This window comes from Alicyclobacillus shizuokensis NBRC 103103 (genome assembly GCF_001552255.1).
Classification (GTDB): domain Bacteria; phylum Bacillota; class Bacilli; order Alicyclobacillales; family Alicyclobacillaceae; genus Alicyclobacillus_G; species Alicyclobacillus_G shizuokensis.
The window spans coordinates 1-50200 of sequence record NZ_BCQV01000008.1; the positions used below are offsets into that span (position 1 = coordinate 1).

The window sequence follows — 50200 nt, forward strand, 5'->3', positions numbered from 1 at the left end:
GTAGATACTGAACATATAGTTTGACCTACGATATTTGTGTTTGAGCGACACGAATTCATGAAAAAACCGCGCTGTAGCGCGGTGGTTACCTTCAGCCAACGGTCCGTAACTGTCAAACTTGAGTTTGAAGAAGCCACAAGCGGGGTTGGCATCAGCTACCATGTTCTCCCACTATCAGCAATTGACCATTCCTTATATGCCATTCCGTGAGATGTAAGGGGCCAGGTGGCTGCGGATGCCCGCCAGGACAAATTCGCACAGCCGCTGTTCAAAGGCCGGCCTGTCCGCAGGCGCGACCTCGGTCGTGGCATAAAACGCCATGTCGCCGACGAGGGCAATCAGCATCTTCACCGTCCAATCCAGGTGCGGCACGACAATCCCGTGGTGGCGGTGCTCCAGCGCCTCTACCAAGCGGGACCCGAAACGGTCGTACATGGCGCGCTGCTTCGTCTCCACAAACGCTCTCCCGCCTCCGCAGTAGAAGACGGCGCCAAGGGACGGATCGTCCCCAAACAATCGGAACACCGCATCCACCACGGCCAGGGTACGCGCCTCGACCGACAATCTGGTATCGGCCAGGATGGGCGCGATGCGTTCCCAGGCGGCGTTCACCGTCTCCTCAAACAAATCGGAAAGCAGTTGTTCGAGTGAGGAAAAGTGGAGGTAGAATGTGCCGCGGGCCACGTTGCTGGCCTCAATCACATCGGCAATGGTCACGTTTTCGTAGCCCTTCTCTTGGAACAAGCGTTTCGCGGTGTTCAGGATGTGCCGATGGCGTTCCTCTTTGGTCATGGGCTGGCGCATCGTGTTCGAGTCCTTTCTAGGCGTTAGCGTGTCCTTCGCTGTAGTAGGCGGAAACCACGTCGACAAAACGACGAATGAGCGGCTGTTCCGCCAAGTTGCGCGGATACGCCAAGTAGGTGGGGCGGACAAAGGCGGCGTCGCCGATGGAGATGACGGCGCAGCGCTTGGTCGCGGCGTCGTAGAGGGTGCGCCGCGGCAGCAGCGACACGCCCAGACCGTGTCCCACCATCGCCTTGACGCCGTCAAAGCTGTCCAATTCCATGCGTACGTTCGGATAGACCTGCTGCTTGGCGAGCAGGCTCATCACCCGCTGTCGGAACGGGGACGAAGAGCGTCCGAATGCGATGAACGGTTCTCCGGCCAGCATCCGCACACTGCGAAACCCGTGCACCAGGTAGTGATCCATCGGGGTCACCAAGTCAATCGGGTCTGGGGTAAACTCTTTTAGCACCACGTTCGGATGGTAGATAGGTTCACCGAGAAAGCAAAAGTCGACCTGATTCGCCAACAGGGCGTCTTTCATTTCGTCGTACAACCCCATGCGCACCTTGAGATGCACACGCGCCTGCCGCAGCATGCGCGTCAGGCATTCCGGCACGTCGGTGGACACAAAGGCGCGGCCAGACATGATGCGCAACACCGGAGTCCGCGAGCTGTCCGGGTTCATCATCTGTTCCTCCAGCGCCTGCATGCGTTCGGCCAGTGGCAGGAACCGCTCGCCAGCCGGGGTGAGTTTGACACCTCCCGCTTGACGCTCGAACAGTTCATAGCCAAGCGCTCGTTCGAGCCGCTGCAGCCGGGTGGTCACCGTGGATTGGGACATGAACAACTGTTCGGCGGTACGCGAAATGGATCCGATGCGCGCAATCGCCAGAAACAGGGAGACGTCTTTCGTGTCCACGGGCATCCCTCCAGGTGGCTCGTCCGGTCTCGGACAGCCCGAGCTTCAAGGCTGCATATGTATTGTATACCACAATCGACGCCCGGCCACAGCTATGGAAGAGGCTCGCTGCGCATGGCGTCGTTCCAGCAGGCTCGTGGGTCCCTGGGCCGGGCGGCGGATACGGCTCTGACAAGACGTTTGTTTCTTGATACATTCTTGATACATTGAAGAGAGCCGTTTGTATGGCGACGGTCAACCTAAACAAGGGAGCGTGGCAGATGGAGAATTTATGGAATCCGACGTGGGACTTGGATGTCATTTTTCCGGGCGGTAGCAACTCGGCTCCGTTCATCCAGTTTCTCGACGCCCTGGTCGCCGATTTGCAGGACTTGTTGTCCCGGGCCAGGCAGTTGACGCCACAGACGGACGCAGAGGGCTGGCTGGCTTTTCTGGATCCGTTCACAGACGCGTCGAAGCGGCTCAGCGAGGCCGAGGCGTATGTCTCCTGTCTGACTGCCCAGGACGTCCATGATGAGCGGGCCAAGTTGCTGGAGGCGCGGGTGACCCAAGCGGCCGCTCAGCACGAATCCGTCTCGACGGTGTATGAACAGGTGCTGGGCCGCATCCCGGAGGACGCGTGGCAGCGCTTGCTGCGCCACGGGCGCTTGGCCGGCGTGGCGTTCCCGTTGTCCGAGGCGCGTGCACGGGCCGTTCGCAAACTGCCGGTGGAGCAAGAGGTGCTGATCTCGGACCTGGCTGTGGACGGGTACCATGCCTGGGGGAACTTCTACTATTCCTTGATTGGACAAACGCTGATTCCCTATGAGGAAGATGGGAGGACGGTCCATCTGTCGGTCGGCCAAGCGAACAACAAGCTCCGCGACGGACAGCGCCGGGTGCGGGAGCAGGTGTTCACAAACTTCGAGCGGGCGTTTCAGGAGAAAGAGGATCTGTACGCGCAAACGCTCAACCACCTGGCCGGATACCGTCTGGCGGTGTACAGAGCGCGCGGTTGGGACTCGGTGCTGGCGGAGCCGCTGGACTACAACCGGATGCGGCCGGAGACCCTGGATGCGATGTGGGCGGCCATTGTCGACAACAAGGACGTGTTCGTCCAGGCGCTGTCCGCCAAGGCGAAGCTGCTCGGCCTGAGCCAGTTGTCCTGGCACGATGTCGAGGCGCCGGTCGGATCGCAGGACAAGGTGTTCAGCCCGGACGAGGCGCGCGACTTTGTCGTGGACCACTTTGCCCGCTTTAGCCCGGACATGGCGGCATTCGCCAGGTCTTGCTTCGACAAGCGCTGGATAGAAGCGGAAGACCGGCCGGGCAAGCGCCCTGGTGGCTTTTGCACCAGCTTTCCCGTGAGCGAACAGACGCGCATCTTCATGACCTTTTCCGGCACCGCGGACAACGTGTCCACGTTGGCGCATGAGTTGGGTCATGCGTATCACCAGCACGTGATGCGCGGGGTGCCGTATCTGGCCAGCCGTTATGCGATGAACGTGGCGGAAACGGCCTCCACCTTCGCGGAAGCAATTGTGGCGGACGCGGCCTTGGCGGCGGCCACCGATGCGCAGGCCAAACTGGCCATGCTGGATGCGAAAGTCACCCAGAGTGTCGCGATGTTCATGAACATCCACGCCCGGTTTCTGTTTGAGACCGGGTTTTACGAACGACGCCGGCAGGGGATGGTCGGCGCTGAAGAACTGAACAAGTTGATGGAAGAAGCCCAGCGAGAGGCTTACTGCGGGGCGCTCGGGCAATATCACCCCCGCTTCTGGGCGGCGAAATTGCATTTCTACATCACGGATGTGCCGTTCTATAACTTCCCCTATACGTTCGGTTACCTGTTCAGCACGGGTATCTATGCCCGGGCGCAGCAGGAAGGCCCCGGATTTGCGGCCAAGTACGTGGACCTTCTGCGCGACACCGGCCGCATGAGCACGGAAGACCTGGCCGCCAAGCACCTCGGGGTGGACCTGACGAAGCCCGATTTTTGGCAAGAGGCGCTGCAGCAGCTGAAGGCGGATGCGCTGGCCTTCATCGCGGCGGTCGACGCAGCGTCTTGAGCGCCGCTCGTGGGGCGAATCATGCGTGGGTAAGGCGCGGACCTGATTCCGGGAGCGGGCGAGGGCGCCGTCATGGCGTCCCTGCCCTGCGGCCAGCCGTCCCTCGCGGCCTCCTCGCGGAGACTTGGGTTCAGGGCGTCGCGGCTTGGCCGATGAGCCCACCCGTCGGGCTGCTCGGCGAGGCCGTATCCGATTTTGGGATTCTGCCGGCCAACCGGCCCATGCGCCCAGCTTCCACCGCCAGGGCCATCGCCCGCGCCATCGCCACCGGATTCTCCGCTTTGGCAATGGCCGTGTTGACGAGCACCGCGTCCGCGCCCAACTCCATCGCCAGAGCCGCGTCCGAGGGAGCGCCGATGCCCGCGTCGACGACCACCGGCACGCGTCCCGCGACGGCTTCGATGACACGCTCAATGCGCTCCGGGCTCGGCAGCCCTTGGCCCGTCCCGATGGCCGATCCGAACGGCATCACGGCGGCGCATCCAATCTCCACGAGGCGTCTGGCAACCGTGTGGTCATCGGTCGTGTAGGGCAATACGACAAATCCCTCATTCACCAGTTGTTGGGCCGCCTCCACGGTGGCGACGGGATCTGGCAGGAGCGTGCCGTCGTCAGGAATGACCTCGAGTTTCACCCAGTTTGACAATCCGGCCGCCCGCGCCAGCCGTGCGGTCCGCACCGCTTCGTCGGCCGTATGGCAGCCGGCCGTGTTGGGCAGGAGAAAGTGGTGCTCCAGGTCGATGTAGTTCAACAGCGACTCCTCACGCCGGTCGAGGTTGACGCGGCGCACCGCGACGGTGACAATCTCGGCGCCGGAGGCCGAAAGCGCCTCGCGCATCTCCTCCAGCGCACGGTATTTTCCGGTCCCAACCATCAGGCGCGAGCGGAAGCTGCGCCCGGCAATCGTCAACGGCTGGTCCATGTTGTCGCCTCCTTGTCAGGTGTTGTCTGGGTCTCCCGCGGGCTTGGCCGCGGGAGACCGCGGCCCTGCTGCTTGGATGTTCAACCGCCGCCGACAAAGCGCACGACTTCCAGCGTGTCGCCGTCAGTCAAGACGTGGCTGGCGAATTGATCCCGGTCGACAATGCGGCCGTTGCACTCAACGGCAATTCGTTCGCCGACGAGGTCGAGGTGTGCCATCAGGTCAGCGACGGTCAGCGGCTCCGGGAGCTCCCGCGTCTGTCCGTTGATGGTCAGTTGCATCCGCTCACCTCCTGGTCTGGGGTTCCTGCGGCAACACCGATTCCGGTGCAAACGCCCGCCACAGCTCCGGCAGCGGCTGTTGTGCAGCCAACGCCGCGACGATGCGGGCGGTGATGGGCGAGAGCAGCACCCCGTTGCGAAAGTGGCCGACGGCGACAATCACCTGCGGTTGATGGGGCAGGCGCCCAATCATCGGTGCTCCTGTGGATGATCCCGGCCGCAAACCGGTCCAGGCGCGCTCGAACACGGCGTCGCTCAGCCCGGGAGCCACTTCCGCCAATCCGGTCAGCAGAGTGGCTAGGCCTCTCGCTGTCAGCTCGCGGTCGAAGCCCGCCCCATGCTCCTCGGTCGCCCCGACGACGACGGTGCCGTCGCGCTTGGGCACCAGGTAGACCGATTCCGTGTGCACCGTGTGCGTCAGTCGGCCCCGGCGCGGACGGACTGCCAGCAGTTGCCCTTTGACCGGCCGGATTGGAAAGCGGACGTGCAGGGTGCTCAACAGCGCATGCGCCCAAGCCCCGGATGCGATTACCGCCTGTTGCGCCCGAAAGGTCTCCTCCTGCGTGGTCACGCGGACTCCGGAACCGTCAGGGTCTATTCTTAGAACCTCTGCGCCTTCGCGCACCTGTGCCCGGCGCCGGGCCGCCTCCCCGACTGCGCGGGCCAATCGCGGCGCCGAGATGTTGCCGTCTTCAGGCAGGTACAAGGCGCCGACTGCCGGGGCCAGCAGAGGCTCCTGAGCGGCGAGTTGCTCCTGCGGCCACCATTCGCCGCTGCCCCCATGTTCCTGCTGCCAGGTCAACTGCGTCCGCAGATGGCGGGCCGCCCGCTCGTCCGCGGCCACCTGGAGGATGCCGTTTTGCACCAGCTCAATGTCGATCCCGGTCTCCGCCAGCAGCGCCTCCGCCCATTGCGGATAGAGCCCGCGGCTTTCCAGGCACAGCTGAAAGAACGGCCCCGGGGACTTGACCTCCAGTTGTGCGCCCAGCATGCCTGCCGCCGCTCCGGACGCTTCGCCGCCGAGCCGGCCCCGCTCCAACAGCAGCACCGATTGGCCACTCTGTCCCATCAGCCATGCGCAGCTGCAGCCGACGGCGCCGCCGCCAATCACAATCGTGTCGTACGTGTTCATCCCCTTGCGCCTCCCCAGCTGCCGCCGCCGACCGGGACGTCCGGTCGCGGCAGCGGAAATGGGTGCTTGGGCTCCGTCTGTGAGCGGGCCATCGCCTGTTTGAGTTCAGCCGCCGCCTCCGCCGGACGGGGATGGTCGAGGACGGCGCCAATGACGGCCACGCCGCTGCAGCCGGTGGCCAGGACCAGGTCCACGTTGCTTTTGTCGATGCCGCCGATGGCAATCACCGGGATGGGCACGCTCTCCACGATGCGCCGCAGCTCCGCCAGGCCGCGCGGTGGGACGCCGGGATGGGACTCGCTGGCGAACACGTGGCCAAAGGTGATGTAGTCCGCCCCCTGTTCGGCGGCCGCCATAGCCGCCGCATAGCTGTGCACCGAGCAGCCAATCAGGCCTGGCCAACCGCTCTCCTTGACGACGCGGCGGACGGCCGCGACGGGCAGCGACTTGGCGGCCAGGTGGACCCCGTTGGCGCCGAGAGCCATGGCCACGTCGAGACGGTCATTGACCAGTAGGGCCGCCGACAGCCGGGCCGCGTCGAGAGTCGTCAACAGGGATTGGCAATCTGCGTACGAGGCCCCGGCCGGCGCCTTTTTTTCTCGCCATTGAATGACGTCGGCGCCGCCGCGCACGCTCTCCAGCAGGCCCTCGGCCAGGGGCAGGCGGGAGCGCTGCCGGTCGCTGACCACGTGCAGTACAGCCTTCATTTCATCCCGCCTTTCTGCCTGTTCGCCTTCGGTTCCACACTGTCAGTGGGACACACGAAAAAAGCCGCACCCAAGAAACGGGGCGGCGGGTTTCCATTCTGTACCCAACAAACGCAACCGGACACTTATGCATTGACGATGCCGAGCCTATTGACCTTATCAGACTATCACGGGCATGCGACGGACGTCAAGACACCGGGGCGGCCAGCAAGCGGGGACGGATTTGTGTACAATAGCGTCAATCGATATTGTGAGGGTGGCGACAGATGGATTCGCGCTATTCGAGGCAGATCTTGTTTCGTCCCATTGGCCCACAAGGCCAGGAGAGGTTGCGGGCCGCCAGGGTGGCGGTGGTCGGGCTCGGCGCGCTCGGGACTCAGTTGGCTTCGCAGCTGACGCGCGCCGGCGTCGGGTATCTGCGGCTGATTGACCGCGACGTGGTCGAAGCTTCCAATCTGCAGCGCCAATCCCTGTATGACGAGGAGGACGCCGAGCTCGGGGCCGCGAAGGCGCTGGCGGCAAGAGAGAAGCTGGCGCGGGCCAACAGCGAGGTGGAGATTGAGGCAGTGGTCACGGACCTAACGTGGCGCAACGCGGAGCGGCTGCTGTGCGACGTAGACCTCATCCTCGATGGCACTGACAACTTCGAGGTGCGGTACCTGATGAACGACGTGGCGGTCAAGCACGGCATTCCCTGGGTGTATGGGGGTGCCGTGGCTTCCTACGGGACAACGGCCATGTTCCGTCCCGGCCACACTCCGTGCCTGGTCTGTCTGTTCGGGCCCGAGGGCGGAGGCGGACACGACACCTGCGACACGGTGGGGGTGATTGCCCCTGTGGTGAACATCATCGCTTCCCTGCAGGTGGCCGAAGCGCTCAAATACCTGACCGGGAACACCCGGGCGCTGACCGGCAGCTTGACGCACGTGGATGTCTGGGCGGGGGAGTTTCGCGCTATCGCCTTTCCCGCCGCCAAAGCTGATTGTCCCTGCTGCGGACGGCGCGAGTTTCGCTCCTTGGCCGCCCGCGAGGAGTCGTTGGCGGTGTCTCTGTGCGGCAGGCGGACGGTGCAGGTGAAACCGAGCCCGAGAGGCGCCGGCCAGAACCTGAATCTGGCACGTCTCGCCGAGCGGCTGTCCCCCCACGGCCATGTCCACCACAACGCCCAGCTGCTGCGCTGCGACCTGGGGAGTGTGCAGCTGAGCGTGTTCGCCGACGGCCGGGCGCTCATCCACGGGGTCGAGGATGTATCCGTCGCCCGCCGTCTGTACGCACAGTACATCGGCATGTAGGGGGCGGCATTACGGCTGGGCGTGCCCAGGCGCGGAAGCGCCCGCCGGTTTTCCCGTGAGCCCAGTGCTCGGGCGGGCCACCACCCGCACCCACGGGCGGTCGTTTTCCCACGTAACCGCTACCGGGAGACCGAACGCGTCGCTGAGCAAGTCTGCAGACAGCACGTCGCGGCTCGGCCCCTGGGCGAGAACACGGCCCTGCTGAAGCAGGAGGGTATGGGAGAAGCAGGGCAAGATCTCTTCCGTGTGGTGGGTCACGTACACCAGCGTCGGGCCGTCGGGCTGCTCGCCGAGCCAGGCGATGGCGGCCAGCAGCTCCTCCCGCGTCGGCAAATCCAGTCCGGTGCACGGCTCATCCAGAATCAACAGCCTGGGCTTGGCCATCCAGGCTCGCGCCAAGAGAACGCGTTGCTTCTCGCCCTGGCTGAGCACCTGGAACGGCTTGTCAGCCAGCGACTCGCAGCGAAACTGGCGCAGCAGCCCCATCGCCGTCTCCGCATCCGCCGCGTCGAACCCCTGCCACAACCCGACCGACGCGTACTTGCCGCTGATGACAATCTGCACAGCCGCGTCGCCGGCCGAGGCCGATTGGGCGATTTGCTCGGCCATGGACTGGCTGACCCAACCGATTTGCCGGCGGAGTTCCTGCACGGGGACGCGTCCCAAGCGCTGTCCCAACACCTCCACTTCGCCGCGCGACGGCCAGATGTATCCGTTTATCATGCTGAGCAGGCTGGTCTTGCCTGATCCGTTGCGCCCCACGACGGCCCAGTGTTCTCCGGCGCGGATGTTCCAGTCGACGTCCTGTATGATGGTATGCCCTTGCCGGCGCCAGCTCACACCGCGCATTTCCAGGATGTTCATGTTCTCCACTCCGATGCTGGTTGGTCTGTCCCGAAAGACGGTGGACATAAGGGAATGGGATTTATTTTAACAATTTTCGAGAGCGTGACAAGTCACGGCGGCTTTCGAGAGGGTGACAAGTCCTTTGGCCGGTCCAACTGCTGTGGTTGGACCGGCCGCGACGGGGAGAAACCTCAGCCGCTGATGGACACGCGCAGGTAGCGGGGGAACCGCCACAGCGCTACAATCAATCCGGCGGCGCCAAAGGCCAGCAGCACGGCCAAGGATTGCACAACGTCGGCGGTGTGCCCGCCGTGCGTCATCACCTGCTGGAATCCTTGCTGCGCCCAGTATTGGGGCGTGATGTGACTGAGCACGCGGGCGAAGTGGGGCAGCATCGACTCGGGCACCCACAGGCCGCCGAGGGCCGCACCGCCCAGGGTGATGAGCATTGTGATGCCGCGCCCGTGGTTCTCACCACGCGCCAGCAGGGACACGGCCAATCCGATGCCCGTCCCGCAGATGGCCAGGCACAGCACGATGACCGCCACGGCCAACAGGTTTCCTAGATGGACGTGGTAGACAAGATGACCAAAGGCGAGCAGAACCGTGCACTGGATCAAAACGGCGATGATGGCCGGCACCCACATCCCGACCAGATAGGCCAGCGGCTGCAGTGGCGTGCTCATCAGCCGCGCCAGAATCCCTGATTCTTTTTCGCTCATGAACCGGCGCATCATGCTGAGGATGATGAAAAAGACAAACATCACTGTATAGCCGGGAACCACTTGGTCCAGCATAGCCGATTGAGCATCCGGATACGCGGACCCGGAGAACACGGATCCGAATAACGCGATGAAGAGCATGGGCAGAATGACCAGGAAGAACAGGTTGCCCCGGCCTTTGAACAGCAGTTTCAGTTCTTTGCGGATGATGCTTCGCATATCCGTTTGCCTCCTTTTGGTTGGGTGGGACGGCTAGTCGCGCAGCCGTGTCCCGGTCAATTTGAGGAACATCGACTCCAGTGAGGGTCGCGCCATTTCCAAGGCGTGAATGGTCAGCCCCCGCTCTTCGGCCTGCTGCAACAGGAAAGACATCACCTGCTGCCTGTGCTCCGTCTCTATCCACCACCCGTGCTCTCTCCGCGACACCTGGCAGGGGTGAGGGAACGGTGGCAGCTGTTCAAACCCGTCCATCTGCACATAGACCGCCTTGGCGCCGTATTGATTCCACAGCTGGACGAGCGGACCGGAGGTGACGACGCGTCCGTGGTCGAGGATGGCCACTTCGTCGCACAACGTCTCCGCCTCCTCCATGTAGTGGGTCGAATATATGACAGTCGCCCCTTGTTGCACGAGCTCGCGCACCAATTCAAAGATGTGGTTGCGAGAGTGCGGGTCCACCCCCACGGTGGGCTCATCCAGGATGAGCAGCTGGGGTTCGTGCAGCAGCGCCGCGGCGATGTTAATGCGGCGCTTCATGCCGCCGGACAGATTCTCCACCAGGTCTTTCCTGCGTTCGCTGAGACCGGTCTTGGCCAGCACCGCGTCGATCCGTTCGTACAGTCGCGCCCCACGCAGCCCGTACACTTCGCCAAAGAACATCAGGTTGTCGTGCACCGACAGCGTCGGGTACAGGGCAATGTCCTGCGGCACGTATCCCACGTGACGACGGACGGATCGCCCGTTTTGGGCCGCGTCCAGGCCCAGCACGTTCACAGAACCAGCATCCGGCTCCAGCAGCCCGGCGACGATTTTCATGGTCGTGGACTTGCCAGCCCCGTTGGGGCCGAGCAGTCCAAAACAGCAGCCGCGCGGCACGGCAAAGCTGACATCGGCCAGCGCCGTGGCCGGGCCGAACGACTTGCCCAGGTGGTCCACCTTCAACGCGCAATCCATGTTGAAACCGGCAGATGCAGTCATCATACAGTTTTCCTCCATTCCTGCGTTTCTACATCGCCAGCTGCTCATCAAGCAAGTAGGCGGCGAGGCGTATCAGGCCGTACGCCAGCACCCAGCTGCAGGCGATGGAGATGCACAGTGTAGGCGACAGCGACACATGCGGTACCCCATCCGAGTGAACCTGCAGGTAACGGTAATCCTGGCTGAAAATCAACCACCACAGGCCCGAGAACAAAATCCACGTCAGCGGCATCGCCGGACGGGCCCGCGACTCGGCGAGCGCGCCGTAGACAACCCCAAACGCGGCCACGAATGGGCACGCGGCAAGGGAAAGTCCGACCAACTGAAGTCCTGTGCGCAGGTAACTGGCGGTATAGCCAAGGTCCAGATGTCCGCTGACGAGCGCGGTGTACAGGCCGAAGAACGCCATCACCGCGTAGGTTAAGGCATAGATGAAGACGCTGCGCACGACGGCTGCCACAAATTTGGCCGCGCTCAGGTGCAGCCGGGAGTAGGGCAGGGTCAGCCACCAACCGACGGTGCCGTTTTTCCATTCAGTCACCATCGTGTTCACGGCGATGCCGAAGCTAGTGAATGGCAGTCCGAACGCGACCCACCACACCGGTCCCAGGCGGTAGTGACCACCGCGTGCCGTATAGGTGGCCACGGCCAAAAGGACCAGCGCGACGGCGGCCACGTAGGCAAGCCGCCACGCTCTCGGGATGGGCGTCCGGCGGCGCCTGCGGTGTTTGAAATCGTGTCGGACGAGTGCCCAGAATGTGGATTGTGCAGGCATGGTTAACCTCCTATCGATACAGTGTCTGCATGGCAGAGTGCATAGAGCCGAATTGGCGGCGCAGTTCGTCCGTGTCTCCGGAACGAATCACGCGCCCGGACTCGAGAAATACGGCGAGATCAAACAGCGCCTCCACCTCGTACAGCTCGTGCGTGCTGATGAGCACCGTGCGTTCGCCGTCGCTGACTCGGTCTATCAATGCGTCGATGATTTTCTCCCGCGATACGGTGTCGATGCCGGTGAACGGCTCATCCAGGATGATCAGCGGCACGCGGCGAGCGATGCAGAGGATGAGCATCACGCGCGCCTCCTGCCCGCGCGACATGTCGCGCACCCGGCCATCCAGCGGCAGCTTCATGAACTCGGCCAGCCCAAGCGCTTCCTCCAGGGAAAATCCGGGCAAGAAGGTTTCCGCCCAGCGGAATGCCTGCTGCACCGTATGGTCCGAGTACCAACGGGCCCGGTCGGGCAGGTACGCGATGTCGCGGTTGGTCCGCCAGCCCGGTGCCTCACCGAACACCCGTATCCGCCCCGCGTCTGGCCGTACCAGCCCGGTGATCATGCGAAACAGCGTCGATTTGCCAGATCCGTTCGGGCCGAGCACTCCGACCACACGCCCGGCCGGGATGGTCAGGTCGAGTCCGTCCAGCGCCCGATTGGCTCCATACCGTTTCTCGACCTGTTCACAGAGCACCGCCGTTTCGCCCATGGACGGCCGCCTCCTTCTTCTTGGTGTGCAAACAGTGTTCAATCTCGTCCCAGGTGTAGCCGAGGCTTTGCATCTGGGCTACGAAGTCAGCCAGGAGCCGCTCTGCCAGTTCCCTGCGAAACTGTTGAACGCGCTCGCGGGAGGTGGTGATGAAAGTGCCCTGGCCGCGCCGCGTTTCGGTCAACCCGTCGCGTTCCAACTCTTGGTAGGCGTGGCTGACGGTGTTCGGGTTGACTTTCAGCGCGTGCGCCATCTCTCGTACAGAAGGAATCTTTTCTCCCAAAGCGATCTCTCCCTTGGCAATCGCGCTTCTCATTTGCTTTAGGATCTGCTCGTACAAAGGCTGGCTGAGGTCCAGGCGAAACGTCAATGAGCCAACCTGCCGTTCATCCACTCTTGTCCCTCCGATCCGTTTCGCTCCAGGTGCACTGCGTGGATTGAGTGTATTATATCACTTAATACACTTAGGTCAATAGGGGGACGACGCGATAGCTACGCAAAGGGTCAAAAAGGCGCCGCATCTGCGGCGCCTGGCGGGGAAAGGGATGGGTGCCGGTTAGGAGCGATGGCCGACTGTGGATTCCGCGCGCGCGGTGAAGCTGTCGCGGCGCAGCGCCTCGTCGATGATGCCACCTCCGAGGCAAACGTCCCCGTCATAAAAGACCACCGATTGACCCGGGGTGATGGCGCGCTGGGGGGAGGCAAACGTCACCCGCCAGGTGGACCCATCCACCTGTTCCACCTCGACGGGCTGGTCCTCCTGCCGATAGCGAAACTTGGCGGTGCAGGAAAAGCGCGCAGCCGGCGGCTGTCCCGCCACCCAGTGCAAGTCACTGGCAAACAGTCCGTCGCTGAACAAGGCGGGGTGGTCGTGGCCTTGCTCGACGTACAGGACATTGTTTTTTACGTCTTTGTCCACGACAAACCATGGCTGCCCGCTGCCGCGGCCGCCAATGCCGAGTCCCTTGCGCTGGCCGATGGTGTAGTACATCAATCCCTGATGCGTGCCAATCCGCTGACCGGAGAGGGTGCGCATCTCACCGGGCTGGGCCGGAAGATAATGGCTGAGAAATGCTCGGAAGTTTCGCTCCCCGATGAAACAGATGCCTGTGCTGTCCTTCTTGCGGGCTGTGACCAACCCCGCCTCCTCGGCAATCTGGCGCACCCGCGGCTTTTCCAGGCCGCCAATTGGGAACAGCGTCTTCTCCAAGGCCGTGTGGTTGACCATGTACAGAAAGTACGTCTGGTCTTTGTTTCTATCCACGGAGCGTACCAGCTGGCTGCCGTCCGGGGTGCGCCGAACCTGGGCGTAATGCCCGGTCGCCAAATAGTCGGCGCCCAGCTGCATCGCCGTGGACAGCAACTCCTTGAATTTGATTTCGCGGTTGCACAGGACGTCCGGGTTAGGGGTGCGCCCTTTCCGGTACTCTTCCAGGAAGTACGTGAACACCCTGTCCCTGTACTCCCGTTCAAAATTGACGCTGTAATACGGAATGCCGATGTGATGGCAGACCTGCCGCACGTCCTCAAAGTCCTCGGCGGCGGTGCAGACACCGACATCGTCTGTATCATCCCAGTTTTTCATAAAGACGCCAATCACATCGTAACCTTGCTGCTTCAGCAGCCAGGCGGCTACAGACGAATCCACGCCGCCCGACATGCCGACGACGACGCGAGTCCGGCGTGTTGGCCTCATGGCGCATCCTTCCTTCTGTTTGCACGCGGTCCTTCACATGCGGACAAGCCCCTGACGGATGTGCCGTGCCAGGAGCGGGATTACGGAAACAGGTCCAGCAGTTCCGGCAATGCGTGAATAATGTGCGTGGCCCCTTTGAGATCGGCCGCGGACAGATGGAACGCGCAGCCTACCGATGGCAGTTTGTGTGCCGCCGCGGCGCGAATGTCCGAGGGTCTGTCGCCAATCATGACCAGGCCGCGGCCAAAACGGGCGATGTGGGCGGCCAAGGTGTCGGCCTTGCTGCGGCCCTGAACCGTCTCCAGACACAGCGGATGGTCAAACAGGAGACGCAGCCCTTCTTGGTCGAGCAGTTCGTCCAGATACGCCTGACTGCAGTTGCTGGCAATGGTCAGCGTGTAGCCGCGCCGCTTGAGCGTCACGAGCACATCGCGAGCTTCTGGAAATAGGCGGCTGTTATCCTTGGCGCCGCCGCGTTCGGGGCCTCTTTGCTGTCTGGACCAACGTGTAGAATCCACCAATGTGCCTTCCAGGTCGAATACCAAAGTCTTCATAGGCCTCACTCTAACGCACCCCGGGACGGATCGTCAAAGTGGACCGGTCCGCGCCCGGCTCTTTGCTGGCGCCAGCGGTGGGCAGCCTGCGCCAATTCCCGGTAGATGGCTGTCTGTTCGGAAAGGCGCATGCGGACCAGGCCGCTGGTCGAGGGAGCGACAAAGTCCCGTACCCCGGGTATCAGCGGATCCGCTTGAAAGCCCCAGGGAACGGCCGCTCCGCGGCGCCTCGGGAACTGGCGGAGAAACTGCTGATAGACTCCTTTGCCGACATAGCAGGCGAAGACGGGGCGGTACCGGTGCAGCTTAGCCGCCAGTATGCGACCGCCTTGCCGAAACTCCTCCGTTGTGATGTCTGCCGCGCTCTTGCTGGGACGGGTAACTATATTGGTGAAGCCATACTGGTAGTCGTCCAGCAGCGATGGGCTCTCCTCCGGCCGATATTGGCGACCGGTCAGGCCGGAGAGGTATAGCACCCGGTAAAACCGGTTGTTGCGTCCGGCATAGTTGAATCCCCGCGCGGCGGAGGTCAGCGACGGATTGAAGCCGATGAAGAGGACGACCATACCTGGCGCCAGCTGCTCGGTGATGGGCACAGACGTCCCTCCTTCTATTTCTTCACCTCTTCATTGTCGACCATCCGGATGCTGCCGTCAATGGAGTGGCTTGGAGGGTTTGGCGCCCGGGCGGGGAGTGGTACAATAGATTCCAGCCGGAGTGGAGAAAGGAGAACATTCACCTATGAAAGTGGGTCTGTTGGGCCTCGGCAAGATGGGGTACAACTTAGGCTTGAATCTGATGGACCATGGTCACCAGGTGGTGGCGTATGACGTTTCGCCGGAAGCCAGACAGCGGATGGGAGAGGCCGGCGCTGACACGGCCGCATCGCTGGCGGAAGTGGTGGCGAAACTGCCGGTCCCGCGCATCATCTGGATTATGGTGCCACACCAGTTTGTCGAGGACGTCCTGGGCGAACTGAAGTCTCGGCTCGCACCCGGCGATATCGTCATCGAAGCGGGTAACTCCCATTACAAGGATTCTCTGCGCCGGGCTGAAGAGTTTTCGCGGGCAGGTATGCACTTCTTCGACGTCGGCACGTCCGGCGGCATGGAAGGGGCGCGTCATGGAGCTTGTTACATGATTGGCGGGGACCCCGATGTATTTCCCACGATAGAACCGCTGTTTCGCGATACCGCGGTAGCAGGGGGCTACCTGTACACCGGTCGGGCGGGCAGCGGCCATTACGCGAAGATGGTGCACAACGGCATTGAGTACGGCATGATGGCCGCGATTGGAGAAGGCTTCGAGGTGCTCGAAAAGGGACCGTTTGAATACAACTACGCGGAACTGGCGCGAGTTTGGTCGCACGGCTCTGTGATTCGCGGTTGGCTGATGGAGCTGACGCAGAGTGCCTTCGAGAAGGACCCGAAGCTGGCGTCCATCCGGGGTGTTATGCACTCCTCCGGGGAGGGCAAATGGACGGTGGAGGAAGCGCTGGACCTGCAGGTGGCGGCGCCAATCATCGCGCTATCGCTGTTGATGCGCTATCGTTCACTCTCCGACGATACCTTTACCGGCAAGGTGGTCGCTGCGCTGCGCAACGAGTTTGGCGGCCACGCCGTGGAAAAGGCGGACTGATGTGACGCGTCAATCGGGCGCTGCGGAAGGGATGAATCCGGGATGATTATCGGTTTTGGTTTCGGACCTCCCTTGGTCAGCCTGCTCATGTTGGTGGTGACTGCCGGCCTGAGCTATGGATTGTATCGGCTGTTCAGCCGTCGCACCTGGTCAAGGGATCCCGAGCGGCGGCGCGAGCAGCTGCGCCGCTATTATCACGAACAGCGGCAGCTGGCGCGGCGCTTGTCCCGTGAATTCGACCTGACGGACGAAGAGATTGAACAAAGAATCGAAGACGAAATCAACCGACGGTCGTGACCGCCGGTTGATTTTTCTGTCTATGTGCCTGATATGCTGCCGGGCGCGAGGGTCGTCGAGCAAGGTTTCGGTCAACGTTGGCCAGGCTCTTCTTCCAGCAACAGGGCCCGGGCCGGCGCCGCGTCGATGCCGGTGAGCTTGAGTGGCGCGGCAATCAACAGATAAGATCCAGGTTTCACATCGGCCAGGCGCAATCCCTCCAGGATGTGGATCCCTTTTTGCAACAAAATTTTGTGCGTTTCGTGGCCCGGTTGGGCCCTCTCGATGCCGAGCGCGTCGATACCGACGCCGGCAATGCCCTTGTCGGCCAACAGCTGGGCCGCCTCCGCCGTCACATAGACGAACTCAAAGTTGAACCCGTTGTCAAACGAGTTTTGCGTCTTGAGCAGGAGAAATTCTCCCGGCCGAATGTCACACTCGGCCAGATCCCCGGCGCGCACCGCCTGGTTGACGTGGGTCAGGTCGAGGACGCGGCACGGGCGGATGAGATCGGCAATGGGCACGGTCTCAATCGTCGCCCCGCCCTCCACCATGTGCAGGGGGGCGTCCAGGTGGGTGCCGGTGTGCGCGTCGATGTGCAAGCGAGTTTCGTGGGTGGAACCGGTTTGAAAGTCAGACGTCGTTTCAAATTCAGGCTGCTTTTCAGGCTTGTTTTTGTACACGGGCATGCCGCGCTGGATGGGCATGCTGATGTCGTGAATTCGGAACCGAGTTTCGAGCAGAGACAAGGTCTCTCATCCTTTCACGGGGCATGGTCTGCATGCGCGTGCAAACGCGAGAATCGGGGCAGGACCAGGGGCGACGCTGGTCGCCCCTTGGAACCCGGCCGCCCGTTACGGCCGGGGCGTGGCCTGGACGGTCTCTCGAATCGTCGCCGGCTGAGGGTATCCTTCGACCTGTTCGGGCGTCGGCGTCGCCCGTTCTTCTCCGGACACAGGCCACCAGGCAAATCCGTCCTCCTGCAGCAGCGCGTCAGCGGCCGCCGGACCCGGGCTGCCGGCCGCATACGGGTGCAGTGGCAGTTCGCTGTCTGTGGCGAACGCGTGGGCAATCGGATCAACCCATTTCCAGGCCAGGGAGACCTCATCCCAGCGCGTGAAGAACGTGGAATCGCCCCACATCGCGTCAAACAAGAGGCGTTCATACGCCTCCGGCGATGCGTTGGTCTCCTGGCTGAACTCCATCTCAATCGGCAGCACCGTTTCGTCGGTGCCCGGACGTTTGGCGTTCAAGTGCAGGGACATGCCTTCGGCCGGATTGACACGGATAACCAGCCGGTTGGGACCGAGATCCCCGGATTTGTTGAAGTACAGGTTTTTGGGCATCGAGCGGAACTGGATGACGATTTCGGTCGCCTTCGCGCTCAGGCGTTTACCGGTGCGAATGTAGAACGGAACCCCTGCCCAGCGGAAGTTGTCAATGTACAACCGGGCTGCGACAAACGTCTCCGTTTGGGAGTCGCGGGCCACGCCGTGTTCCTCACGGTAGGCGGGGACAGCTTGGCTCCTTATCCAGCCGCCTTGGTACTGGCCGCGGACGACGTTCTGCCGTACCTCTGCCGCATCATAGCGTCGCAGGGAGCGCAGGACCTTGACCTTTTCGTCGCGAATAGCCTCCGTCTTCAACCGGCTGGGCGGTTCCATAGCGATCATCATGACCATTTGCAGCATGTGGTTTTGCACCATGTCGCGCAGGGCACCGGAGTTTTCGTAGTAGGAGGCCCGGTCCTCCACCCCCACAGTCTCGCTGGACGTGATCTGCACACTGGCGATGGAGCGGTTGTTCCAAACCGGCTCAAAAATCGAATTCGCAAACCGGATGACCTCGATGTTTTGCACCATCTCTTTGCCTAGATAATGGTCGATGCGGTAGATCTCTTCCTCATCGAAGGCTTGTCGCAGTTCTTCGTTGAGCGTCTGCGCCGAGGCCAGGTCATGACCAAACGGCTTTTCGATAATCAGCCGTTTCCATCCTTGCGAGCGGGTTAGTCCGGAGGCTTGAAGGTTGGCGGCTATCGGGGCGAAGAACTCGGGCGCCATGGCCAGGTAATACATGCGGTTCTTGGCATTCAGCCCGAAACGAGCCTCGACTGCCTCCACGTGCTCTTTCAGGCGTACAAACTCTTCCGGTTTGCTGACGTCGACCGCGCAGTAAGAAAAGCGGTCGGAGAACGATTCGAACTGGTCATCGTCCTCCATCTTATAGCGGGCATACTGGGAAAGCGAGTCCAACAGCAGTTGCCGCAGTTCCGCATCATCCTTGCGGGAACGAGCCACGCCGACGACGGCGTACTTCTCCGGCAGTTGCTGATTGCGGTGCAATGCATAAAGCGCGGGCAACAACTTGCGCTTTGCCAGGTCACCCGTGATGCCAAACAGGATGAATACGTGTTCCGGCGCCCGGGCCGGCGTTTCGAATGAGTACGAAGGATTGTTCATCATAGCTCTCCGTTTCCTTGCAGGATAGGGTGTGGATCTCTGTCTGTAATTATATTGTAACCATATTGTAACCATCTGTCAGGCCCGACACCAGTTTTGCTCGCCACCTGGTCTCTGTCAACTCGTCAGGTTGTGATGTCCTCTACGAAGTGCACCACCCAGATTCCGCGCGGTCCTTGCCGCACCGGCTGGTACAGGGTGACGATGTAACGGCAGGGGCCATGTTGGACGCGGACGATGGCGTGCTGCAAACCGGATCCCGGGTCACGATACCGCTCAACAAACGTGTAGACGTCGTTTGGACGAAAGCCGAGACTCTGGCTGCCGACCACCTGAGCCGTTCGAATCGGGTCGAGCCGCCACAGGTTGCGCCCCGCATCCGCGCTTTGCTGGATGCGAGTGTAGTCTTCCCCAGGGATTTCAACATGACCGGTCTTAACCTCCGGGCAGGGCATGGATAAATCACTCCTTAACAAGGGTCGGCCCAACCGACCGTTTCAGAGCAGTGTATGACCAACGCGACGTGGTGGTTTGCCGGCAGTCTGACGTTGATTTTGAAAATTGGTATGATGGAAGCGGAGGAGGCGATGGCAATGGCGTTGCAAGGGAATCAACGTGTTGCTGTCATCACTGGAGCCAGCTCCGGGATAGGTGCGGCGAGCGCGCGGGCTTTGGCTCAATCTGGATTTCGGGTGGCCATGGGCGCTCGGCGTGTGGACCAGCTGCGTGCGCTGGCTGCGGAGTTGGCGGAGGCGACCGGGGAACAACCGTTTGTCGGCGAGTTGGACGTCACCTCCGTCGCCTCCGCCGAGCGGTTTGCGGAGGCGGTGTTGAGTCAGTACGGTCATGTCCATGTCCTGCTTAACAACGCCGGTCTGGCGCGCGGCAAGACGCCGGTTGCAGAGGCGCAAGATGATGCCGAGTGGGAGGAGATGGTCAACACTAATGTTCTCGGGCTGCTGCGCATGACGCGGCTGTTTCTACCTAGTCTCATCGACAGCGGCGACGGACACGTGATCAACATCGGCTCCATCGCCGGCAGGGTGCCGTACGCGGGCGGATCGGCCTATTGCGGCAGCAAGTTTGCTGTGCGGGCCATCACTGAGGCGCTGCGCGAAGAGCTGTTGGGTAAGCCGGTGCGCGTGACCACGATAGATCCGGGTATGGTAAAAACCGAATTCAGTATCGTTCGGTTTCATGGCGACGAGGAGAAGGCGGACGCGGTGTACGCGGGCATGACTCCGTTGGTGGCCGAGGATGTGGCGGAGTGTGTGTTGTTTGCGGCCACACGGCCGGCGCACGTGAATATCGATGCGATTGTCGTGACCGCGCGGGACCAGTGCGGTCCGGTGAAAGTGGCGCGCCGGGGAGACAGTGAATAAACCGCTCTGGGGCTGGTGGGGAATCGCTGTCCTTATTTGGGATAAACACGAAAAGTAACTCCGGTTTTGCTATAATGGAAACAAAATCCTGGTGCTGTCCGCGACAGAATGGAGTGGGGCGTATGAGTCAGGAAATCGAACAGACCGTACAGGAGTTCCGACAATATGTACGGGAGATGGAACATTATCAGGAGGCGCTGGCCCTGATGTACTGGGACCTGCGCACAGGGGCGCCGAAAAAGGGGGCAGCGTTGCGTTCCGAGGCTATAGGCACGCTCTCGTCCGCTGTGTTTCGTATGAGCACGTCCGACCGGATGGAGGAGTTCTTGCATCTCCTGGAGGCCCAGCGGGATGCTCTTGACCCTGTGACACGGGCGATGCTGCGTGAATTTCGCAAGGCGTTCGACCGGGCGCGCAAGATTCCGCCTGAACGCTATCACGAGTACGTGGTTCTGGTCTCCAGGGCGGAATCGATCTGGGAAGAAGCCAAGAGCAAGGCCGACTTCGCCATGTTCCGGCCGTACTTGGAGCAGATTGTCGCAATGACGAATGAGTTTGTGGAGTACTGGGGCTATCAGGACAACAAATACGACACCCTGCTGGACCAGTATGAGCCCGGTGTCACGGTGGCTCAGTTGGATCCGCTGTTCGACAACCTGCGCCATGAGACGTTGCGGCTGTTAAACCAGATCGTCGCCACCGGCAGGCATTTTGACGATGCGCGCTTTTACCGAGGCTACGATACGGCGCTGCAGCGCAAGCTCTCCCATTACCTGCTGGAGCAGATGGGGTACGATTTTGCCGCCGGGCGCCTGGACGAAACGGTGCATCCCTTCCAGATCAGCATGAATCGTTTTGACGCCCGCGTCACCACCAAGTTCCTGTGGCAGGACATGCGCAGCAATCTGTTCAGCACCATCCACGAAGGCGGCCACGCCCTGTACGAGCAAGGGGTGGCGGAGGAACTGATTGGCACCGGGCTGTGCTCCGGCGCCTCCATGGGGATTCACGAATCGCAGTCGCGCTTCTGGGAGAACATCATCGGCCGATCCCGTCCGTTTTGGGAAGCCAACTACCGCTACATCCTCGAGCTGTTCCCGTCTCAATTCGCCGACATCTCGTTGGATGACTTCTACCGTTCGGTCAACGATGTGCGGCCGTCGCTGATTCGCATTGAGGCGGACGAGTTGACGTACAACCTGCACATCATGATTCGCTACGAAATTGAGAAAGGGCTTATCAACGGGCAGATCCAGGTCGCCGACCTGCCCGCCGTCTGGCGCGACAAGATGCAGGAGTATCTGGGCGTGGTGCCCGAGAACGACGGGGAAGGGGTGCTCCAGGACGTACACTGGTCCGGCGGCAGCTTTGGCTACTTCCCCACGTATTCACTCGGCAACATCTACGCGGCCCAGTTTGCCCACGCCCTGGCGCGGGACATCCCCGATTATTGGGAGCAGGTGCGCAACCGCAACCTGTTGCCCATCAAGCAGTGGCTCAACGAGCATATCCACCGCAGCGGGAAGATGCTTGAGCCCAGCGAGATTGTGCGGAAGGTGACGGGGGAGGCAATTGACGCCAAGTATTTGATTCAGTACCTGAAGGACAAGTTCACGGCCCTGTACAACCTGTGAGCAGCGGTCGGCGGGCGCCACGTCGCGCATCCAGCGAACGGCCGCTGTTTTGACTTTGCCGGCCCCCTGTACTAGAGTCATTGATGTTGACTGATCATCAGGGTGAGGCATCTGAGAACATGGACAAAACGACAGTCGGGGCGGCCTGGGCGTCGCGGTGGCGCTGGTTGGTATTGACGAGCATCGCGGTTTCGTATCTGCTTGTGTTTACGCAGCGCACAGGGCCGGGCGTGATCTCCGACCAGTTGCAGTCTGAGTTTCACGTCTCGGCGGCCGTGCTCGGCACCATCACGAGCATCCAGTACCTGTTGTACATGCTGCTGCAGATCCCGGTGGGGCTGTACGGGGACAAGTCGGGTCCGGAGCGGATGCTGGTCTGCGGAGTGCTGTGCGACGGCGCCGGCACGCTGTTATTTGCTTCGGCCCACAGCTTTGGCTGGCTGCTGGCCGGACGGGCGATTGTTGGCTTGGGAGACGCGCTAATCTGGGTGAACATTGTGCTGATTCTTGGCAAGTGGTTTGCCAAAGGCCGGTTTGCCGCCGTCCTGGGCGTTGTCAATACGGCCGGCAACCTGGGCGCGTTGGTCACCAGCATCCCGTTGGCGGCGTGGATTGCGGCTGCGGGTTGGCACTTTCCGTTCACCGTCATCGGTGCCCTCCTACTGGCCGCCGGTGTGCTTGACGGACTGGTGTTGATGGGCAAAGGCCCGGCGCAGGCTGCGTCTGCCGCGACAACCGGCAGCGTGCGTGTACAGAAGGTGCCCATCCGGCGCCTGTTGGCCGGGGTGGTACGGGATCGACTCGCTTGGTCGACGTTTTGCTGCCACTTTGGCGCGATGGGCACGTACTTGGCCATGGTCAGCCTATGGGTGGTGCCGTTCTTCATGGACGTCTATCGGCTGTCCCGGGCGGAAGCGGCCTGGTTCACGCTGATTGCCTTTGTCGGTGCTCTGGTGGCCAGTCCCGTCATGGGCTGGGTGAGCGACCGGCTTAAAGATCGGCAGCGGCCGTATTTGGCCACGCAGACCCTGGCCGCCGCCTCGTGGCTCTCGGTCGTGCTTTGGCGGGGCGAACCGCCGCTCACGGTCAGTGGCGCGGTGATGTTCATCGTGGGCTTTGGCTGTGGTAGCAGCCTGTTGACGTTCGCGGCCATTCGCGACCATGTGTGCCCCGAGCGTTCCGGGGTCACGTCCGGTTTTGCCAACACGGGCGGCTTTCTCAGTGCGGTGCTGTTGCCGGTGTTATTTGGGGCTGTGATGGACGCGGTCGGCGGCGGAGGGCAGGCCGAGCTATCCGCAACCCGGCACGCGTATGCGGCCGCCTTCGTGCTGCCAACCGTGTTTTCCCTGGTTGGGGTGTTCGGCAGCCTGCTGCTGCCGCGCGCCTCCCGGGTGCCGTCAGAGGTGTCAAAGGCCATATGAGGTGCGGCTGTGAAGTCGGGCCGCCCGCGTCGGGCGCTACCCGGTGCGATCCGGGCGGCAAGTACCAGCGGGAATTTCCATGAAAGTGGGGAGAGGACAGATGCAGGCAATCGAGGGAATGGACCAGTTTTTCACGCTCGTCCGCGAGAAAGATCCGACCGTCATGGTGTTTTCGGCCGATTGGTGCCCGGACTGCCGCTACATGGACACCTACATCGACGAGGTGGTGAACGAATATCAGGGCAAGTTCCGGTTTTACCATGTGGACCGGGACAAATTTCTGGACCTGTGCGAGACGCTGGATGTGCTTGGGATTCCAAGTTTCATCGCCTATCGCGACGGGCAGGTTGTGAGCCGCTTTGTCAACGGCAAGCGCAAGACCAAGCAGGAGGTCACCGACTTTTTGGACGACGCCTGGGCAAAGATGCAGGTGTGAGCGGCAAGGGGGAGCAGAGTTGACAAGCGGCAATTGGTTCATTGAGACGCAGGAGCAGGCGCGGCGCCACGAGGTTATCCGCGCGTTGTCTGCGCAGTTCGCCGCACGGGCCGCCCGCCACGATGAGGAGGCCAGCTTTCCGCACGAGAACATCGACGCGTTGCGAAAGGCAGGTTACGTGGCGTGGACAACTCCCAAGGAGTTTGGCGGCGAGGAAATCTCTCTGTATGAGATGCTGCTACATCAGGAGCAGGTGGCGCGGGGGGACGGATCGACCGCTCTGGCGATTGGCTGGCACGTGGGCATGATGCTCAGCCTGCGTACCACCCGCGCTTTTCCCGAGCCCTTGTTCGCGGAAGTCTGCCGCTCCGTCGTCGAACGGGGGGCGCTCATCAACAGCTGCGCCAGCGAGCCGGCCACTGGCAGCCCGAGCCGGGGCGGACGCCCGCAGACAACGGCGACGCCGGTGGCGGGCGGCTATCGCATCACCGGGCGTAAGACGTTCAGCACCTTGTCCCCGGCGCTGGATTGGGTGTTGGTTACGGCCGGCATCGCGGACAGCGAGGACGTGGGCGAATTTTTGGTGACCGGTAAAGACATCCAGATTATCGAGACCTGGAACACGATGGGCATGCGGGCCACCGGTAGCCACGATATTGTCCTGCAGGACGTGTTTGTGCCCGAGGAGCGGCTGATCAGCCGCCAACGGCCGGGCGAGACATCCCGCCGCAACAGTGACGGCGGTGGCTGGACGCTGCACATCCCGGCCTGTTATCTCGGCATCGCGCTGGCCGCGCGGGATTTCGCGGTGCGCTACGCGGCGACCTATCAGCCCAACAGTCTTCCGCATCCGATTGCCAAAGTGGCGCACATTCAAGAGAAACTGGGTCAGATGGAGCTCAAACTGGTGGCCGCCCGCACCCTGATGTACGACATCGCCCGGCGCTGGGATGCGGGTAACGCCGCGGAACGGCTGGCTTTGCGTCCGCAGTTGGGCGCGGTCAAGACATTGGCGACCAACGCGGCGCTTGAGGTGGTGGATCTGGCCATGCGCGTGGTCGGCGGTCGCAGCATTTGGCGCGACCTGCCGCTCGAACGCATGTACCGGGATGTGCGAGCCGGGCTGCACAACCCGCCGGCGGACGACATTACCTATCAAATGCTGGCCAACCAGGCGTTGGCCGAAGTGCAGCAGTCATAAATTCTCGATTGCGAGGTCAAAGGCGGATGAGTGAAGCTGTAGAAACCCTGGACGGTTGGTATACCCTGCACGATTTTCGCAGCATCGACTGGGCCCTGTGGAAGGCGGCGGACGCCGCGGAGCGCGAGCTGGCCGTCGCTGAGTTGCTTCGTCTTTGCACCGATTACGCAGCGGTGGTCCCGGAAAAGAAGGGAGCTTACGGGCAGTACCAAGTCGTTGGACAGAAGGCCGACCTGTTGTTCATCCACATGCGGCCGACGGTGGAGGAGTTGGCGGACGCGGAGGCCCGGTTCAACAAGACCCACTTCGCCGACTTCACGTCGCCCGCGTACAGCTACCTGTCTGTCGTCGAGTTGAGCGCCTACCTGGCCAAGCCGGGGGTGGACGTGGAGCACGATCCGTATCTGCAAAGCCGACTCAAGCCGGAGCTGCCAACCACGCGCAACGTGTGCTTCTATCCCATGAGCAAGCGCCGGCAGGGTGCGGATAATTGGTACACGTTGTCCATGGAGGAACGGCGCGAGCTGATGAAAAACCACGGCCGCATCGGCCGCGAATACGCCGGCAAGGTGAAGCAGATCATCACCGGATCGACCGGATTGGACGACTGGGAGTGGGGAGTTACGCTCTTTGCGGACGATCCGCTCCAATTCAAGAAACTGGTCTACGAGATGCGGTTTGACGAGGCCAGCGCGCGCTTTGGCGAATTCGGGCCGTTTTTCGTCGGCACGCGCTTGGACAACCCCGGTTTGGCGCGGTTATTGCAAGTATGAGCCGCCGTGCCCCCGTGTAGGCCCGGCGGGCACAAGTTGTCACGTGGGCGGTTGTGATGGGGACCTGCGCGCGTGGATGGAGGCCAGCCTGGCGAACAGGCTGGCCTCCATCACGTCTATGCGTTGCTTCCATGAATTTTCGGCCAGAAACGACTCGCGTGCCGATGCTGAGCACCGTCTCTCTCCAGCCAGAATGCGGCGCAACGCAGCCGCCGCTTCGGTCGGGGTCCTGGCTAACCACAGGAGGCTCTCGAAGGCGCTTGTTTCCCGATTGGGCGTGGCGATGACCTCGCGCCCGGCAGCGATGTACTCGTAGACTTTCACCGGGTTGACGCCCTCGGTTAGGTCCGAGGCCCGAAAGCAAAACAAAGCGGCGGCGAATCCCGCCAGGAATCGGGGTAGATCCGCATACGGCTGAGGTCCGAGCAGGTGGACGTTGGACCGTCGGCGCAGTCGGTTGACGTCGGTCAAAGTGGGCCCGATGAGCACCAACTGGCAGTCCGGGCAGAGGTTGGCCAGGGCTTCGATGTAGGCCTGGTCCACCCATGGTCCGATGCCGCCGATGAACCCCAGGCGAGGCTGCGGGATGTCTCGCAGCAGAGGGTGGGGCTCCGTGGTTTCGGCCTGGCGAAAGTGTTCCACCTCGGCCGCGTTGGGCAGCAGCTGGACGTCCGCACGCAATTGGCTGAGCCTGTCGGCCAGGCTGCGGGCGGTGGCGAACACGCTGTGGCTCTGCCGTGTCAGCTCTGCCTCCAGTTGTCGCACCAGGGTCGGATTGTGAGTGCCGGGAAAGGCGGCGTGGTCATCGGCACAGTCGTAGATCACTACCTGCGGCTGCAGAATCGGCACCAGGTCGGCGGCTGCCGGCAGGTAGCTGATGAGCGCGTCGGGGCGGCGGTGGACCTTCGCGATGGCCGTCGCCAAGCGGCGCTGGTTGTACCGGTTCAATCCGCGCCGGCGCAGGCCCAGCGGCAGGATGGTCGGCGGCGCGAGGACACGCAGGGTGTGCCGCGCATCCACCGCAATCTGACGGAATTGCGGAGTGATGCGCAGGTGTCGGCGGTCGCTCGACCGGCGCAGCGGGGCCAGCCACGTCACCGGCGGCTCCACGTACAGCACGTCCCACCCGCGCAGTGCCAAGCCGCGGGCCATCTGTTGGTTGCGGGCGAACACCTCATCCCAGCGCACCGCCGCGATGATGATGACAAGGGGGGCTGACACCGTGGCCAGGGGCAGGTCAGGGCGGGAGCTGTTCATGATTGACCGTCCCCCTCGTCCACACGCGCGGCGGGCGCCTTGTCGCCGATAGAGGACAGTGTGGAAGAGGTGCTGGTCCTGGTTGCGGTGGCTGCGGCGCGGTGAAATTTGACGGCTGCAACCAGCGGCCGGTAGACGCACATGGCCAGGCCCAGGGTGGCCGAGAAGCAAAGAAACGCGTGCACCGCCCCGAAGGCGCCGAACACCAACAGGGCAAAGTACTGTTCCCCGATGTTGTAGGCATAAAAAGGAATGAAGCGCCGCCAGCGGACGAGTCGTTGCCAGTCAATGCGCCCGGGCTTGGTCGCGCTGGCGTCATGCCTCTGGACAGCAGGCGCCGGGGTGGGCGAGACCGGTGCGGCCAATGGTTCTTTGGAACCGGGCTGGCGGAACATCGTTATCTGACTCAGGTACTCCAGCAGATACAGGCTGAACAGGGCGGCCATCGCGAACACCCAGGCGTCGGATTGGGGATGCTGGCGCATCCAACCGTCGACCAGGCCCAGGTAGATCGCAAACTCCTTCGTCCTGTCTGCCACCTGGTCGAGCCAGCCGCCGATGGGGGAAAATTGACGACGCAGGCGCGCCAGTTGTCCGTCTGCACAATCCATCACGTAAGAAGCTTGAACGAGTGCCAGGCCGGTAAAAAACTGATCCGGCCGTCCCGCGGTCAAACCGAGACACCCGGCCAAGCAGACAGCCAGCGAAGCCAGCGTCAGCGTGTTGGGGGTGATGCGGGGCCAGCGCGCGACCATCCAGACCAGGCGTTTCGAGAGTGGATAGTAGAGGAAGAGGGTCCAAATGTCCACCGGGCGTTTGGCGCACCGGTCAATCTCAGCCAGGGTTGGCACGCAGTCCGCCTCCAGACGAGCAGGGCAAGGTGATTGACACTCCATCTGTCTAGTGGTATATTGAGCCAAACGAAAAAGTTTATACAGATATTCAGCAACTCTTATCCAGAGTGGCGGAGGGACTGGCCCTATGAAGCCCGGCAACCACCGGAACGCAGCTGTAGTTCCGGAGAGGTGCCAATTCCTGCAGGACACGTCTGTGTTCTGAGAGATGAGAGGAGCGCTGTGGATACATACGTGTACCAGGGCGACCGCTCCTCTCGGAGCGGTCGTTTTCTTGTTCTAGTCAGGCGGTCGGACACGGCAAGTTTCGTCGCATCCAGGAGCATCCAGACGAGGTAGGGAGAGATTGGCGTGAGCGAGAAGCAACCAGGGCTCGTGACGGAGGCCGAGGAAGGCGAGAGCCGCCGACACAATGTCGAGCGGGCGAAGAAGAACACCACGGTCATCAACAGCCTTTGCCACCAAGCCGGGGTGATGACCCTGCCCGAATTCACATTCGAGTGCGGCCGCACGCTGGAACAGGTACGCATCGCTTTTGAAACCTGGGGGCAGTTGAGTCCACAGGGCGACAATGTGGTGGTGGTCTGTCATGCCCTGACGGGGGATGCGCACGCTGCCGCAGGATCGGAGGGAGCGGTCGGTTGGTGGGATGGTCTCATTGGGCCGGGCCGGCTACTCGACACCCGGCGCTGCTTCATCGTCTGCAGCAATGTCTTGGGCGGCTGCAGTGGTTCCAGCGGTCCGGCCAGTGTGGGCCCCGATGGGCGTCCATACGCACTCACTTTTCCTCTGGTGACGGTGCGTGACATGGTGCGGGCCCAGATGCGGCTGCTGGATGAGCTGGGCGTACAGAAGATCCAGCTCGTCATCGGCGGGTCCCTCGGCGGGATGCAGGCGTGGGAGTGGCCCCTGCTCGACCCAGAGCGGGTGGAGCGCGCGGTCATCATCGCCGCCGATGCTCATTTCTCCGCTCTGGCCATCGGTTACAACGAGGTGATGCGGCAGGCGATAGTGGGAGATCCTGCCTGGTGCCGCGGCAACTATTATGATACGGGCGCTCGACCCTCGCACGGGTTGGGACTGGCCCGCGCCCTGGCGATGTTGACCTATCGCAGCGATGCCCTGTTTCAATCCCGCTTTCATCGGCGACGGGTGCACGAGCGGGAGTCCGAGTCTGTTCCCGCGCCGTTTCCGGAGTCCAGTTGGACACCCGAGGCGCAGGCGCTGGCCGCCTTCACGGAGCCGCAGTTCCAGGTGGAATCCTACTTGCGCCACCATGCGCAAAAATTGGACGCCCGTTTTGATGCCAACAGTTACCTGTACCTGACGCGGGCGATGGACTCCCACGACATTGGCCGTGGTCGCGGCGGATTGGCCGCCGCCCTGGCCCGGTTGCGGGCGCGGCTGACGGTGGTTGGCATCGACACCGACTACCTTTATCCGGTTTCGGCCCTTGAAAGCACCGCCCAAGCGGCCGCAGCGGCGGGAGCGCGAGTGGACCTGCGGGTGTTACGGTCCGATTTTGGGCACGACGCGTTCTTGGCCGAGCCGCAGCGACTGGCAGAGGTTTTGAAAGGGGTGTGGCCTGGATGAACAGATACGAGTGTGCAGGCATCGGGCTTCTCGGCTGCGGCGTAGTCGGCAGCGGGGTCGTGGAGGCGTTGAGCCGCAATCAAGATAAAATTTACGAGCGCGCCGGCCGTCGACCTGTGATTGAACGCATCGCCGTGCGCGACTTGACAAAACCGCGATCCGTCCGGATGGCGCCGGAACGGCTGTGTGACGACTGGTATTCCGTGGTGGCGCATCCGCAAACCGATGTAATTGTGGAAGCGATGGGCGGCGTGGAACCGGCGCGGGCGGCCCTTTTGACGGCTCTCACGGCCGGCAAGTCGGTGGTCACCGCCAACAAACAGCTGCTGGCGCTGCATGGAGCGGAACTGCTGGCCACCGCACGTGCAAACGGGGCCACTCTACACTACGAGGCCAGCGTGCTGGCCGGCATTCCGGCCATCCATACGCTGGAAACCTATTTCCAGGCCAACCGTGTCCGCCGTCTGCGCGGGATTGTGAACGGGACCTCCAATTTCATCCTCACGCGCATGAATACAGGCACGAGTTTTTCGGCGGCTCTGGCGGAGGCGCAGGCACTGGGCTACGCGGAGGCAGATCCGTCCCAGGACGTGGACGGCGACGACGCCCTGTACAAACTGCAGATTTTGATTTGGACACTTTGCGGATCCACGATGCCCGAAACGGCCATCGTGAAACGGGGCATACGCGGGCTGACAGAGGAGGATGTCCGGCGGGCGGTGGCGCAGGGTAAACGCTGGAAGTTGGTGGCGGAGGCTGTGTTCGATGCGGCGGGAACGCCCGTGTCGGCGGTGGTCCAACCGCTGCCTCTCTCGCCCGAGGATCCGTTGTATCACGTCGGCGGCGTCACCAATGCGCTGACTGTGGAGGGGGATCTGGTGGGAGAGGTTACCCTGATGGGGCCGGGTGCCGGCGCCCTGGCCACGGCCAGCGCCATCGTCGAGGATTTGGTCAAGTGCCTGCGCACGTCGGTATCGTCCGCACAGTCGCGCGCTGAGGCTTCTTATGACCATTCGGTGGCGGCTACGACGATATCTGTTTGAAGACGATGTAGCCTTGCCGGCCATCTGCATCCACGTGCAGCTGTTGGGCTTGATAGGGACGGCCGGACAGGTGAATCTGTCCACTGGCTTTGTAATCGACGCCGTCCCTACCCTTGGTTATTACAGATCCTGCTTGAAACTCTTTCATAACGTTGCCGCTCTTGATTACCACCGCGTACCGATGCCCTGATTGGCGCGCCAGACCGGCGTATTGATTGGCCTTGGGATTGACGTGACTGGTCACGGGAATGGTGACGGTGCTGCCGTGCACCTGAGCGCTCTTGGGCAGAGGAACGTCAGGCGGCGTATGCAAACGGAAGGCGACGATGGCGGCGATGATGAGAAGGGCAAACAGGATTTGTTTTTTCATGTCAGCCATGCCCCCTTGGTGCATGTTCTGCACTCCGCCCATACGGGCCCTACCAGGTGGCACTGCGGCCGCCGGTTTAGGCCCGAGGAGACGGCCTCGACGCATCAATCCCCGATGAGTTGCAGAAACTCGCGGCGGAGTTGCGGGTCTTTCGCGTAGACCCCGCGCGTGGCCAGCGTGCGGGTGCGTGATCCCGGTTTGCGCACGCCGCGGGCGCACATGCACAGGTGCTCCGCTTCCATCACCGCAATGACTCCGCGCGGTTTCAACACCGCGTCCATGGTCGCGACGATTTGGTCGGTGAGTCGTTCCTGCACTTGCAGCCGCCGGCTGAGCACGTCGACCAAGCGGGCGATCTTGCTCAGGCCGACAATCCTGTCCGACGGCAGGTACGCCACGTGAGCGGTGCCGAAAAATGGCAGCATATGGTGCTCGCACAGGCTGTAGAAGGCGATGTCTGAAACGACTACCGGGCCTTCGCTGCGTTCCTCAAAGGTCGTGTTGAGAACGGCGGCCGGATTGATCTCCATGCCGGACAGCAGTTCTTCATACATTTTGGCGACGCGCACCGGCGTGTCGAGCAGCCCGTCCCGTCCAGGGTCCTCCCCAATCAGGCGGAGGATCTCCCGCACGTGATGGGCGACGGCGGCCCGCCGCTGCTCCACCGTGGATTCTGCGCCTACGGCGGGAGCGCCAGGGGATTCGGTATTATATGTGAATGTGTTGAGTCCGGAATCGGTCAAGGTCACTGTCTCTCCTTTTGACGATACACCCGCCGGCGCCGTGCCCAAACGGCGCAGCCATGGCGGTAACATGCAATAGGCTATGGGAACGTGACGCTGATCACAGAGTAGGTTCCATTATACCATCAATTACGTACAACTGCCGGGTCAGGGGGCGGGCCCGACCACGGGTCGCCGCGGGTGAAGACGCAGGGCTTGGCTGGATTGCGGCGGACTGCGAAAATGGCTACCATGAAGGACGTCTTGTCTTATGGTGCACAGCGAGAAGCTCAGGTCACCTCGTTGTGTCGCACAAGGGTCATGCTTCGCAAGGGATGAGCGCTGGCATCGCATGAAATTTTCTGGCTGCAGGCGGAAGAGTGGGAGGGAGCTTGGCATCATGAGTGGTCATTCACCCGCGTCTGCCGCTGTCTGCGGGGACGGGCTGTCACCGGTCGTGTCCGATCACCCACTGCTCGAAGGTTTGAACAAGGAGCAGCGCTTGGCCGTGGTGACAACGGAAGGTCCCGTCCTGGTTGTGGCCGGCGCTGGCAGCGGCAAGACCAGTGTGCTCACCCGCCGTATCGCATACCTGATGGAGGCGCGGCAGGTCCCGGTTCACCATATTCTGGCCATCACGTTCACCAACAAGGCCGCCAAGGAGATGAAGCAGCGTGTCCGCGCGCTCGTGGGCGCGAATGCGGACGACTTGTGGATGGGCACGTTTCACAGCATGTGCGTGCGCATCTTGCGGCGTGAGGCCGAGCGCATCGGCTATCCGACCACCTTCACCATCCTGGACGGCGACGATCAGCAGGCCTTGGTGCAGCAGTCGATGCTGGACGCCAACTACGACCTGAAAAAATTCGACGCTCGCGCCGTGCAGGCGGTCCTCTCCCGGTGGAAGAACGCCCTCCTTGGGCCGGGCCAGGCTGCGGCCAGAAAGAAGGCACGGACACAGGCGGAGGCGGTGGCCGCTGACGTGTTCGAAATCTATCAACAGCGCCTGTTTTCCGCCGGCGCCATGGATTTTGACGACCTGATTGGCAACACGGTGGAACTCCTGCGCCAACACCAGGATGTGCGGGAAAAGTACCAGGACAAGTTCCACTACATTCATGTGGACGAGTATCAGGACACCAATCACGCCCAATACCAGCTGGTGCGGCTGTTGGCCGAGAAGCACCGGAACATCTGTGTCGTCGGCGATTCGGATCAGGCCATTTACGCGTGGCGCGGCGCGGATATTCGCAACATCCTGGAGTTTGAACGCGACTATCCGGAGGCCACGGTCATCACCCTTGAGACCAACTACCGATCCACCTCCATGATCCTGGACACCGCCAACGCGCTCATTCGCAACAACCGCCGGCGCAAGGAGAAAACCCTCAGGTCTGTCCACGGCCAGGGCGATCCGGTCGTCCTCTGTGCGCTCACCGACGGCGAGGACGAGGCCAAGTATGTCGCCGATCAAGTCTTGGCGCACGTCCGCGACGGCGGCAGCTACGGGGAGTGTGCGGTGCTGTACCGGGCCAACGCCCAGTCGCGCGCGATTGAAGAAGCGTTCATGGCGCAGGCCATTCCGTACACCATTGTGGGCGGCCTGACCTTTTACGACCGGCGTGAAATCAAGGACATTCTCGCGTATTTGCGGGTGTTGACCAACCCGCGCGATGAAATCTCGCTGCTGCGCGTGATCAACAAACCCCGGCGCGGGCTGGGCGAGCAGACGACCGGCAAATTGCTCGAATACGCGCATGGAGAAGGCCTGACGCTGCTTGAGGCACTGGCCCACGGGCGCGAGGCAGGCCTGTCGGAGGCAGCCGTGGAGGCGGCGAAGCAGCTTTATGAGACCCTGCAGGAACTGATGCTGTGGATGGAAGGAATGCCGGTCAGCGAGTATTTAGCGGAGGTGCTGCACGCCACAGGCTACCGACAGATGTACGCGGAGAGCGGGAAAGCCGAAGACCAGCAACGCTTGGAAAACATCGACGAGTTGTTCACGGTCACCCGCTCCTTCGACCGCCGCCGGCAGGGCACCCTCCTGGAGTTTTTGGCCGAGGTGTCCCTGCTGAGCGATGTGGACAAGGAGAAGGGCAAGCCGGACAACAGCGTGCGGTTGATGACGCTGCACGCCAGCAAGGGCCTGGAGTTTCCGGTGGTATTCATGATTGGCCTGGAAGAGGGGGTATTTCCCCATGCCCGCTCGCTCGACCACGAGGAGGGAATTGAACAGGAGCGCAACCTGTGCTACGTCGGCATCACCCGCGCCATGCGCAAACTCCACATCACATACTGCACGGAGCGCACCTTGTTCGGTCAGGCGAGCCTCAGGGAACCCTCCCGGTTTGTGGCCGAACTGCCGGACTCGACCGTCGAGCGCGTGAACCTGACGAACGCGGATTTATACAATTGGCAGATTGGCGATCACGTCCGTCACCCGCAGTACGGGGAAGGTGTCGTGCTCGCGGTTAAGGAAGCGGGCGGAGAGCGGGCCGAGGCGGAGCTGGAAGTGATGTTTCACCCGTCGGTCGGATTGAAGACATTCCCTAAGCGCTATGCCCGGCCTGTGCGCCAAGCGGCGTCCTCCCGCTAGCCTGGCCGGCCGACGGTTTGCGCGCGGGCTCTTCCCCTTTGTCTCGTTCCATTCCCATGCTACAATGGGAGATGATTTGTCAATCGGGCAGGGAGGGTCGCTGGCCCTCCAGGCGGGTAGCAGGGGGAAATGAAGTTGGTCTCTTGGTACGTGATTGGTGGCCTGTTGGTCGTCTTGATTGGTTTGTACGCATGGCTATTTTGGTGGACGCGCAAACGTCAGAAGAAATTTGAGTCCCAGTACAATGCCACCAAGGAGCGGCGTGAGATTTTCGTCCTGCATAAACGGGTGGTTCGGGAAAGGCCGAAGACGGGCTGGTTTCGCTATATTCCGGTCAAGACCTATCAGATCGTCGGAAGGGTCAACCTGTCTCAATCGGTGCGCGGCATCCACATGTCGAAGATGCAGACCATCACATTCCACACGACCAAAGATCAATACGATAAAGTTCAGCCTAACCACCGGTACAAGATGGATGTGGCGGGGAATTACATCGGCTACGTGGTGGCGCCACCGGTCCTCCGGACGCGCGAGCCGGGCGCCTGGAAAAAGTGGTTTCGCCGCGGAGGCAGGAGTCGAGAAGGCCAGTCCCAGCGTGCGGGGGTTGGCACCACCGGGCGCCGCACCTCGGCCGCCACGGCGAAGGATAGCTCGGGCGGTTCCAAGGGGAAGGATAGGTCGAAGCGATAAAACCGGCCGTGTTACGGCGATGGCACATGCCCGGTTGCTCGCATAAGCTGGCACGGAACACGCAATCGACAAGGAGGCGTGGACTGTGCAGGTACAGGGAATGCGGACAATACGGGCGCAAGGGCCCAGGCGTCACAGGCGCGGCAAGGGGCACGCGGGGGATCATACCACCTCGAGCATCCGTGCGCGTGCCCGACAGACTGGGGGACGAGGGGCGCGGCGTACGCCCAAGCCGGCGGAGACGGCCGTTCCCGCCCTGACCTTTCGACCGCGCACGGAGGCGGACGACGAATATATTGTCCAACTGACGGAGGAGCAATTGGGGGAGGTGCATCAGCAGGCGTTTGCGGAACCGTTTCCGCGCGAGCAGTTTCGCCAGTACATCCAGTCAGGTGCGCCGACGACCGTGGTCGAGCACCGCGGCAAGCGTATCGGTTACTATTCTTACCTGATTGGTCCAGAGGGGAAAATGCATATCAGCGCCTTGGTCATCGACCGGACCGAGCAATCGGACGGAGTTGGCACGGCAGTGATGGAGAAGCTGGAACAGGAGGCGGCGGCGCGGGGCGTCCACACGCTCGAGGTGTTCGTGCAGGCGAACAACGTGCGCAGTGTCGAATTCACCCGCAAGCTGGGTTTCCATGAAGTGTTTCGGCTGCCACCGAATACCATATGCTTCCAGAAGCGGATTGGTCCCGCGGGTGCTCCGCCGCGGTCGGGGGGGCAGGCGCACGCCGCCCAAGGCCCGACACAAACGTAGGCAGGCGGCAGACGGGCCCTTCGGGCGCCGCCAGCCGAGCGTTCGGAGCGATGTGGAGGCGCAGGGAGGGTTTGGGTTGCATTCGGATTCGCAGTCCACAAATCGCAGCACACGCCCACGCTGCGCGTGGGCCACGACGGAGTTGCTTGCCCAATACCATGACGAGGAGTGGGGGCACCCACCGACCACCGATGCGGGTTGGCTGGAAATGGTCATTTTGGAGACGTTTCAGGCGGGCCTGAGCTGGCGTGTTGTGTTAGAGAAACGGTCTGCCATGCGGGAGGCGTTCGGCCAGTTTCATCCCCATCGGGTGGCGGAATTGACGGATGAGGACGTTGAGCACCTGCTCGCCAATCCGCGTCTCATTCGCAATCGCCGCAAGATCGAGGCGGCGATTGCGAATGCACGTATAGCCCTGCGCCTCGCTCACGAGGCTGGTTCGCTGTCGCGTTTCTTCGCCGGTCTCCAGGAGCTGCCCGAGGAGGCCATATATCAACGGCTGCAGTCGACTTTTGTCGGTGTCGGGTCTATCACGGCCCAGAGCATCGCCTATGCCACCGGATTGGTGACACCTCCGCACGAGAACGGGTGTTGGTTGGCGTCAGTGGTCGTTGACGCGCCGCGCGTCGAACAGCAGGGTGATGGTGTACAAGCCAGCCAGCCCGACGATGACGTAGACAATGCGGCTGACTAGAGAATCGACGCCGCCGAATACGGCTGCCACCACATCGAATTGAAACAGTCCCACCAGCAGCCAATTGAGTGCACCGATTATGACCAGCACCAAAGCCACCTTGCTCAACTGTCCAGCACCTCCTCGAGCCCAGTATGTTCATCTCCGTCCGGCTTCATCCGGGGTGAACGGGAGTGCGTTTGGACTTGTCAAGGGAGCGGGTGTAGAGTATGCTGGGGGTGAAACGGAGGGATAGGGCGTGGGTGATGTCGAACAGCGCGTGCGGGACGCACTAGACTCTATCCGCGAAGCCATCCAACAGGATGGCGGTGACGTGGAGTTTGTCTCGTACGATGATCTGACAAAGACGGTGTTTGTCGCCCTCACGGGTCAATGTGTCGGCTGCCCGGCCAGTGTCCTGACCTTAAAAATGGGCGTGGAGCGGGCGATTAAGCAAGTGGCGCCCGAAGTTGAAAACGTCGAAGCTTATTGAGGTCCCGTCTGGGGGGCTTTTGTTTTGGCCATGCTGGATACGGGAGAGAGAGCGGTGCTTGCGCACCGCTTTTTTCCGGTTATCTCGACCGCTGCGGTGGAGAGGGGGCTTGCGGTTGAACGTCCAGGTGCAAGGCGATATGCTCCTCATTCAACCGGATCGGCGTGCCCTCGGCAGTGAGGTGGCCCGCCTGCTGACCACGGCCCTCGCCCTGCCCGAGGGATTTGTCCGCACCCTGTTTCATCAGCAGCGGGTGCTGCTAGGCGCTGTCCCGGCGACGCCGACCGACCTCGTCGGCAAGAGCAAATTACGCCTCACCGGCGGCGTGGTGGAGCCATACGGGGTCGATGATTGGGGGGCGGTTCCGATGGCCGAGGTGCTGCATGCGGATGACCATCTGTTTGTCGTCAATAAGCCCCCGGGAATCCTCATCCATCCTGGCGGAGCGGAAGATAGGGACACGTTGGCGCACCGGGTGGCGCACTGGCTGTACGCGCAAGGCTTGGAGCGCAAAGTGCGGCACGTGCATCGATTGGACGAAGGTACCAGCGGCTGCGTCCTGTACGCAGCGCACGCCTACGCGGCGCGCGCTCTCGACCGGGCCTTGGCGGAGAGGCGCATTGAACGAACGTACCTGGCGCTGGTGCATGGGCGACTGCCGCAGCGTCAAGGCCGGATTGAACTCCGCATTGGACGGGACCGGCATGTGGCGGGCAAGTATCGCGTCACACGGAGCGGCAAACCGGCGTCGACTGAGTACTGGGTATTGGGGGAACACTCCCAGCGCGGGCACACGTTTTCCTTGCTTGAGTGCCGGCTGCAGACCGGGCGCACGCACCAGATCCGCGTTCACCTGAATCATCTTGGTTGTCCTATTGTCGGCGACACGCTGTACGGCGGCCACCGGGTGCTGGGATGGAGGAACGAGTCAAGCGGAATCGCGCTGCACGCGGCCCGGTTGGCGTTGCCCCACCCGTACACAGGTGAGCAAGTGACCGTCCGTGTAGACCTGCCGGCGTCCTGGCAGGGCGTCCTACAGTGGTTTGCGCGGACTATGGCAGAGATGGCGGGCGCGAAGAGGGGGGATGACGAGTGGCCCTCCATCCCACGCGGCACCGCAAGGGGAATCGAATCGTGATGTTTTGGCGCTTCGGCGAAGAAACCGCCAGTTCTCCGGCGTCGCCCGCGTTTCACAAGATTGTGGGCCGCTTTCTATGGCGCCTGGTACTGTCCGTGGCCCAGCATGATATCGCCTCGCTCGCGGCGGTGATTGCCTTTTACGCCTTCTTCTCGCTGTTTCCGCTGCTGTTGTTGGTCATCTACGGGGCGAGCCTGTTGCTGCCGCACCTGCAGGTGGACAGAGTGATTGAGCTGTTTGTCGCGCCGTACTTCCCGGCCTGGCCGCGCGATTACATCACCAGCAATTTGCCGCACCTGACGCGGGTCGGGGTGAATGTCGGCATCGTCAGCGCCATCATTCTCACCTGGTCGGCCACCAGTGGCTTCATCGCTGTCCAACAGGCGTTGGACGTGGTCTGGAATTCGCAGCAGCGCTCGTTTGTCAAGCGTCGTTTGATTGCCTTTGCCATGTTGCTGATATTGCTGCTGCTCACCCTGGGCTCGGAGGTTGTGATGGCGCTGACACCGCCCGTCAAGTACGCGCTGGTCAAACACGCCGCGTTCTTAGACTGGGTAAAGATGGTGCACGGCGTCTCACGGATTCTGTTTCCGCTCTCCTTGTTCGTGGGTTGTCTGGTTGTCTACCGCTACCTGCCGTCCCGACAAGGGCACTTTGTCTACCTGGTGCCCGGGGCTTTGGTGACGACCGTGGCGGTGGACGCGGGCCGCGCCGTGTTCACCTGGTACGCCTCTCACCTGGTCATGTACCAGCTGATCTACGGTACGCTGACGGTGGTCATGCTCGTCATTCTGTGGATGTATTTGGCCAGTTTGGCGATGTTGTTTGGGGCCGAGGTGTCGGCCACCTTACAGGCTATCAACGACGAACTGCAGGCGGACGAGGATGAACGCCGCTAGCGGCTGGCGGCCCCACAGACCACCCGCGGGCGGACGCCCACCCGCACGTTGCCGCGCAAGGCGGAGGACACCATGCAGGTTAATTCCGCGTGTTCCGCCAGCTGCAGGATGCGCTGCTCGTCCCGCAAATCGGACACGTAGACCGTCGGCAGGTGAACGATGCGGTCGTAACGTAGCCCGCCCTCATTCTCCACATACCCTGTGCTCTCCACCTCAATCCGATGATAGGGGATCTGGCGATTTCGCAGCAGGATGGCGAGGGTCAGCAGGTAGCAGCTGGCCGCCGCGGATAGGAGCAGTTCTTCGGGATTGGTGCCGATTCCGCAGCCGCCCAGGTTTCTCGGCATGCTAAATTGCGCCGTCGTCTCGTCGCCAAGCCGCAGCGCACCGACGCCGTCTCTGTCGCCAGACCACTGTCCTGAGACTGTATAGGTGAGTCGTTCGGTCACCGTGCATTTCTCCCCTTGGCTTTGAGCCTAAATATATTGAATGTTCTATATGAATTCTACCGCGCTTTACGAGCAATTTCCATGCCTGGATACGAGAAGCACGCGAGATCGTGTATGATGGGCACAGTGGTGTCGATTGGACGCGTCTCACGCCCATCCTGTCGGAAAGTTGGGATATCCTTTGATCAGTGTCGTGATTGCCACACGCAATCGGCTGCCCCATCTGCGGGCTTGCCTGCGCGCGATTGCCCGCCAAACCGTGGCGACATCTGTGCAGGTGTGCGTGGTCAACGACGGCGGCGTCAGCGTCGCTCCGGTGGTTGAACAGGTCCAACGTAAGAATCCACACATTCACTTCTGGTTTCACGACCTGGCCCGGCACCGCGGGCAGGTTTACGCACGCCACCTGGCCATCACGGCCGCACGTGGCGAGTTCATCGCCTTTTGCGATGACGACGACCGCTGGCTGCCCAACCACCTGTCCTCTTTGTGGTCGCTGCTGAAGGCCAGTGACGCCGCGTGGGCGCATACCGATGCCGAGCTGGTTGAGGTGCGCCGCCGAGATGGCCGGATCGAAATCGGCGGGCGCTTTCCGTTTGCCTGGAAGCGTGCGGATCTACTCTTACGCCGGTACAATCCGTTGCTTCCTTCGACCATTTTGTACAAGAAGAGCGCCCATCTGCGGCTGGGAGGGCTGGACGAATCGATGGGCCATTATTGGGATTGGGATTTTTGGCTGCGCCTGAGCACGCTATCGAGGCCCTTGCGGGTCCCGATGGCCACGGTGTTGTACGGGTTGGATGCCGACGGCGGCCAGGCATCCTCTCACCCGGACAGCATGCGCCCGTACTTGACGGCGCTGACTGACAAACATGGCTTGGGCGAGCTGCCGACGATGAACTTTCGTCTGATGCTGGACCAGCCCGACCTGGCGCCGTACCGGGCCGAGACGCGCATCCTCTGGGATGGAGATCCGGGGCTTTGGGACACGGGTGAAGCGGTGACGGGAGAGGGATTCAATGGATGAAATCCGCCTGACAGGCATGCATTTCTACGGTTATCACGGCGCGCTGGCGGAGGAGCGCAAATTGGGGCAGCGGTTTACGGTGAATCTGGTGCTCTCGCTCGACCTCAAGGCGGCCGGCCGGTCCGACATGATAGCGGAGACGGTGGACTATGCGGCTGTGTACGGCGACGTCAAACAGGTAGTGGAAGGGCCACCGGCGCGCCTGATTGAAAGCGTGGCCGAGCGTATTGCCCAGCGCATTCTCGAGCGGTACCGACGCGTATGCAAGGTGCGTGTGGAGGTGGAAAAACCGGGAGCGCCCATTCCAGGTGTCTTCGACTCCGTAACGGTGTGCATTGTGCGCACCCGCGCCCAGTCTTAACGGACGCGGCGATACAACTGGCAGGCGCCGTAAAACATCCACGTGCGCGGACCGGACAGAAGGATAAGGCGGCGCAGCGGGCGCACGACGGGATTCTGGCGGGCTTTGGCGTCGGACAAGTACATCGCGAGCAGCCCACAGACGATGTGCTGGTGCAGGCGTCCGCCGATGCGGCGCGTCGATTGATGGCTCTCTCGCACGAAGCGTCGCAGCCTGGCGTAAGCCTCCGGCCAGGACGGGTAGCAGGCGACAAAGTTGAAATCGCCGTGCTCGTCGTCTTCCGCCAGGTCAATCCAGTAGTCGAGCAGAATGTGCAGCCCGCACACCCATGGGAAATAGCTGTCAAACAAGGATTGAGCCGTGGCCTTCGTGATGGGGCGCTGCGCCGCCGCAAACAGCGCAAAGACCCCCAGGGTGGATCCGGCCGCGGCGCCAAACTCCCACCAATGTACTTCGGGATAACGTCTCTGATGCTGGCTGAACCAGTCCATCAGGCGCTGCCGGCGCAGATTGGGATTGATGTGCTTGTATTGCTGCAGTTCGCAGTAGCGATTCACCAGCCACACGATGTGGTGCTGGGCCACATGGTAGCCGGGCAGGCGCTCTATCTCCCGCTGGCAGGTGCGGACGAGTGCCTGGAGGTATCCGCCGTCGTCTTCTCTCTGGCTGTAATATGCGCGCACCGGGGCGCCTAGCACAACGGCGTCGCGCATGGCTTGGTGGAGCGCCGTGAAACGGTCTTCGTCCCACTCTCCCGTGCGGTCGCACAGGTTGTCCAAGTAGTCGCTGATGGTCTGCAGGGCCACGATGAGACGGACCAGGTCGGCAGGTCCGCTGGGGGCCAGCGCCGCGTACACGCAGCCGCCGTCGGCGTGAAACCGTTTATCGCACAGGCTGGCCAGCGCTTGCCTGCGTAACTGCGCGTCCGGGATGGCGAGCGCGCTGTCGGTCCAGTGCAGGATCTCCCGCCGGGCCCGCGGTAGGATGTGCGAGAACAACTGATACAGGAAGCGGGGACTCGTTTCAGCCAGGACTTGCAGGAAGGGCACCCCCCGATTGTCGTACGGCGCCCATCTCGAGGCGCCGGTCTTTCAGACGCACAGCTTAGGATGCCCCAAGATTCCGGTGCTGATCCGATTTCTGTCTGCGCTGCCTGCAAAGCCTTCACTCCTCTGCTTATTGCATCAGCATGCGGCCGATGCGGAGGGCTGCATCGGCGGCCCGGCGCGCGGTCTGGGGATTGAGCCAGCGCGACGTGTTGAGGGCGGGCCACGGTGGTTCCCAATCAGGCCGGGCGTGCACAGGCGCGGTCTGATTGGGCGTGGCATGGCCGAATGTCACAGGATGGTGTTCACTCGGTGTCGACGTTTTGGTTGAGGACTGCTGTCCGCTCGGCAGACCGGTTGCTGGCGCCATCAGGCCGCGCCGCTTGGCGCCGTTGTACATCATGGTCAGCATTTCCCGCACCCGTTCGTCCTGTGCCACCTCGAACGCCAAAGACCCGACCTTGACCAGTGTGTCCAAGCGCATGGGAGCGCACCCCCCTCCCAGCATCACCACATGGTTAGCTGCACCAACGCATCTGCATCAGGGTATGCGCGGGCGGCGGGGGATGGCCGGACGGTTGTCCGTGGCCGCGCATTGCGCAGCAGACGGGTGTTTCCATGGCACGCTAGGGCGACCTGTGATACCTTGAAGGAGTTGAAGTGGAGGAGAAGCCGATGACCAGAGGAATGCAAAGGCTGCGTGCTCGCGTGGAAGCGGCCGGGGACGTCGCCACGGCAGAGAAATTGGGCCAGTTGGCAGCCCGGGCGGAGGCGCCGGAGCAGGTGGTGATTGCCTTCGTGGGATTGTTTTCCGCGGGCAAGTCGAGTCTCATCAATCACCTGTGCGGCAGTGCCGCCTTGGCCACAGGCGCGGTGCCCACGACCGCCCAGGTGACTGGGGTGGAGCTGCCGGGCACGGACGGACGTGTGCGGCTGCTGGACACGCCAGGCATTGATTCGACGGACGACGCACATCAACAGGCCACGCAAGCGGCGCTGTATCAGGCCGACGTGGTGTGCCTGGTGATGGACTACCAACACGTCGAGAGCGACGCCAACCTGGAATGGGCGTATCAGTTTTCCGGCAGCGGCAAGCGTCTGGCGCTGATTGTCAATCAAATCGACAAGCACCTGGAGTGGGAGATCCCGTTCGCAACGTTCGTGGAACGAATACAAACCACCTTGACGGATTGGGAAATCGAGTATGATCGCTTGTTTTTTGTCAGTTCCCGCAGTCATCCGTCCAATCAGATGGAGGATTTGCAGCGCTGGCTGGCGGAATTGGCTGACGGCGCAGGACCGTCGCAACTGACGCAGCGGGCGCTCGAACTGATAGAGGAGCACCTGGACTGGAAGTACGGCGCCATCCAGCAGCAACAGGCAATGGATGTGCGGAAAGTGTTGGAATTGCCGCCCGAGGTGGATGTCCTGCGCGAGGTGGACGTCCCGGTTCGGCTGACACAGCTGCGCTTGCAGCTCTCCCAGGTCCAACAGAAAATCCAAGAGCAACGAGATGCTCTGGACGAGACGTTTGAGCAGTTCCTATCCCGGTTGTTGCGTGAGATTGAACTGGCACAGGTGGCTCCCTACGAGACCACGGAAAAGGGACGGCTGTTTGTCGAGAGCCTGCGGCCCGATTTTCGCGTCGGCTGGCTGCGCAGCGCGGAGCGTACAGCAGCGGAGCGCCAACGGCGGCTAGCCGCTTTTCGCGCCGATTTGACCGAGCGGTCCGAGAAGTACCTGTTGTGGTCGGTGCAGAGTCACCTGCGCGAGTTTGCCGCCGCGGCTCAGTGGGCGGACGACGAGGCCAAGGCCGCGGTGGATAACCTGCACATGTCCATTGAGGACGGCTGGCTGCGCCAGTTGGTTCGCCAAGGTGCGCTCGTCTCAAACCAGTACCCGTACCAGTATGTGAAAGATGTGGTGGGGGCGCTCCGGGCGGACGTGCGCGCCCAAGTCAAGGCGTTGGTGGAGCGGTGGCAACAGGCGGCTGTCGCCAAACTGAACGATGATGTCCAGGATTTGCAGCGTCAAGCTGAGACGCTGGCGGAGAAGACAGCTGTCTTGGAGGCATGGCAGGCGCTGGGCGCAAAGCGCGCCGAGACGGCCCGCGAGCTGCGCCGCCTGTTGGACGATGCGCCCGAAGCTGCGGCTCAGAGCGAGCCCGTTGAAGACGCTCTGGCCTCCGCTTCCGACACGGTCTCACACCCTGATGCGGAGGTGCGAATTCGCGTATGAGTGATAGCCATAACTCAACCTGGTCTGCGCCGGACACAACATCGGCCGTGCTGCAACGCATGATCGCCTCGCTTGCCGAGCGCCTATCCCGCCTCCCCTACACTGAAGGATGGCGTCGGGAGCTGTTTGACCTCGAGGGGCGTCTACGGCGGGAGGAGCAACTGGTGGCCGTGTTCGGCGCTTTTTCCACCGGCAAATCGAGCCTGATCAATGCGGTCTTGGGAGAGCCTGTGCTGGTCGTTTCACCCAACCCAACCACGGCGGCGATTACGGAGTTGCGTCTTGTCCCGGCGTCTGGAGACGCTCGCCCGGAAGGCGATGGCCAAGTTGCCGGGGATCTGGGCGCGCCGGCGTCGGCCGCCCCTGCCCAAGGGGAGGCGGAGGGAGGGGCGATGGCCCGGGTTCAGGCCAAGACGGCGGCACAGATGTGGGAGGACGTATCGCTGGCTTTGGCCGCCCTCCAACGCCGGGCCGATGGGCTGGCGGAGGCGGCCCAGCTGGCGAAGTCGCTCAAGCCGAAGGACGTGCCGAGCGGCCGCCGCAAGACGTTATCATTCCTCAAGGCGTTTGCCGCCGGTTATGAAGAACTGGCTGACCGGTTGGGCCGCACATGGACCATGCCGGCAGCCGATGCGAGCCGCCTGTGCGCGGAGGAACGGTACGCCTGCTTTGTTCAGCGGCTGCAGTTGTGGCAGCCATCGGCATTGCTGGAAGGGCGGCTGCCGCGTGGGTTCGTGTGGGTGGACACCCCGGGAGTGGACTCGGTACACAGGCGCCATACCGATGTCGCCTTTCAATACATGCGGCAGGCGGACGCCATCGTGTTCGTCTTGTATTATACGCACGCGTTATCCCGCGCCGAGAAAGACTTTCTCCTGCAGCTGGCTGAGGTCCAGGACTTGGTGGGCGCGGACAAGCTGTTCGTGGTCATCAACGCCGTGGACTTGGCTCAGTCCGAGGAAGAACGACAGGCGGTGCGCGAGCGGGTGCTGAGCGAGCTGCGTCAGTTGGGCATCCGTCAGCTTCGCATCTACGAGGTATCCAGCCAACTCGCCTTTGCGGCCCGCCAACTGCAGCGGCAGCCGGACAATCCGGCCATCGTCGAGCTCTTGCGCACCCGCCTGGGACTGGCCGAGGCTACGATACCGGACGCATCCACGCTGCTTGAGCAATCCGGGGTGTCCACCTTGGAGCGGGACCTGAGCGGCTTTTTGACCACACAGGCGCAGCAGGTGGCTGCAGACGCCGTCGTCCGTACGCTACAGAGTCTGCAGTCCCGGGTGGTGGCCCGCATTGAGCAAGTGAGAGCGGCGGAGGCGGCGTCGGAACACGACCGTCAGGAGCTCGCGGCGCGGCGGCGGGCCATTTGGGAAGAGGTGGAGCGTATGGGCGAGGCGCTGGATGCAGACCAGGACGAGCCATCCCGCAGTCTGCGCCAAGAAGCGAAGGAACTGGTGTTCCATGCAGGCGAACGGATTCGCTTTCGTTTCACTCAATTGTTCCGCGAGGCGTTCTACCCCGGTCGCTTTCAGGGTCCCACCCGAGCGTCCGATGCCCTGCAGGCCGCCTTGCACGAACTGGTGGAATCGCTGCGGCGGCAGGTGGAGATGGAGTGCCGCACCCTGGCCCTGCGGCTGGGAACCTATGCACAGCAATTGTACTCGCAAGAGCGGGCGGCGCTGGCCAGGGACTTGGAGGCCGTTGGCCGCGCCGATGTGGCGGACGGGCTGCCGGACGCGGCGCCTCTGTCCCTGGCTGACCAAGCGTACCGGTCTCGGTTGGATGCCGCACCGCTGACACCGTATCTGAAGGGTTTTCAATCGGCCAAATCGTTTTTCGAGGGCGGCGGGCAAGACGCGATGCGCCAAGGGATGGCCGAGGCGGCGGCCGATGCGGTGCGGGAGGATCTGGCTGCTTTGACCGGCCCGATGACCGACGCCGCCGTGCTGGTGATCAAGCGCCAGTACCGGGCCCTGGTGGCTGCTGTACTCAACAACTCGCCGTTCACAGCCGACGATTCGCGGACGGAGCGAGAGCCGCTGGAGGTGTGGGAACGCCTGGCGGACGATTTGCGGCGCACGCTCGCGGCTCAGCATGCGGCGGACGCATGAACGGTCCCGGCTGACCGCTGGACCATTTTCCGATCCCGGCCGTTTACGGTATGATGAGCGCAGGAGGGATACACGTGTCGGGATCATGGGATGGGTTTGACGATTGGGAATCGCCTCGCCGTCGCCGTCGCTGGGGCTGGTTTGCTGCCAGCCTGTTGGCAGCCTATGTCGTGGGAGTTGCCACGGCCGGCTTTTGGATTGTGAGCAGTCGCGTCGGTGATGGCGACGGGGCCGCGCCATCCACACAGATGGGGAATCAGGCGGGCGGATCGAACGGGGGAACACAGTACCTGCCACCCGAAGCGGGAGAAGCGAATGTGGTGACCCGCATCTACGACAACGCCCGCGACAGCGTTGTGACCATCACCTCCATACAATCCAAAGCAAGCAAGTCCCAGCCGCAGGCGGATGTGGGCACTGGGTTTCTCATCGATGAGCAAGGAGATTTCGCGACCAACAACCACGTGGTCAACGGACAAAAAATGGTTGCTGTGACGATAGGCAAGAGGACGTACAAAGGCGTCGTGATAGGAACCGATGCCTTAGACGACCTGGCGGTAGTCCGTGTGAGCGGAATCTCCGGCCTGCGGCCGCTGCCGCTGGGCTCGGCCGAGAATCTACAGCCAGGCCAGTTGGTGGTGGCGATTGGGAATCCGTTCCAACTGACCAGCAGCGTTACCGCAGGAATCGTCAGCGGGCTCGATAGGTCCATGCCGACCGAGGATGGGCACGTGTTGAGCGGCCTGGTGCAGACGGACGCCGCGCTCAACCCGGGCAATTCGGGCGGACCGTTGCTCAATGCCAACGGGGATGTTATCGGCATCAACACAGCCATTGAGAGTCCGGTGGAGGGCTCGGTCGGAGTGGGGTTTGCGATCCCGATTGACCGCCTGCGGCAGGTGCTACCGCGCTTGTTGTCCGGCCAACCGGTGCAGCACCCATGGCTCGGCATCAGCGCCCTCGATATCGATCCGACCGTGCAAGCTCAGTTCCACCTTCCGGTCGCCACCGGCGTGCTGGTGATGCAGGTGACCAGGGGAGGACCGGCGGCGAAAGCCGGCATCCACGGGGACACGAGCGCCAACCCGAGCAAGAAACCGAAAGGGGACGGCGACATCATTGTGTCTGTGAACGGCAAATCCGTTGGCTCCGTGGCGGACCTGACAACCGCCATCTCTCAGTATAAAGTCGGGACGAAAGTGAACCTGGGCGTCATCCGCGGCCACCGTTCCCTGACTGTCCCGGTCACGTTGGGCACATGGCCGAGCAGTAAACAGTGAACCTCCCGGAGCCGACGGTTTTCATGGCTCTCGGATGGCCCATAGCATAAGCTCGGTATCACGCCTGCTCCTCGCAAGGTCCCTGCCGTTGGCAGGGGTCAAGTTCTCAGTGCCGTCTGCGCGCGCTCGCTATCCCGATGGACAAGCCGGAAATGAGCAGGCCGACTGCCGCTGACGCCAGGCTCGGCCGCCACACGAGCGGGCGGTAGGTGAGGACGATGAGGTGGCGGCCCGAGCCCACCTTGACCGCAGTGAGCACACCGTCCACACGCTTGATGGACGCCGACCGTCCATCCACCGTCGCATGCCAGTTCGGATCGAACATTTGCGAGAGGACAAACCAGCCGGCCGACGGAGCGTTGACCCGCCACACTTGTTGATTGAGACTCCACCCGACGCGGTGTGCCGCTTCCGCCTGCCATCCAGGGTACCAGCCTGGGTGTTGGGCAAACCACGCCGGCGCCAGGGGATCTGGGTTCCGCCAGACGGTCTGGCCGTGCGCACTGAACACAGGTGTCCATGGTTGCGGAGACAGCGTGACACCGACGTTCTTCCGGATGGGCGCTCGTCCGCGCCCCAGGACGATCAGCGAATCGAGGGGCACATTGGCGTCCCATGATTGGTTGACGACGGATACCTTTGTGCGCACGTTGCGCGGCCAATCGCGCGGTAGGTCTATCAGGTATTCCGATGCGGGCAGACCGCGAATCCAATATGTCTTGGACCGACCTGAGGCGGTCAGGGTCACCGACAGCCAGGTCTCTTCTATCCAGGGGCCGGTTGTCACATGGGGCGGGCGCTGCAGCTCTATGGCCAATGATTTGGCACCCGCAGGCAGGACGGGCAGGGCGCCGGACCACTGGGCCGGACGACCAGGGTTTTCCGTTTGGAACGGGGTGTAACCGGACGGGGCGACGATGTAGCGCACGCCCAGGCTGTCGGCCAGCGTCCTGGGTTGGCTCAAGAACACGGTGTCCGTCCAAGTCAGGTCGACACGCTCGGAGTACCATGCGGGCTCCAGGGAGTCGTAGCCGTTGACCATGGGCAGTCGGTAGGGCAACCCCTCGTCTAGTTCCACATCGGTCGTTCCGAGGGACGCGATGCGTGGGAAGGCAACGGAACTCGACGTGTGGCGCACCAACCAGGTGACGATGGGGCTCGGAGAGGTGTACGGGGCCTTCTTGGCGTTGACTACGGTGGCCGTCAAACCGGCGTGCAGCACGGCGGTACCGGCCGCAACCAGGGACGCGGCGCGCGCCAACGAGATCGTCAAGCACGTGAATCCGGCGATGGCGAGCAGCGTAGCCAGCGGTGTCAGCACGGACAACACGGGCGCCTGGCCCAGCGGACCTGCCAGGCGCCCGGCGATCAGCGCGCCGGTGCAGACGAGGCACACGCAGCGCAAGGCGCGCCGAAGCTCGGGGCGGTGCGCAGGCGATTGCCAGAGGGTCAGACCCACGGCGCATAAAAGGCTGAGATAAAAATCTGTGAGGCCGATGTAGCGGGCGGGGATGCGGAACAAATCGAACCCGGGCAGGTGGGTGAGCGCCCAGAAGAAGGGGCCGTTTTCACCCAAGGCCAGCAGGCCGGTGACAACGGCTCCCACCGTCCACTCGGGCACGTACATGCCCTGGCGCCAACCGGCCCAGACGGCGGCCAGAGCGAACAGGAAGCCAACCAGTCCAATGGTACACCAACTCTCCCAAAACTGCAGGCCGTACACGCGCTCGAACGCGACGGCCGAAAAACGGGTCCCACTCCAGCCCCCGCCGGCCGTATCCGGTGCTATCCATTGCAAGAAGGCCCACGGCGACAACGAGCCTTGGAGCAGGAAGGACGCCCCAGCGTGGACGCGATCTGAGTACAGCACAAGGTCCAGGGTGTTGGCCCATTGGGGCGCCGACAGCATGGCCGCAAGCGTCAAAGCGCTCAGCCACGCCAGCCAGACCTGGCGGCGATAGGGGCGAAGATGACACGCGGCGTCGATGAACAGCACGATGGCGGTGTAGAACACCATCTGCGGATGGCCCGCGTAGACCTCCAGGGCGAGAGTAGCAGCCAAGGCGACGACATGGACGGCGGTGGGCTGGCGCCAGAGCCACCGCTGCAAGAGCGTCACCAGTGGAAGAAAGGCCAAGGCGTCGAACATTTGCGTGTGCACCTGATGTCCGACAAAGAAGCCGCAGGCGGCAAAGCACAAAGCGCCGGCGACCGATGGCAGGCGCCGCCGGGTCAGGTCGTAGGCGAGGGCATACATGCCGACAGCGCACAGCGCGGCGTGCATGAGAGTGGATAACTCCAGCGCCTTGGCCATCGGCAGCAGCAGATAGATCACGTTGGGGAGGTAGAGTGGTCCTGACTGGCCGGCGGCCAAGAACGGTTGACCGGCAAAGCTGAAGGGATTCCACAGCGGAACCTGAAGGTGTTCATACGCCCAGGCCAAGAACAGACGCTGCGGCGCGTTCAGGTGGCTGAGGTCGTCCAGCGCCGGTTGTCCCGATGTAGCCCAGTTCGGAAACGCCAGCAGCACGCCCGCGAGCACGAGCAGGATGGCAGGACCATGCCGACGTGTGCGCGCAAGCGTCGTCTTCATGGTTGGCCCCCTTTGCTGTGCACTCTGGGACCTATCTTACCAAGAGACGGGGGGGCATTGTCCAGTCCCTTCCAATCAGCGGGTCTTGTTCCTTTGGAACGTAAGGGCCGCGCCGAACCGCCGCAAATCCCAACAGGCCCAGGCAGTGGAGCGGTGGGTTGCTCCACCGCCGGAGCGGCGCCAGCGCCTCGGGGGGGG

51 protein-coding genes and 1 riboswitch are annotated in these 50200 nt (G+C 62.5%); of the genes, 24 read left to right on the top strand and 27 right to left on the bottom strand.

What is annotated here, in order from left to right:
• Nucleotides 1-192 precede the first annotated feature (192 nt).
• Complete coding sequence (locus ASH01S_RS04555; protein ID WP_067924200.1) at nt 193-792, bottom strand: TetR/AcrR family transcriptional regulator; 600 nt, start codon at nt 790-792, stop codon at nt 193-195.
• Nucleotides 793-820: 28 nt separating this feature from the next.
• Nucleotides 821-1705, bottom strand: a complete 885-nt coding sequence (locus ASH01S_RS04560; protein WP_067924323.1) for a LysR family transcriptional regulator — start codon at nt 1703-1705, stop codon at nt 821-823.
• A 224-nt stretch (nt 1706-1929) separates the two neighbouring features.
• On the opposite strand from ASH01S_RS04560, the gene ASH01S_RS04565 reads away from it, so the two are divergent.
• Entirely contained in the window at nt 1930-3756 is a 1827-nt protein-coding gene (locus ASH01S_RS04565; protein WP_245628920.1) for a M3 family oligoendopeptidase, read from the top strand.
• Between the two features lie 130 nt (nt 3757-3886).
• On the opposite strand, the gene ASH01S_RS04570 is transcribed toward ASH01S_RS04565, so the two are convergent.
• From ASH01S_RS04570 to ASH01S_RS04585, 4 genes are all read right to left on the bottom strand, one after another.
• Complete coding sequence (locus ASH01S_RS04570; protein WP_067924326.1) at nt 3887-4678, bottom strand: thiazole synthase; 792 nt, start codon at nt 4676-4678, stop codon at nt 3887-3889.
• Nucleotides 4679-4758: 80 nt separating this feature from the next.
• The gene (thiS, locus tag ASH01S_RS04575; protein ID WP_067924330.1) at nt 4759-4959 is read right to left on the bottom strand and encodes a sulfur carrier protein ThiS; all 201 of its coding nucleotides are present in this window, start codon (nt 4957-4959) and stop codon (nt 4759-4761) included.
• 4 nt (nt 4960-4963) lie between these two features.
• Nucleotides 4964-6091, bottom strand: coding sequence for a glycine oxidase ThiO (gene thiO, locus ASH01S_RS04580; protein WP_067924332.1), 1128 nt, complete (start codon nt 6089-6091; stop codon nt 4964-4966).
• Nucleotides 6088-6798, bottom strand: coding sequence for a thiamine phosphate synthase (locus tag ASH01S_RS04585; protein ID WP_067924334.1), 711 nt, complete (start codon nt 6796-6798; stop codon nt 6088-6090). The genes thiO and ASH01S_RS04585 overlap by 4 nt, the downstream gene beginning before the upstream one ends.
• 266 nt (nt 6799-7064) lie before the next feature.
• Here ASH01S_RS04585 and ASH01S_RS04590 point away from each other — a divergent pair, with 266 nt between their 5' ends.
• Complete coding sequence (locus ASH01S_RS04590) at nt 7065-8090, top strand: ThiF family adenylyltransferase (protein ID WP_067924338.1); 1026 nt, start codon at nt 7065-7067, stop codon at nt 8088-8090.
• 9 nt (nt 8091-8099) lie between these two features.
• Here the strand turns inward: ASH01S_RS04590 and ASH01S_RS04595 are convergent, their stop codons facing one another.
• From ASH01S_RS04595 to ASH01S_RS04635, 9 genes are all read right to left on the bottom strand, one after another.
• Entirely contained in the window at nt 8100-8954 is an 855-nt protein-coding gene (locus ASH01S_RS04595; protein WP_067924340.1) for an ABC transporter ATP-binding protein, read from the bottom strand.
• A gap of 173 nt (nt 8955-9127) precedes the next feature.
• Nucleotides 9128-9877 (bottom strand): ABC transporter permease, encoded by a 750-nt coding sequence (locus ASH01S_RS04600; RefSeq protein WP_067924343.1) that lies wholly within the window; start codon nt 9875-9877, stop codon nt 9128-9130.
• Between the two features lie 33 nt (nt 9878-9910).
• Complete coding sequence (locus ASH01S_RS04605; protein ID WP_245628921.1) at nt 9911-10858, bottom strand: ABC transporter ATP-binding protein; 948 nt, start codon at nt 10856-10858, stop codon at nt 9911-9913.
• 25 nt (nt 10859-10883) lie between these two features.
• Nucleotides 10884-11630 carry an ABC transporter permease gene (locus ASH01S_RS04610; protein WP_067924346.1) on the bottom strand — a complete coding sequence of 249 codons (747 nt, stop codon included), beginning with the start codon at nt 11628-11630 and terminating at the stop codon, nt 10884-10886.
• A 10-nt stretch (nt 11631-11640) separates the two neighbouring features.
• The gene (locus ASH01S_RS04615) at nt 11641-12339 is read right to left on the bottom strand and encodes an ABC transporter ATP-binding protein (RefSeq protein WP_067924349.1); all 699 of its coding nucleotides are present in this window, start codon (nt 12337-12339) and stop codon (nt 11641-11643) included.
• Nucleotides 12314-12733: a GntR family transcriptional regulator gene (locus ASH01S_RS04620; protein WP_067924352.1), complete on the bottom strand. Its 420-nt coding sequence runs from the start codon at nt 12731-12733 to the stop codon at nt 12314-12316. Before ASH01S_RS04620 ends, ASH01S_RS04615 begins: the two co-directional genes overlap by 26 nt.
• A gap of 162 nt (nt 12734-12895) precedes the next feature.
• Nucleotides 12896-14035 (bottom strand): tRNA 2-thiouridine(34) synthase MnmA, encoded by a 1140-nt coding sequence (gene mnmA, locus ASH01S_RS04625; protein ID WP_067924355.1) that lies wholly within the window; start codon nt 14033-14035, stop codon nt 12896-12898.
• Between the two features lie 80 nt (nt 14036-14115).
• Nucleotides 14116-14589, bottom strand: coding sequence for an HAD family hydrolase (locus ASH01S_RS04630; RefSeq protein WP_067924359.1), 474 nt, complete (start codon nt 14587-14589; stop codon nt 14116-14118).
• Nucleotides 14590-14594: 5 nt separating this feature from the next.
• Nucleotides 14595-15185 carry a mismatch-specific DNA-glycosylase gene (locus ASH01S_RS04635; RefSeq protein WP_245628922.1) on the bottom strand — a complete coding sequence of 197 codons (591 nt, stop codon included), beginning with the start codon at nt 15183-15185 and terminating at the stop codon, nt 14595-14597.
• 145 nt (nt 15186-15330) lie between these two features.
• Between ASH01S_RS04635 and gnd the strand changes: the two genes are divergently transcribed.
• Both gnd and ASH01S_RS04645 read left to right on the top strand, forming a co-directional pair.
• Nucleotides 15331-16227: a phosphogluconate dehydrogenase (NAD(+)-dependent, decarboxylating) gene (gene gnd / locus ASH01S_RS04640; protein ID WP_067924362.1), complete on the top strand. Its 897-nt coding sequence runs from the start codon at nt 15331-15333 to the stop codon at nt 16225-16227.
• Nucleotides 16228-16269: 42 nt separating this feature from the next.
• On the top strand, nt 16270-16524 hold the full coding sequence (locus ASH01S_RS04645) for a hypothetical protein (RefSeq protein ID WP_067924364.1): 255 nt from the start codon (nt 16270-16272) through the stop codon (nt 16522-16524).
• Nucleotides 16525-16595: 71 nt separating this feature from the next.
• Here the strand turns inward: ASH01S_RS04645 and ASH01S_RS04650 are convergent, their stop codons facing one another.
• The 3 genes from ASH01S_RS04650 to ASH01S_RS04660 all read right to left on the bottom strand — a co-directional run bounded on the left by ASH01S_RS04650 (nt 16596) and on the right by ASH01S_RS04660 (nt 19417).
• Complete coding sequence (locus ASH01S_RS04650) at nt 16596-17210, bottom strand: cyclase family protein (protein WP_067924445.1); 615 nt, start codon at nt 17208-17210, stop codon at nt 16596-16598.
• Between the two features lie 147 nt (nt 17211-17357).
• On the bottom strand, nt 17358-18962 hold the full coding sequence (zwf, locus tag ASH01S_RS04655; RefSeq protein WP_157066997.1) for a glucose-6-phosphate dehydrogenase: 1605 nt from the start codon (nt 18960-18962) through the stop codon (nt 17358-17360).
• 125 nt (nt 18963-19087) lie between these two features.
• Nucleotides 19088-19417: a hypothetical protein gene (locus ASH01S_RS04660; RefSeq protein WP_067924372.1), complete on the bottom strand. Its 330-nt coding sequence runs from the start codon at nt 19415-19417 to the stop codon at nt 19088-19090.
• Between the two features lie 138 nt (nt 19418-19555).
• Here ASH01S_RS04660 and ASH01S_RS04665 point away from each other — a divergent pair, with 138 nt between their 5' ends.
• From ASH01S_RS04665 to hemQ, 6 genes are all read left to right on the top strand, one after another.
• The gene (locus ASH01S_RS04665; protein ID WP_067924448.1) at nt 19556-20344 is read left to right on the top strand and encodes an SDR family NAD(P)-dependent oxidoreductase; all 789 of its coding nucleotides are present in this window, start codon (nt 19556-19558) and stop codon (nt 20342-20344) included.
• 122 nt (nt 20345-20466) lie between these two features.
• Nucleotides 20467-21978 carry a carboxypeptidase M32 gene (locus ASH01S_RS04670; RefSeq protein WP_067924375.1) on the top strand — a complete coding sequence of 504 codons (1512 nt, stop codon included), beginning with the start codon at nt 20467-20469 and terminating at the stop codon, nt 21976-21978.
• 119 nt (nt 21979-22097) lie between these two features.
• Nucleotides 22098-23399, top strand: coding sequence for an MFS transporter (locus ASH01S_RS04675; protein ID WP_067924378.1), 1302 nt, complete (start codon nt 22098-22100; stop codon nt 23397-23399).
• A 100-nt stretch (nt 23400-23499) separates the two neighbouring features.
• Entirely contained in the window at nt 23500-23835 is a 336-nt protein-coding gene (locus tag ASH01S_RS04680) for a thioredoxin family protein (protein WP_067924380.1), read from the top strand.
• Nucleotides 23836-23854: 19 nt separating this feature from the next.
• Entirely contained in the window at nt 23855-25036 is a 1182-nt protein-coding gene (locus ASH01S_RS04685; protein ID WP_067924383.1) for an acyl-CoA dehydrogenase family protein, read from the top strand.
• 26 nt (nt 25037-25062) lie between these two features.
• On the top strand, nt 25063-25809 hold the full coding sequence (hemQ, locus tag ASH01S_RS04690; protein ID WP_067924386.1) for a hydrogen peroxide-dependent heme synthase: 747 nt from the start codon (nt 25063-25065) through the stop codon (nt 25807-25809).
• A gap of 39 nt (nt 25810-25848) precedes the next feature.
• On the opposite strand, the gene ASH01S_RS04695 is transcribed toward hemQ, so the two are convergent.
• Both ASH01S_RS04695 and ASH01S_RS04700 read right to left on the bottom strand, forming a co-directional pair.
• Nucleotides 25849-27066: a glycosyltransferase family protein gene (locus tag ASH01S_RS04695; RefSeq protein ID WP_067924389.1), complete on the bottom strand. Its 1218-nt coding sequence runs from the start codon at nt 27064-27066 to the stop codon at nt 25849-25851.
• Nucleotides 27063-27917 (bottom strand): CDP-alcohol phosphatidyltransferase family protein, encoded by an 855-nt coding sequence (locus ASH01S_RS04700; RefSeq protein ID WP_245628923.1) that lies wholly within the window; start codon nt 27915-27917, stop codon nt 27063-27065. The genes ASH01S_RS04695 and ASH01S_RS04700 overlap by 4 nt, the downstream gene beginning before the upstream one ends.
• 98 nt (nt 27918-28015) lie before the next feature.
• Nucleotides 28016-28135, top strand: a riboswitch (SAM riboswitch).
• 136 nt (nt 28136-28271) lie between these two features.
• Between ASH01S_RS04700 and metX the strand changes: the two genes are divergently transcribed.
• Nucleotides 28272-29513: a homoserine O-acetyltransferase MetX gene (metX, locus tag ASH01S_RS04705; protein ID WP_245628924.1), complete on the top strand. Its 1242-nt coding sequence runs from the start codon at nt 28272-28274 to the stop codon at nt 29511-29513.
• The gene (locus ASH01S_RS04710; RefSeq protein WP_067924392.1) at nt 29510-30556 is read left to right on the top strand and encodes a homoserine dehydrogenase; all 1047 of its coding nucleotides are present in this window, start codon (nt 29510-29512) and stop codon (nt 30554-30556) included. The genes metX and ASH01S_RS04710 overlap by 4 nt, the downstream gene beginning before the upstream one ends.
• Here ASH01S_RS04710 and ASH01S_RS04715 read toward each other — a convergent pair.
• The gene (locus ASH01S_RS04715; RefSeq protein ID WP_067924397.1) at nt 30537-30926 is read right to left on the bottom strand and encodes a hypothetical protein; all 390 of its coding nucleotides are present in this window, start codon (nt 30924-30926) and stop codon (nt 30537-30539) included. The two genes, ASH01S_RS04710 and ASH01S_RS04715, sit on opposite strands and share 20 nt — an antisense overlap.
• Before the next feature lie 104 nt (nt 30927-31030).
• A complete protein-coding gene (folE, locus tag ASH01S_RS04720) occupies nt 31031-31591 on the bottom strand; it encodes a GTP cyclohydrolase I FolE (protein ID WP_067924453.1) in 561 nt (186 codons plus the stop codon).
• Nucleotides 31592-32048: 457 nt separating this feature from the next.
• Here folE and ASH01S_RS04725 point away from each other — a divergent pair, with 457 nt between their 5' ends.
• From ASH01S_RS04725 to ASH01S_RS04740, 4 genes are all read left to right on the top strand, one after another.
• Nucleotides 32049-34244 carry an ATP-dependent helicase gene (locus tag ASH01S_RS04725; protein ID WP_083516817.1) on the top strand — a complete coding sequence of 732 codons (2196 nt, stop codon included), beginning with the start codon at nt 32049-32051 and terminating at the stop codon, nt 34242-34244.
• 129 nt (nt 34245-34373) lie between these two features.
• Nucleotides 34374-34934 (top strand): hypothetical protein, encoded by a 561-nt coding sequence (locus ASH01S_RS04730; protein ID WP_067924400.1) that lies wholly within the window; start codon nt 34374-34376, stop codon nt 34932-34934.
• Nucleotides 34935-35019: 85 nt separating this feature from the next.
• Complete coding sequence (locus tag ASH01S_RS04735; protein WP_067924403.1) at nt 35020-35694, top strand: GNAT family N-acetyltransferase; 675 nt, start codon at nt 35020-35022, stop codon at nt 35692-35694.
• A gap of 76 nt (nt 35695-35770) precedes the next feature.
• Nucleotides 35771-36388 carry a DNA-3-methyladenine glycosylase I gene (locus ASH01S_RS04740; protein WP_067924406.1) on the top strand — a complete coding sequence of 206 codons (618 nt, stop codon included), beginning with the start codon at nt 35771-35773 and terminating at the stop codon, nt 36386-36388.
• Here the strand turns inward: ASH01S_RS04740 and ASH01S_RS17830 are convergent.
• Entirely contained in the window at nt 36296-36496 is a 201-nt protein-coding gene (locus ASH01S_RS17830) for a DUF378 domain-containing protein (protein ID WP_083516819.1), read from the bottom strand. The genes ASH01S_RS04740 and ASH01S_RS17830 overlap by 93 nt on opposite strands.
• A gap of 130 nt (nt 36497-36626) precedes the next feature.
• On the opposite strand from ASH01S_RS17830, the gene ASH01S_RS04745 reads away from it, so the two are divergent.
• The 3 genes from ASH01S_RS04745 to ASH01S_RS04755 all read left to right on the top strand — a co-directional run bounded on the left by ASH01S_RS04745 (nt 36627) and on the right by ASH01S_RS04755 (nt 38897).
• Nucleotides 36627-36860 (top strand): NifU family protein, encoded by a 234-nt coding sequence (locus tag ASH01S_RS04745; RefSeq protein ID WP_067924408.1) that lies wholly within the window; start codon nt 36627-36629, stop codon nt 36858-36860.
• Nucleotides 36861-36975: 115 nt separating this feature from the next.
• Nucleotides 36976-37998, top strand: a complete 1023-nt coding sequence (locus tag ASH01S_RS04750; RefSeq protein ID WP_067924410.1) for an RluA family pseudouridine synthase — start codon at nt 36976-36978, stop codon at nt 37996-37998.
• Nucleotides 37998-38897, top strand: coding sequence for a YihY/virulence factor BrkB family protein (locus tag ASH01S_RS04755; protein WP_245628927.1), 900 nt, complete (start codon nt 37998-38000; stop codon nt 38895-38897). The genes ASH01S_RS04750 and ASH01S_RS04755 overlap by 1 nt, the downstream gene beginning before the upstream one ends.
• On the opposite strand, the gene ASH01S_RS04760 is transcribed toward ASH01S_RS04755, so the two are convergent.
• A complete protein-coding gene (locus tag ASH01S_RS04760; protein WP_067924414.1) occupies nt 38894-39346 on the bottom strand; it encodes an OsmC family protein in 453 nt (150 codons plus the stop codon). The two genes, ASH01S_RS04755 and ASH01S_RS04760, sit on opposite strands and share 4 nt — an antisense overlap.
• A gap of 181 nt (nt 39347-39527) precedes the next feature.
• Here ASH01S_RS04760 and ASH01S_RS04765 point away from each other — a divergent pair, with 181 nt between their 5' ends.
• On the top strand, nt 39528-40373 hold the full coding sequence (locus ASH01S_RS04765) for a glycosyltransferase family 2 protein (protein ID WP_169794184.1): 846 nt from the start codon (nt 39528-39530) through the stop codon (nt 40371-40373).
• Nucleotides 40366-40734 carry a dihydroneopterin aldolase gene (gene folB / locus ASH01S_RS04770; RefSeq protein ID WP_067924420.1) on the top strand — a complete coding sequence of 123 codons (369 nt, stop codon included), beginning with the start codon at nt 40366-40368 and terminating at the stop codon, nt 40732-40734. The genes ASH01S_RS04765 and folB overlap by 8 nt, the downstream gene beginning before the upstream one ends.
• Here folB and ASH01S_RS04775 read toward each other — a convergent pair.
• Entirely contained in the window at nt 40731-41783 is a 1053-nt protein-coding gene (locus ASH01S_RS04775; protein WP_245628925.1) for a tetraprenyl-beta-curcumene synthase family protein, read from the bottom strand. The two genes, folB and ASH01S_RS04775, sit on opposite strands and share 4 nt — an antisense overlap.
• Nucleotides 41784-41910: 127 nt before the next feature.
• Complete coding sequence (locus ASH01S_RS04780; protein WP_067924423.1) at nt 41911-42264, bottom strand: hypothetical protein; 354 nt, start codon at nt 42262-42264, stop codon at nt 41911-41913.
• Between the two features lie 191 nt (nt 42265-42455).
• Between ASH01S_RS04780 and ASH01S_RS04785 the strand changes: the two genes are divergently transcribed.
• The 3 genes from ASH01S_RS04785 (at nt 42456) to ASH01S_RS04795 (ending at nt 47409) form a co-directional block, all read left to right on the top strand.
• Nucleotides 42456-44018: a dynamin family protein gene (locus ASH01S_RS04785; RefSeq protein ID WP_067924426.1), complete on the top strand. Its 1563-nt coding sequence runs from the start codon at nt 42456-42458 to the stop codon at nt 44016-44018.
• Complete coding sequence (locus ASH01S_RS19000; protein WP_067924428.1) at nt 44015-46129, top strand: dynamin family protein; 2115 nt, start codon at nt 44015-44017, stop codon at nt 46127-46129. The genes ASH01S_RS04785 and ASH01S_RS19000 overlap by 4 nt, the downstream gene beginning before the upstream one ends.
• A gap of 74 nt (nt 46130-46203) precedes the next feature.
• On the top strand, nt 46204-47409 hold the full coding sequence (locus tag ASH01S_RS04795; protein WP_245628926.1) for a S1C family serine protease: 1206 nt from the start codon (nt 46204-46206) through the stop codon (nt 47407-47409).
• A 106-nt stretch (nt 47410-47515) separates the two neighbouring features.
• Here the strand turns inward: ASH01S_RS04795 and ASH01S_RS04800 are convergent, their stop codons facing one another.
• The gene (locus tag ASH01S_RS04800) at nt 47516-50002 is read right to left on the bottom strand and encodes a YfhO family protein (RefSeq protein WP_067924431.1); all 2487 of its coding nucleotides are present in this window, start codon (nt 50000-50002) and stop codon (nt 47516-47518) included.
• Nucleotides 50003-50200 lie beyond the last annotated feature (198 nt).

Coding starts and splice junctions, on each gene's coding strand:
- ASH01S_RS04555 (WP_067924200.1), bottom strand. CDS start 792: ATGACCAAAGAGGAACGCCATCGGCACATCCTGAACACCGCGAAACGC.
- ASH01S_RS04565 (WP_245628920.1), top strand. CDS start 1,930: ATGGCGACGGTCAACCTAAACAAGGGAGCGTGGCAGATGGAGAATTTA.
- ASH01S_RS04570 (WP_067924326.1), bottom strand. CDS start 4,678: ATGGACCAGCCGTTGACGATTGCCGGGCGCAGCTTCCGCTCGCGCCTG.
- thiS (WP_067924330.1), bottom strand. CDS start 4,959: ATGCAACTGACCATCAACGGACAGACGCGGGAGCTCCCGGAGCCGCTG.
- thiO (WP_067924332.1), bottom strand. CDS start 6,091: ATGAACACGTACGACACGATTGTGATTGGCGGCGGCGCCGTCGGCTGC.
- ASH01S_RS04585 (WP_067924334.1), bottom strand. CDS start 6,798: ATGAAGGCTGTACTGCACGTGGTCAGCGACCGGCAGCGCTCCCGCCTG.
- ASH01S_RS04590 (WP_067924338.1), top strand. CDS start 7,065: ATGGATTCGCGCTATTCGAGGCAGATCTTGTTTCGTCCCATTGGCCCA.
- ASH01S_RS04595 (WP_067924340.1), bottom strand. CDS start 8,954: ATGAACATCCTGGAAATGCGCGGTGTGAGCTGGCGCCGGCAAGGGCAT.
- ASH01S_RS04600 (WP_067924343.1), bottom strand. CDS start 9,877: ATGCGAAGCATCATCCGCAAAGAACTGAAACTGCTGTTCAAAGGCCGG.
- ASH01S_RS04605 (WP_245628921.1), bottom strand. CDS start 10,858: ATGATGACTGCATCTGCCGGTTTCAACATGGATTGCGCGTTGAAGGTG.
- ASH01S_RS04610 (WP_067924346.1), bottom strand. CDS start 11,630: ATGCCTGCACAATCCACATTCTGGGCACTCGTCCGACACGATTTCAAA.
- ASH01S_RS04615 (WP_067924349.1), bottom strand. CDS start 12,339: ATGGGCGAAACGGCGGTGCTCTGTGAACAGGTCGAGAAACGGTATGGA.
- mnmA (WP_067924355.1), bottom strand. CDS start 14,035: ATGAGGCCAACACGCCGGACTCGCGTCGTCGTCGGCATGTCGGGCGGC.
- ASH01S_RS04630 (WP_067924359.1), bottom strand. CDS start 14,589: ATGAAGACTTTGGTATTCGACCTGGAAGGCACATTGGTGGATTCTACA.
- gnd (WP_067924362.1), top strand. CDS start 15,331: ATGAAAGTGGGTCTGTTGGGCCTCGGCAAGATGGGGTACAACTTAGGC.
- ASH01S_RS04645 (WP_067924364.1), top strand. CDS start 16,270: ATGATTATCGGTTTTGGTTTCGGACCTCCCTTGGTCAGCCTGCTCATG.
- ASH01S_RS04650 (WP_067924445.1), bottom strand. CDS start 17,210: ATGCCCATCCAGCGCGGCATGCCCGTGTACAAAAACAAGCCTGAAAAG.
- zwf (WP_157066997.1), bottom strand. CDS start 18,962: ATGAACAATCCTTCGTACTCATTCGAAACGCCGGCCCGGGCGCCGGAA.
- ASH01S_RS04660 (WP_067924372.1), bottom strand. CDS start 19,417: ATGCCCTGCCCGGAGGTTAAGACCGGTCATGTTGAAATCCCTGGGGAA.
- ASH01S_RS04665 (WP_067924448.1), top strand. CDS start 19,556: ATGGCGTTGCAAGGGAATCAACGTGTTGCTGTCATCACTGGAGCCAGC.
- ASH01S_RS04670 (WP_067924375.1), top strand. CDS start 20,467: ATGAGTCAGGAAATCGAACAGACCGTACAGGAGTTCCGACAATATGTA.
- ASH01S_RS04675 (WP_067924378.1), top strand. CDS start 22,098: ATGGACAAAACGACAGTCGGGGCGGCCTGGGCGTCGCGGTGGCGCTGG.
- ASH01S_RS04680 (WP_067924380.1), top strand. CDS start 23,500: ATGCAGGCAATCGAGGGAATGGACCAGTTTTTCACGCTCGTCCGCGAG.
- hemQ (WP_067924386.1), top strand. CDS start 25,063: ATGAGTGAAGCTGTAGAAACCCTGGACGGTTGGTATACCCTGCACGAT.
- ASH01S_RS04695 (WP_067924389.1), bottom strand. CDS start 27,066: ATGAACAGCTCCCGCCCTGACCTGCCCCTGGCCACGGTGTCAGCCCCC.
- ASH01S_RS04710 (WP_067924392.1), top strand. CDS start 29,510: ATGAACAGATACGAGTGTGCAGGCATCGGGCTTCTCGGCTGCGGCGTA.
- ASH01S_RS04715 (WP_067924397.1), bottom strand. CDS start 30,926: ATGAAAAAACAAATCCTGTTTGCCCTTCTCATCATCGCCGCCATCGTC.
- ASH01S_RS04725 (WP_083516817.1), top strand. CDS start 32,049: ATGAGTGGTCATTCACCCGCGTCTGCCGCTGTCTGCGGGGACGGGCTG.
- ASH01S_RS04730 (WP_067924400.1), top strand. CDS start 34,374: ATGAAGTTGGTCTCTTGGTACGTGATTGGTGGCCTGTTGGTCGTCTTG.
- ASH01S_RS04755 (WP_245628927.1), top strand. CDS start 37,998: ATGTTTTGGCGCTTCGGCGAAGAAACCGCCAGTTCTCCGGCGTCGCCC.
- folB (WP_067924420.1), top strand. CDS start 40,366: ATGGATGAAATCCGCCTGACAGGCATGCATTTCTACGGTTATCACGGC.
- ASH01S_RS04780 (WP_067924423.1), bottom strand. CDS start 42,264: ATGCGCTTGGACACACTGGTCAAGGTCGGGTCTTTGGCGTTCGAGGTG.
- ASH01S_RS04785 (WP_067924426.1), top strand. CDS start 42,456: ATGACCAGAGGAATGCAAAGGCTGCGTGCTCGCGTGGAAGCGGCCGGG.
- ASH01S_RS19000 (WP_067924428.1), top strand. CDS start 44,015: ATGAGTGATAGCCATAACTCAACCTGGTCTGCGCCGGACACAACATCG.
- ASH01S_RS04800 (WP_067924431.1), bottom strand. CDS start 50,002: ATGAAGACGACGCTTGCGCGCACACGTCGGCATGGTCCTGCCATCCTG.